Annotated in this window: 70 protein-coding genes and 1 tRNA gene (2 of these 71 only partly in view); 20 read left to right on the forward strand and 51 right to left on the reverse strand. The window is 54.5% G+C overall.

The window, feature by feature from the left end; genetic code table 11:
• The 4 genes from DKB71_RS33665 to DKB71_RS33680 form a co-directional block, all read right to left on the reverse strand.
• Positions 1–189, reverse strand: partial view of a hypothetical protein gene (locus DKB71_RS33665; protein ID WP_408602030.1) — the start only. It extends 315 nt beyond the left edge of the window; 189 of the gene's 504 nt are visible here — the first part of the coding sequence; its start codon is at positions 187–189; its stop codon lies beyond the left edge, outside the window.
• A gap of 247 nt (positions 190–436) precedes the next feature.
• Complete coding sequence (locus tag DKB71_RS33670) at positions 437–670, reverse strand: hypothetical protein (RefSeq protein WP_408602031.1); 234 nt, start codon at positions 668–670, stop codon at positions 437–439.
• A complete protein-coding gene (locus DKB71_RS33675) occupies positions 667–1,134 on the reverse strand; it encodes a hypothetical protein (protein ID WP_408602032.1) in 468 nt (155 codons plus the stop codon). Before DKB71_RS33675 ends, DKB71_RS33670 begins: the two co-directional genes overlap by 4 nt.
• Complete coding sequence (locus DKB71_RS33680) at positions 1,134–1,883, reverse strand: hypothetical protein (protein ID WP_408602033.1); 750 nt, start codon at positions 1,881–1,883, stop codon at positions 1,134–1,136. Before DKB71_RS33680 ends, DKB71_RS33675 begins: the two co-directional genes overlap by 1 nt.
• 166 nt (positions 1,884–2,049) lie before the next feature.
• Between DKB71_RS33680 and DKB71_RS33685 the strand changes: the two genes are divergently transcribed.
• Both DKB71_RS33685 and DKB71_RS33690 read left to right on the forward strand, forming a co-directional pair.
• A complete protein-coding gene (locus tag DKB71_RS33685) occupies positions 2,050–2,577 on the forward strand; it encodes a hypothetical protein (protein WP_408602034.1) in 528 nt (175 codons plus the stop codon).
• Positions 2,578–2,619: 42 nt separating this feature from the next.
• Complete coding sequence (locus DKB71_RS33690) at positions 2,620–3,129, forward strand: hypothetical protein (protein WP_408602035.1); 510 nt, start codon at positions 2,620–2,622, stop codon at positions 3,127–3,129.
• Between the two features lie 55 nt (positions 3,130–3,184).
• Here DKB71_RS33690 and DKB71_RS33695 read toward each other — a convergent pair whose 3' ends face one another.
• Together DKB71_RS33695 and DKB71_RS33700 are read right to left on the reverse strand one after the other, a co-directional pair.
• Positions 3,185–3,736, reverse strand: a complete 552-nt coding sequence (locus DKB71_RS33695) for a hypothetical protein (protein ID WP_408602036.1) — start codon at positions 3,734–3,736, stop codon at positions 3,185–3,187.
• A gap of 15 nt (positions 3,737–3,751) precedes the next feature.
• Entirely contained in the window at positions 3,752–4,114 is a 363-nt protein-coding gene (locus DKB71_RS33700; RefSeq protein ID WP_408602037.1) for a hypothetical protein, read from the reverse strand.
• Between the two features lie 262 nt (positions 4,115–4,376).
• On the opposite strand from DKB71_RS33700, the gene DKB71_RS33705 reads away from it, so the two are divergent.
• Positions 4,377–5,768: a PhoH family protein gene (locus tag DKB71_RS33705; RefSeq protein ID WP_408602038.1), complete on the forward strand. Its 1,392-nt coding sequence runs from the start codon at positions 4,377–4,379 to the stop codon at positions 5,766–5,768.
• Positions 5,769–5,823: 55 nt separating this feature from the next.
• Here DKB71_RS33705 and DKB71_RS33710 read toward each other — a convergent pair whose 3' ends face one another.
• From DKB71_RS33710 to DKB71_RS33745, 8 genes are all read right to left on the reverse strand, one after another.
• The gene (locus DKB71_RS33710) at positions 5,824–6,717 is read right to left on the reverse strand and encodes a hypothetical protein (protein WP_408602039.1); all 894 of its coding nucleotides are present in this window, start codon (positions 6,715–6,717) and stop codon (positions 5,824–5,826) included.
• An 82-nt stretch (positions 6,718–6,799) separates the two neighbouring features.
• Positions 6,800–7,552 carry a hypothetical protein gene (locus DKB71_RS33715; RefSeq protein ID WP_408602040.1) on the reverse strand — a complete coding sequence of 251 codons (753 nt, stop codon included), beginning with the start codon at positions 7,550–7,552 and terminating at the stop codon, positions 6,800–6,802.
• 38 nt (positions 7,553–7,590) lie between these two features.
• Positions 7,591–7,914: a hypothetical protein gene (locus DKB71_RS33720; protein ID WP_408602041.1), complete on the reverse strand. Its 324-nt coding sequence runs from the start codon at positions 7,912–7,914 to the stop codon at positions 7,591–7,593.
• 149 nt (positions 7,915–8,063) lie between these two features.
• Positions 8,064–9,563 carry a hypothetical protein gene (locus DKB71_RS33725; RefSeq protein ID WP_408602042.1) on the reverse strand — a complete coding sequence of 500 codons (1,500 nt, stop codon included), beginning with the start codon at positions 9,561–9,563 and terminating at the stop codon, positions 8,064–8,066.
• 84 nt (positions 9,564–9,647) lie between these two features.
• Positions 9,648–10,685 carry a hypothetical protein gene (locus tag DKB71_RS33730; protein ID WP_408602043.1) on the reverse strand — a complete coding sequence of 346 codons (1,038 nt, stop codon included), beginning with the start codon at positions 10,683–10,685 and terminating at the stop codon, positions 9,648–9,650.
• An 89-nt stretch (positions 10,686–10,774) separates the two neighbouring features.
• Positions 10,775–11,041 carry a hypothetical protein gene (locus tag DKB71_RS33735; RefSeq protein ID WP_408602044.1) on the reverse strand — a complete coding sequence of 89 codons (267 nt, stop codon included), beginning with the start codon at positions 11,039–11,041 and terminating at the stop codon, positions 10,775–10,777.
• Between the two features lie 135 nt (positions 11,042–11,176).
• A complete protein-coding gene (locus DKB71_RS33740) occupies positions 11,177–11,509 on the reverse strand; it encodes a hypothetical protein (protein ID WP_408602045.1) in 333 nt (110 codons plus the stop codon).
• A gap of 117 nt (positions 11,510–11,626) precedes the next feature.
• On the reverse strand, positions 11,627–12,052 hold the full coding sequence (locus DKB71_RS33745) for a hypothetical protein (RefSeq protein WP_408602046.1): 426 nt from the start codon (positions 12,050–12,052) through the stop codon (positions 11,627–11,629).
• 102 nt (positions 12,053–12,154) lie between these two features.
• Between DKB71_RS33745 and DKB71_RS33750 the strand changes: the two genes are divergently transcribed.
• Both DKB71_RS33750 and DKB71_RS33755 read left to right on the forward strand, forming a co-directional pair.
• Positions 12,155–12,883 carry a hypothetical protein gene (locus DKB71_RS33750; protein WP_408602047.1) on the forward strand — a complete coding sequence of 243 codons (729 nt, stop codon included), beginning with the start codon at positions 12,155–12,157 and terminating at the stop codon, positions 12,881–12,883.
• 667 nt (positions 12,884–13,550) lie between these two features.
• On the forward strand, positions 13,551–13,952 hold the full coding sequence (locus DKB71_RS33755; protein WP_408602048.1) for a hypothetical protein: 402 nt from the start codon (positions 13,551–13,553) through the stop codon (positions 13,950–13,952).
• Positions 13,953–14,017: 65 nt separating this feature from the next.
• On the opposite strand, the gene DKB71_RS33760 is transcribed toward DKB71_RS33755, so the two are convergent.
• The 10 genes from DKB71_RS33760 to DKB71_RS33805 form a co-directional block, all read right to left on the reverse strand.
• Positions 14,018–14,341: a hypothetical protein gene (locus tag DKB71_RS33760; RefSeq protein ID WP_408602049.1), complete on the reverse strand. Its 324-nt coding sequence runs from the start codon at positions 14,339–14,341 to the stop codon at positions 14,018–14,020.
• Between the two features lie 109 nt (positions 14,342–14,450).
• Positions 14,451–14,699, reverse strand: a complete 249-nt coding sequence (locus DKB71_RS33765; protein WP_408602050.1) for a hypothetical protein — start codon at positions 14,697–14,699, stop codon at positions 14,451–14,453.
• Positions 14,693–15,256, reverse strand: a complete 564-nt coding sequence (locus DKB71_RS33770) for a DUF6012 family protein (protein WP_408602051.1) — start codon at positions 15,254–15,256, stop codon at positions 14,693–14,695. Before DKB71_RS33770 ends, DKB71_RS33765 begins: the two co-directional genes overlap by 7 nt.
• A 77-nt stretch (positions 15,257–15,333) precedes the next feature.
• Positions 15,334–15,753: a hypothetical protein gene (locus DKB71_RS33775; protein WP_408602052.1), complete on the reverse strand. Its 420-nt coding sequence runs from the start codon at positions 15,751–15,753 to the stop codon at positions 15,334–15,336.
• Positions 15,754–15,872: 119 nt separating this feature from the next.
• The gene (parC, locus tag DKB71_RS33780) at positions 15,873–18,140 is read right to left on the reverse strand and encodes a DNA topoisomerase IV subunit A (protein WP_408602053.1); all 2,268 of its coding nucleotides are present in this window, start codon (positions 18,138–18,140) and stop codon (positions 15,873–15,875) included.
• A gap of 104 nt (positions 18,141–18,244) precedes the next feature.
• Positions 18,245–20,143 carry a DNA topoisomerase IV subunit B gene (gene parE / locus DKB71_RS33785; protein ID WP_408602054.1) on the reverse strand — a complete coding sequence of 633 codons (1,899 nt, stop codon included), beginning with the start codon at positions 20,141–20,143 and terminating at the stop codon, positions 18,245–18,247.
• The gene (locus DKB71_RS33790; protein ID WP_408602055.1) at positions 20,140–21,480 is read right to left on the reverse strand and encodes a hypothetical protein; all 1,341 of its coding nucleotides are present in this window, start codon (positions 21,478–21,480) and stop codon (positions 20,140–20,142) included. Before DKB71_RS33790 ends, parE begins: the two co-directional genes overlap by 4 nt.
• Positions 21,477–22,187, reverse strand: a complete 711-nt coding sequence (locus DKB71_RS33795) for a hypothetical protein (RefSeq protein ID WP_408602056.1) — start codon at positions 22,185–22,187, stop codon at positions 21,477–21,479. Before DKB71_RS33795 ends, DKB71_RS33790 begins: the two co-directional genes overlap by 4 nt.
• A gap of 182 nt (positions 22,188–22,369) precedes the next feature.
• On the reverse strand, positions 22,370–22,789 hold the full coding sequence (locus tag DKB71_RS33800) for a hypothetical protein (protein WP_408602057.1): 420 nt from the start codon (positions 22,787–22,789) through the stop codon (positions 22,370–22,372).
• Positions 22,790–22,813: 24 nt separating this feature from the next.
• On the reverse strand, positions 22,814–22,978 hold the full coding sequence (locus DKB71_RS33805) for a hypothetical protein (protein ID WP_408602058.1): 165 nt from the start codon (positions 22,976–22,978) through the stop codon (positions 22,814–22,816).
• Between the two features lie 76 nt (positions 22,979–23,054).
• Here DKB71_RS33805 and DKB71_RS33810 point away from each other — a divergent pair, with 76 nt between their 5' ends.
• Positions 23,055–23,459, forward strand: coding sequence for a hypothetical protein (locus tag DKB71_RS33810; protein WP_408602059.1), 405 nt, complete (start codon positions 23,055–23,057; stop codon positions 23,457–23,459).
• 38 nt (positions 23,460–23,497) lie between these two features.
• On the opposite strand, the gene DKB71_RS33815 is transcribed toward DKB71_RS33810, so the two are convergent.
• On the reverse strand, positions 23,498–23,809 hold the full coding sequence (locus tag DKB71_RS33815; protein WP_408602060.1) for a hypothetical protein: 312 nt from the start codon (positions 23,807–23,809) through the stop codon (positions 23,498–23,500).
• A 198-nt stretch (positions 23,810–24,007) separates the two neighbouring features.
• Here DKB71_RS33815 and DKB71_RS33820 point away from each other — a divergent pair, with 198 nt between their 5' ends.
• Positions 24,008–25,180: an AAA family ATPase gene (locus DKB71_RS33820; protein ID WP_408602061.1), complete on the forward strand. Its 1,173-nt coding sequence runs from the start codon at positions 24,008–24,010 to the stop codon at positions 25,178–25,180.
• Between the two features lie 39 nt (positions 25,181–25,219).
• Here the strand turns inward: DKB71_RS33820 and DKB71_RS33825 are convergent, their stop codons facing one another.
• The 5 genes from DKB71_RS33825 to DKB71_RS33845 form a co-directional block, all read right to left on the reverse strand.
• Positions 25,220–25,714, reverse strand: a complete 495-nt coding sequence (locus DKB71_RS33825) for a hypothetical protein (protein WP_408602062.1) — start codon at positions 25,712–25,714, stop codon at positions 25,220–25,222.
• A 122-nt stretch (positions 25,715–25,836) separates the two neighbouring features.
• Complete coding sequence (locus DKB71_RS33830; RefSeq protein WP_408602063.1) at positions 25,837–26,133, reverse strand: hypothetical protein; 297 nt, start codon at positions 26,131–26,133, stop codon at positions 25,837–25,839.
• 175 nt (positions 26,134–26,308) lie between these two features.
• Positions 26,309–26,980 carry a hypothetical protein gene (locus DKB71_RS33835; RefSeq protein ID WP_408602064.1) on the reverse strand — a complete coding sequence of 224 codons (672 nt, stop codon included), beginning with the start codon at positions 26,978–26,980 and terminating at the stop codon, positions 26,309–26,311.
• A gap of 127 nt (positions 26,981–27,107) precedes the next feature.
• Positions 27,108–27,446 carry a hypothetical protein gene (locus DKB71_RS33840; RefSeq protein ID WP_408602065.1) on the reverse strand — a complete coding sequence of 113 codons (339 nt, stop codon included), beginning with the start codon at positions 27,444–27,446 and terminating at the stop codon, positions 27,108–27,110.
• The gene (locus tag DKB71_RS33845) at positions 27,443–28,024 is read right to left on the reverse strand and encodes a hypothetical protein (protein WP_408602066.1); all 582 of its coding nucleotides are present in this window, start codon (positions 28,022–28,024) and stop codon (positions 27,443–27,445) included. The genes DKB71_RS33840 and DKB71_RS33845 overlap by 4 nt, the downstream gene beginning before the upstream one ends.
• A gap of 168 nt (positions 28,025–28,192) precedes the next feature.
• Here DKB71_RS33845 and DKB71_RS33850 point away from each other — a divergent pair, with 168 nt between their 5' ends.
• From DKB71_RS33850 to DKB71_RS33860, 3 genes are all read left to right on the forward strand, one after another.
• Entirely contained in the window at positions 28,193–28,510 is a 318-nt protein-coding gene (locus DKB71_RS33850; protein ID WP_408602067.1) for a hypothetical protein, read from the forward strand.
• A gap of 48 nt (positions 28,511–28,558) precedes the next feature.
• Positions 28,559–29,374 (forward strand): ceramidase domain-containing protein, encoded by an 816-nt coding sequence (locus DKB71_RS33855; RefSeq protein WP_408602068.1) that lies wholly within the window; start codon positions 28,559–28,561, stop codon positions 29,372–29,374.
• 338 nt (positions 29,375–29,712) lie between these two features.
• On the forward strand, positions 29,713–30,564 hold the full coding sequence (locus tag DKB71_RS33860) for a transglutaminase-like cysteine peptidase (protein WP_408602069.1): 852 nt from the start codon (positions 29,713–29,715) through the stop codon (positions 30,562–30,564).
• Here DKB71_RS33860 and DKB71_RS33865 read toward each other — a convergent pair.
• Both DKB71_RS33865 and DKB71_RS33870 read right to left on the reverse strand, forming a co-directional pair.
• Positions 30,500–32,689 (reverse strand): hypothetical protein, encoded by a 2,190-nt coding sequence (locus DKB71_RS33865; RefSeq protein WP_408602070.1) that lies wholly within the window; start codon positions 32,687–32,689, stop codon positions 30,500–30,502. The two genes, DKB71_RS33860 and DKB71_RS33865, sit on opposite strands and share 65 nt — an antisense overlap.
• 147 nt (positions 32,690–32,836) lie before the next feature.
• A complete protein-coding gene (locus tag DKB71_RS33870; RefSeq protein ID WP_408602071.1) occupies positions 32,837–33,604 on the reverse strand; it encodes a hypothetical protein in 768 nt (255 codons plus the stop codon).
• Positions 33,605–33,812: 208 nt separating this feature from the next.
• Here DKB71_RS33870 and DKB71_RS33875 point away from each other — a divergent pair, with 208 nt between their 5' ends.
• Entirely contained in the window at positions 33,813–34,706 is an 894-nt protein-coding gene (locus DKB71_RS33875; RefSeq protein ID WP_408602072.1) for an HNH endonuclease, read from the forward strand.
• A 61-nt stretch (positions 34,707–34,767) separates the two neighbouring features.
• Here the strand turns inward: DKB71_RS33875 and DKB71_RS33880 are convergent, their stop codons facing one another.
• Positions 34,768–35,466, reverse strand: coding sequence for an Arc family DNA-binding protein (locus DKB71_RS33880; protein ID WP_408602073.1), 699 nt, complete (start codon positions 35,464–35,466; stop codon positions 34,768–34,770).
• Positions 35,467–35,525: 59 nt separating this feature from the next.
• Between DKB71_RS33880 and DKB71_RS33885 the strand changes: the two genes are divergently transcribed.
• Positions 35,526–35,837, forward strand: a complete 312-nt coding sequence (locus DKB71_RS33885) for a hypothetical protein (RefSeq protein WP_408602074.1) — start codon at positions 35,526–35,528, stop codon at positions 35,835–35,837.
• A gap of 50 nt (positions 35,838–35,887) precedes the next feature.
• A complete protein-coding gene (locus tag DKB71_RS33890) occupies positions 35,888–36,649 on the forward strand; it encodes a hypothetical protein (protein ID WP_408602075.1) in 762 nt (253 codons plus the stop codon).
• Positions 36,650–36,671: 22 nt separating this feature from the next.
• On the opposite strand, the gene DKB71_RS33895 is transcribed toward DKB71_RS33890, so the two are convergent.
• The 9 genes from DKB71_RS33895 to DKB71_RS33935 form a co-directional block, all read right to left on the reverse strand.
• Positions 36,672–36,959: a hypothetical protein gene (locus tag DKB71_RS33895; protein ID WP_408602076.1), complete on the reverse strand. Its 288-nt coding sequence runs from the start codon at positions 36,957–36,959 to the stop codon at positions 36,672–36,674.
• Between the two features lie 72 nt (positions 36,960–37,031).
• Positions 37,032–37,568, reverse strand: a complete 537-nt coding sequence (locus DKB71_RS33900) for a hypothetical protein (RefSeq protein ID WP_408602077.1) — start codon at positions 37,566–37,568, stop codon at positions 37,032–37,034.
• A gap of 23 nt (positions 37,569–37,591) precedes the next feature.
• Entirely contained in the window at positions 37,592–38,023 is a 432-nt protein-coding gene (locus DKB71_RS33905; protein WP_408602078.1) for a hypothetical protein, read from the reverse strand.
• A 29-nt stretch (positions 38,024–38,052) separates the two neighbouring features.
• Positions 38,053–38,358 carry a hypothetical protein gene (locus DKB71_RS33910; RefSeq protein WP_408602079.1) on the reverse strand — a complete coding sequence of 102 codons (306 nt, stop codon included), beginning with the start codon at positions 38,356–38,358 and terminating at the stop codon, positions 38,053–38,055.
• Positions 38,359–39,000: 642 nt separating this feature from the next.
• Positions 39,001–39,213 (reverse strand): antitoxin VbhA family protein, encoded by a 213-nt coding sequence (locus DKB71_RS33915; RefSeq protein WP_408602080.1) that lies wholly within the window; start codon positions 39,211–39,213, stop codon positions 39,001–39,003.
• A gap of 372 nt (positions 39,214–39,585) precedes the next feature.
• Positions 39,586–39,960: a hypothetical protein gene (locus tag DKB71_RS33920; protein WP_408602081.1), complete on the reverse strand. Its 375-nt coding sequence runs from the start codon at positions 39,958–39,960 to the stop codon at positions 39,586–39,588.
• Between the two features lie 24 nt (positions 39,961–39,984).
• The gene (locus tag DKB71_RS33925) at positions 39,985–40,545 is read right to left on the reverse strand and encodes a peptidyl-tRNA hydrolase (RefSeq protein ID WP_408602082.1); all 561 of its coding nucleotides are present in this window, start codon (positions 40,543–40,545) and stop codon (positions 39,985–39,987) included.
• Positions 40,534–40,626 (reverse strand) — tRNA-Ser (locus DKB71_RS33930). Before DKB71_RS33930 ends, DKB71_RS33925 begins: the two co-directional genes overlap by 12 nt.
• 68 nt (positions 40,627–40,694) lie before the next feature.
• Positions 40,695–41,288, reverse strand: a complete 594-nt coding sequence (locus DKB71_RS33935) for a hypothetical protein (RefSeq protein ID WP_408602083.1) — start codon at positions 41,286–41,288, stop codon at positions 40,695–40,697.
• Positions 41,289–41,493: 205 nt separating this feature from the next.
• Here DKB71_RS33935 and DKB71_RS33940 point away from each other — a divergent pair, with 205 nt between their 5' ends.
• Positions 41,494–42,234: a hypothetical protein gene (locus tag DKB71_RS33940; protein WP_408602084.1), complete on the forward strand. Its 741-nt coding sequence runs from the start codon at positions 41,494–41,496 to the stop codon at positions 42,232–42,234.
• Between the two features lie 79 nt (positions 42,235–42,313).
• Here DKB71_RS33940 and DKB71_RS33945 read toward each other — a convergent pair whose 3' ends face one another.
• The 5 genes from DKB71_RS33945 to DKB71_RS33965 form a co-directional block, all read right to left on the reverse strand.
• Positions 42,314–42,706 (reverse strand): hypothetical protein, encoded by a 393-nt coding sequence (locus DKB71_RS33945; protein WP_408602085.1) that lies wholly within the window; start codon positions 42,704–42,706, stop codon positions 42,314–42,316.
• A 41-nt stretch (positions 42,707–42,747) separates the two neighbouring features.
• Positions 42,748–43,242 (reverse strand): hypothetical protein, encoded by a 495-nt coding sequence (locus DKB71_RS33950; protein ID WP_408602086.1) that lies wholly within the window; start codon positions 43,240–43,242, stop codon positions 42,748–42,750.
• Positions 43,242–43,616 carry a hypothetical protein gene (locus tag DKB71_RS33955; protein WP_408602087.1) on the reverse strand — a complete coding sequence of 125 codons (375 nt, stop codon included), beginning with the start codon at positions 43,614–43,616 and terminating at the stop codon, positions 43,242–43,244. The genes DKB71_RS33950 and DKB71_RS33955 overlap by 1 nt, the downstream gene beginning before the upstream one ends.
• Complete coding sequence (locus DKB71_RS33960; RefSeq protein WP_408602088.1) at positions 43,613–43,951, reverse strand: hypothetical protein; 339 nt, start codon at positions 43,949–43,951, stop codon at positions 43,613–43,615. The genes DKB71_RS33955 and DKB71_RS33960 overlap by 4 nt, the downstream gene beginning before the upstream one ends.
• A gap of 544 nt (positions 43,952–44,495) precedes the next feature.
• Positions 44,496–44,753 carry a hypothetical protein gene (locus tag DKB71_RS33965; RefSeq protein WP_408602089.1) on the reverse strand — a complete coding sequence of 86 codons (258 nt, stop codon included), beginning with the start codon at positions 44,751–44,753 and terminating at the stop codon, positions 44,496–44,498.
• A 289-nt stretch (positions 44,754–45,042) separates the two neighbouring features.
• Between DKB71_RS33965 and DKB71_RS33970 the strand changes: the two genes are divergently transcribed.
• The 6 genes from DKB71_RS33970 to coaD all read left to right on the forward strand — a co-directional run bounded on the left by DKB71_RS33970 (position 45,043) and on the right by coaD (position 49,402).
• Entirely contained in the window at positions 45,043–45,831 is a 789-nt protein-coding gene (locus DKB71_RS33970; RefSeq protein ID WP_408602090.1) for a hypothetical protein, read from the forward strand.
• 151 nt (positions 45,832–45,982) lie between these two features.
• Entirely contained in the window at positions 45,983–46,501 is a 519-nt protein-coding gene (locus DKB71_RS33975) for a hypothetical protein (protein WP_408602091.1), read from the forward strand.
• A gap of 142 nt (positions 46,502–46,643) precedes the next feature.
• On the forward strand, positions 46,644–47,129 hold the full coding sequence (locus tag DKB71_RS33980; protein ID WP_408602092.1) for a hypothetical protein: 486 nt from the start codon (positions 46,644–46,646) through the stop codon (positions 47,127–47,129).
• Positions 47,130–47,222: 93 nt separating this feature from the next.
• Positions 47,223–47,885: a hypothetical protein gene (locus DKB71_RS33985; protein WP_408602093.1), complete on the forward strand. Its 663-nt coding sequence runs from the start codon at positions 47,223–47,225 to the stop codon at positions 47,883–47,885.
• Between the two features lie 88 nt (positions 47,886–47,973).
• Complete coding sequence (locus DKB71_RS33990; protein WP_408602094.1) at positions 47,974–48,219, forward strand: hypothetical protein; 246 nt, start codon at positions 47,974–47,976, stop codon at positions 48,217–48,219.
• Positions 48,220–48,271: 52 nt separating this feature from the next.
• A complete protein-coding gene (gene coaD, locus DKB71_RS33995; RefSeq protein WP_408602095.1) occupies positions 48,272–49,402 on the forward strand; it encodes a pantetheine-phosphate adenylyltransferase in 1,131 nt (376 codons plus the stop codon).
• A 184-nt stretch (positions 49,403–49,586) separates the two neighbouring features.
• Here the strand turns inward: coaD and DKB71_RS34000 are convergent, their stop codons facing one another.
• From DKB71_RS34000 to DKB71_RS34015, 4 genes are all read right to left on the reverse strand, one after another.
• On the reverse strand, positions 49,587–50,897 hold the full coding sequence (locus DKB71_RS34000; RefSeq protein ID WP_408602096.1) for a type II toxin-antitoxin system HipA family toxin: 1,311 nt from the start codon (positions 50,895–50,897) through the stop codon (positions 49,587–49,589).
• On the reverse strand, positions 50,887–51,213 hold the full coding sequence (locus tag DKB71_RS34005) for a helix-turn-helix transcriptional regulator (protein WP_408602097.1): 327 nt from the start codon (positions 51,211–51,213) through the stop codon (positions 50,887–50,889). Before DKB71_RS34005 ends, DKB71_RS34000 begins: the two co-directional genes overlap by 11 nt.
• A gap of 125 nt (positions 51,214–51,338) precedes the next feature.
• Complete coding sequence (locus DKB71_RS34010) at positions 51,339–52,358, reverse strand: hypothetical protein (RefSeq protein WP_408602098.1); 1,020 nt, start codon at positions 52,356–52,358, stop codon at positions 51,339–51,341.
• A gap of 5 nt (positions 52,359–52,363) precedes the next feature.
• Positions 52,364–53,025, reverse strand: partial view of a hypothetical protein gene (locus DKB71_RS34015; RefSeq protein WP_408602099.1) — the 3' portion only. Its footprint extends 217 nt past the window's final position; 662 of the gene's 879 nt are visible here — the last part of the coding sequence; its start codon lies beyond the right edge, outside the window; its stop codon occupies positions 52,364–52,366.

The raw sequence follows: 53,025 nt of genomic DNA on the forward strand, positions 1-53,025 counted from the left end.
CTCCTGGATCTTAAGCCACAGATCGGAGAGATCAGCTGGCTCGTTGTCCCCGGTGGCATCAATCCATGAGGCGCTAATCGCCCAACCATCGGAACGAAGCTTGCGCCAAGCTGCGGAGCGCTCTGGAATGCTCGCCCGGCTGGCGATGTAGGTGCCTCTTCTCGAAGGCTTCTGGTGTTCGGTGGTCACTCTCGCAACTCTCCTGTTTTTGGGTGGTGCAGCCTCAGCCATTCTGCATAGGCCTCATCGCTCCGCCCCCACGCCTCTAGCTCTTCCTTGCGCTCAATCATGTCAGCGAAGGAATTTTCATCGAGCAGGAAATCCAGGTGATCAGGCAGGACTCGATCCGGAACTATGGTTTTCAACGGCCCCCATGACCTGATGGGCTCAGGCTTTTTCCGGCGCCACAACCAATTTATGGGCATCGTTGAATCCTCTACAGCTCATGTGGCTTAGTTTTCCAGACCTTGCAGCAGGTGATATCAACAGTGCCAGCCTTCCCTTGTAACTCCACCACTGGCGAGTGCCCATTGAGGAGATACGCCGGCGTGCTGGTCAGGTACTTCTTTTTGGCGCCCGCAGGATGTGGCCGGTACTCGATCTCAGTAACGCCGACCTCAATCCGCTTGTTCCAGGTATCGACCTGATGTTTGGGTTTGTTACCAATCATACGGCTTGGGCGACTGCTGGCTGGATCACGTTGTAGCCCATCTTGTGAGCGGCCTTACGCAGGCGCAGTGCAAAGGATGCACGATCAATCGACGAGTCGTTATTAGGCCATACGGTGCGACCGAAGAAGTCAGCTACCACGTTTGCAATCAAATAGGCATCTGGCGCCCCGGTACCGGTCTTGGCCGACTCGGCTTTAGCCAGGTCACTGGTGGTGTAACGGGCCAGTCGAGCCCGCTCTGCGGGATAGAGGGAGAACATGCCCTGCAGCTCAGGCTCGGACAAGTAGATCCCGGTCAGGTTACCGATATAGGTGCAGGTGCCGGCAACTGCGAGGCCCTGTGGCAGCTTACCCGCCCCTTCGAGCTCTGAACGCATGCGCATGTTGCGCTGCTGGACGTGCTGCGCCTGTGCAAGCTCTTGCTCAGCCAGGGCCATGAATTCTTCTGGGTTGTAGATAGGCATTACTGACTTGCTCCTGAAACAGAACGAAATTTTTGGTAAGCCTTAACAATCTCTTGAGTATCCTGGTCTTTATAGGACTCAAGCAGATGCTCCAGCTCGTGGGTTTCCAAATGCTCGGCACGACGGCCCTCGAACTTACCCGTCTTGACCAGGCCAGTAACGCTTACCGGCTTGGACTGGATTTCGAGGCGGATGTGTTCGCTCTCCAGGACGGAAGTTGCAGGAATCTTGCCGTACTTTTGAAGCAAGCCGACCGTGCGGTCGAATTTACGACGCGCCTTGGACTGCTCAAGGCCTTCCTCGATCTTGTCCAGAGAGCCTCCGAGCGTCATCTCGGCCAAGAACAGAATCCCAACACCGATTCCAACCGGGACAGGCGCGACCATCATCGCAATCGATACAGGAATTGCCCCTAGCTCGGAATACACGACCACCCGGCCAATGTCAGTCGCCAGGCCGACACCTCTGACAACGGAGCCCAGGGCCTCGTCTCTCGCATCGAGCACGGCGTCTTTGGCGGTAAGCACTGTGGATTCGATAGTCCCCACCACGGCATTCTTGGCGGACTGCACCTGGGCCTCTAACGTCCCAACCACAGCACCTTGTGCCTTTTGCGCCGTTTCAATCACGGCAACGTGAGTACGCTGTGCGGTACCGACCACAGATTCCTGGGCCCGCTGCGCCGTTCCAGTTACGGATTCCTGTGCTTTTTGTGCAGCATTTTTGAGCGTGTTGAGATGCTTGAGCATCGTCATTTTCTCCGGAGTTCCAACGGTGGAGGTGCTAAAACGCTATGTAGCCGGGGATTATGTTGAAAGGCCAATAATTGTCAAGAATTGACAGGTTTCATATTGCGTTTGATTCAATGGCTGGGTAGTATCAAATCACTATCAATCTTCGGTTTGGAACGAACACATGAAGACGACGGATCTGACTCAGAGCGAGACCATTCGCTACATCGACGCCGGGATCGCTCACCATAAAACCGATGTGCTGGGTCAAACCACGCCATTTGAAGCAAAGCATTACTTCGCAGCCGGCTATGCCATGGAAATGACCCTGGTTGGCCTTAAATCTATCGAGGACATCAAAGCCGATGTCAGTCTGTTCGTGCTGGCTGCCATCGAAGGGAAAAACATCGGTCAGTCGATCACCGTCAACGACGTAGTCTTCACCGCCTCCGCGCAAGACCTCGGGACTGTGATCAAAGCTGCGGATGGAAGACTCGTGGCCGAGATCGAATCCCCAAGCCTGGATTCACCTATGAAAGCCCACATCGCAGATGATTTTGTAGTCTACGGGCAGACTCTGCTGCGCCACGCTCTAGTCGGCGAGAATCAGGAGCAGGCCTATCTCATCGGTGTCTTCTACCCGCTGAGCCTGATCATGTCAGCTATTGGCCTTGCCTCCATGTCTGATCACCAGCACGCAGCCAGCGCCTAACCCCATGAAATCCTGTATCCAGCCACTGTGGAGACCAACATCTTGCAACTGACCAGCGAAGAAACCATCCGCTACATCAATGCGGGCATCGCCCTTCACAACACCGACGTGTCGATGCAACAGACGCCTTACAACGCCGAGGACTACCTGGCAGCCGGCTACATCCGCGAGAAGTACCTGGAGGGTGTTGAGGTGGCCAAGTCGGTACACAACATGGTCACCGGGTTCGTGCAGGCTGCGTTCGAGCGTGAAGAGGTCGGCAGCTCGATGTACGTCAACGGCCTGGAGTTCGTTACCAAGATCCAGGGTTCAATCCTGGTGATCTACGCCGGCCCGCCCGGAAAGATGATTGCGACCATTGATGTGAAAGGCCTGCAATCCCCGATCAAAGTAAATTTTGGTGACGGTTTCAGCGCCCACGGCGAAGTCATGATCCGCCATGGTGAGGTCGGCAAAGAGCGTAAGCATGCCTTCCTGATCGACAAGTACTACCCGGTCAGCTTGGTGTCTGCGGCAATTGGGTTTGCTGCAAGAAAACCGTCTGCGAGCTGAACACCGACCAATGAAAAAGGCGCCTACTGGGCGCCATTTCTGTTTTTGGTTACACTCAAAGCCCGTGCTTGGCCTGGAGTGCCCTCAGCGCGAAGATGACCGGGATATCTGATGCACTGGGCTGACTGTAGGGGTTTGCGATCTTGCCCTCGGCAATCGTGCCTGCGTGGTTCTCCCAGAAGTTCTTGCACTCCAGGAGCTTGGCCATCGCCTCGGCCTTCCGGTGATAAATCGCCCGTTTGATGCCGTTTGGCGCCCCCGGAGCCAAACCGTTGATATCGAAATGTCCTCTGACGATGTTCTTGTAGGTACACCAGATGAGGGTGCCATCTGCCAGCTCCTGGTAATCCTGCAGCAGCGCCTTGACCTCCACGGCCTCAGCCTCCGACTTAGGCTTCCACTGCGAATAGAAATCCTCGCCGACGCCAGATCCTGACCACGGATCCGCACTTGGTCTTTCGCCCAGGCGAATGTCGATCACCGTCCAGCATTGAGTGCCTTCATACAGTTCCATGGCCGCAAGCACCTGCTTGTCATCCCAGTCTCCCCTGCCATGATCAACAACCAGCGATGTGCGGCCTTTCTCGATTAAAAGCTTGGTTTTCATGGTGAGGTAGCCCGGTTATTTGACGTCGACACAAACCACGCCTTCCCAAGTGTCGTAATCAGTCCAGTCCAAGCCTTCAAAGATTTTAAGAAGCTCGTCGAAGAACGGGATCACCTCTGCCGGCGCCGGGCCTTCTTTGCCTAGTTTGCCCAGATCGAAGTCGCCCCACTTCATTTGAATGCTCTCAGCCGCAGGTTTGCCAATGAAAGTGACTAAATCGCTGTCTCCAGGATTGATTCCCATGGTTAGCCCTGCTGCCTTCACCCTCGTCCACAGATCTTGGAGCCCATCTGCATCTTCGAGGATATTGCGTGCGGCGTAAGGCGCATTCACTTTTAACGTGACGCACTTTCCCTGGACTGTCGTTATCTGAGGCATGGGGTCTCCTGGTTGGTTTTAAGTTTTTTATGCGAGAAACCAATGGCGAATAGGCCCGGAATTACTCGCATGTCAGATTGATAGCGGCACATTAAAGTGGCTCATCAGGCCCTTGTCAATTTATGCCAATCTTTTCTTTTCCCTGCGGATGGCGCACCATAAAAGTTGCCGGACTGCATGGCGTTTCAAATATTCCAAAAATAAGCGCCTCCTGCGCCTACTTGGCGAATCGGGAGAGACGCATAAAACAGGAACGTTCCGCATGGTTGATCGCAAAGCCACCGCTTCGCCCGCTGCTCCCATCTATTACGTTCTGGACACGAACGTTCTGATTCACGACCCCAACGCCCTTCTGAACTTCCACGAGCACCACGTCGCGCTGCCGATGACCGTGCTGGAAGAACTCGACAAGCTCAAGACCGGTAAGCACAGCGTGGCCGCTGAATGCCGCCAGGCCATCCGCCTGATCGACAAGCTGCTCGGCGATGCTTCGCCCGAACAAGTCGAACGCGGCGTCCCTATTCCCCGTGGGAAGAATGAACCGCAGGGTGTGCTTCTGATCCTTCAGGACAATCCTGAGGAAGAGCAGCGCGGGGAGACGGTCAACGACAACAAGATCATCAACCAGGCACTGGCGCTGCGTGAGGCTCGCCGTGAGAGCAACAAGGTGGTTCTGGTCACCAAGGACATCAACATGCGCCTCAAAGCGCGTGCGCGTGGCCTGGACGCCGAGGATTACAGCTCCGACCAGCTGCTCGATGACCTGGATCTGCTCCCAGCTGGGTTCCACCACCTCACCGAGTCCCTGTGGTCGCTCGTGACTGATGTCGATAGCCGCAACCAGCGCGATGGTACCTGGCACAGCGCCAAGCTCAAGCAGCCAATCCAAGGGCTTTGCGTGAAAGAGTTCATCGTCGACCCCGAGGGCCCCATCTTCTGGGTCACCGAGATGGATGGTAATGAGCTGACGCTCCTGGAAATGAAGCCCGAATTGCTGCTGAGCCATGAAGCGTGGGGCCTGATCCCTCGCGATATCTACCAAGCGATGGCGCTGAAGTGCCTGCTCGATCCGGACATCCACCTGGTCAACCTGACGGGCTCGGCTGGCTCCGGCAAAACCATCCTGGCGCTTGCTGCTGCTATCGAGCAGACGATGGTCTCCAAGATCTACGACAAGATCATCGTCACCCGCAGCGTACAGGGCCTGGACGAGGACATCGGCTTCCTGCCAGGTACCGAGTCGGAGAAAATGGAGCCGTGGCTGGGCGCGATCATCGACAACCTGGAAGCCCTGCACGCCGAAGACGAGTCGTCTTCCGGTAGCATCGAGTACATCCTCCAGAAGGTGCCTCTGCAGTTCAAATCCCTGAACTTCATGCGCGGGCGCAGCTTCCAACGAAGCCTGTTAATTGTCGACGAGTGTCAGAACCTCACGCCGCACCAGATGAAGACCATCATCACCCGTGCCGGCGCCGGCTCAAAAGTGATTTGCCTGGGCAACCTGGCGCAAATCGACACGCCTTACCTGTCGGCCACCAGCTCTGGCCTCACGTACCTCACCGAACGCTTCAAGGACTTCAACAACGGTGCTCACCTTACTCTGCAAGGCGTGCCCCGCTCCATCCTGGCTGAATACGCTGAAGCACACATGTAGGTCACCCAAAACAAACAAGGCGCCCTGTGGGGCGCCTTTTTATGGCTTGGAATTCCTATCGGGTCAGATCCACAAGATGAGGTTTGCCATCAAAGTTGAAAGCCAGGCCGCGATCAGTTTCAAACCACAGAGCGTCAAGATCGAGGTCGGCTTTGGGTTTGTGCATACTCCCTGGTGCCATCCTCGACATAAGACCCCGGTCGTAAGATTTTCTCATCTCTTTTTGATGCTGTTGGCCAGACCCATAGATCCTGATGCTGTTTGCCACAATGGATAGGTGTTCATCTTCGCAAAAACCTGCCGGATCAGCGAACTCGCCCACCGTGTACTCGAATTCATTCCTGCGGCTGATGAGGCAGAACCCTACGTGCTGCTTGAGCATGGCCATGTAGACAGAGAAGCCCCGTTTAGTCTGGAGATTCAGCTCCACAAACATAACGTGGATCCCAGGTTTGGTTGGCCTTTCAGCTTCAAATGGGGATTCGTCGTCTTCCAGTGAGGGATCCATGACGGCTTTGGTTATGGCGTCGAATTGAGTCCTTACGAGCTCTTGGACGGCCAGGAAGCGCGCAGATCTTTCTTTGTGCGGCGCGGAATCGTCCTCAATGTAGACGTTCACGCGATAGCATCCCTTCGAGATGTCGAACATTGCTGGAAGGTCAATGAGGTCTGGCCAGGAGTACACGTTTACAGCGGCACCTAGTCGATCCAAAACCCTCAGGACTTCAGCCGCACGGGCGCTGCTCACAAAGATGTGACCGCCATACATCCCGCCAGCCCTGGCAGCTCGCAAATAGGCATCGAGCATCTGACTGCTCTGGGTGTCAGTGGTGGGCCTCATGTAAAACCCGAATTTAAGCTGGTCGGGGGTGATGAAGCTGGAAAGCTCCATTACTTTCTCGGGACAAAACCTAGATTTCAGATTCTCGAAAAACCTGCCACAGAACATCGTGCTCTCCTGAATGTTGTTGATTATTGGTCATAAAAAGGCGCCCGTGGGCGCCCTTGTGTTACTGAATCCTGGTGATGAACTACATCCCCATGCTCGGCGAATCATCGATCTCGCGTGTGCGCTGGCGTGGCCGTTTCACCGCAGGTGGCTCAGGTGCTACCGGCTCTGGCTCCGCCCGCTCGCCGGTCAGCGCAAAGATAGCCTGGCTGGCGTCAAAGATACGGTACTCCAGGGTGCGCATGTTTACGCCGGTGCCGTTGTAGATCGCACCGTCAAAACCGCGCTTCCTGGCCTCGTTGACGAACAAAGGATCGTCGAGAATCGGGTAGATGTCGAGGTAGATTTCTTCCAGCAGGTGTGGCGCCTTGGCAGCCACCGTGGCCACGTCCCCATATTCTTCATCTGGGTCGATATTGCACTGCCAATTGTCCGTGTTGTACACGTGATCCTGATGCTTGATCAGGAGCTGGAGGGTTAGCTCCTCCCCGACGCTCTTGACCATGTCGGGATATTCAATGAACGGATCTGCCCAGTTGACGACTGGGTTGGTGATATTGAGATAGACCGGATAGACCCGGTGCGCCTTGCTGTGCCAGTCGCTGTAATCCCTTTCGTCAGTGTACTCGCCGTCCTCGTCCACGCCGGCATAGTGGTTGGCCACCCGGACGTTACCGAATGAGTACGATCCCAGCTTGGACTGCAGGCTCAGCTGATTCCCGCAGTGCACGCCGTTCTCACCCCGGAAGAGCAGCAAAGGCTTGCCATCTTCACCTACGGCTTGAGTCTTGGCCAGGTCTGGAAAGGCTTCGGCCTTTTTCTCGTTATTCTGCATGGCTTCTACTCACGTCAATTTTCTGCTTTTGTTTGTTGTCAAAGCGCCGAACGCACTTTGATGCCCAGCTGGTGCCAGGGCTGAAGTTCTGACATCTCATACGCTGCGCACAACAATTCCGACAGGCCTGTAACCGCTACCATGAAGGCGATGCAGTCCCGGTCATTACACAGGTACGCGGCCCCCTCTTCCAGGGTCAACAGATGCCGGTAAAGCTTGAGGTCGGCGATGACCTGCGACCGGTCTTGCGCGGTGCCTTCTTCGCTCGTGGCGTTGATGTAACGCCGCAACCCATTTTCCAGGAGCTGGCGAGACTCCTCGGGGAGACTTCTCACAAGGTCTTTCGCCGTTGTGCCGAACATGTTCATTTCCCAAAGCAAAATATGGCGTCCTGTTCCATCAGGGAGAGTTCGGTCTTGATCCGAAAACTGGAGCGCTGGTGATGACGCTGACTTTATTTTGCCTGACGCCACGCCCACCTGTCTCCAGGTGGGAGGTGAAATCATGGCCTCTAGATTCCGAGCTCTTGGATGAACGCCTTGCCGCGACCGTGGACAGACATCGCCTCGACATACTTCTGTTCTTCCGTGAGGTCGTACAGGGCTTGCAGCATCGGGTCATGCTGAGGTTTTGGACTGTCGACCAGGACTGCCATTGGCGCCGTGGACAGAATACCCAGGAACCCTGGCTGCTTTAGGTTGCGCAGGCATTGCTTAACCATGAATTTGTAGTCGACCGGGTCGTTCTTTTGCTCTTCAAACTGAAGTCTGTCCAGAGTCATGAGCTGAAAGCCCTGGTAGCAGTCAAATCCAGCTTTGTGCATGTGGACGATAAACTGGTTTACAGCATCCGCGTTCAAGGCCTTGGTCGTCGCGAGCCGATAGATGAATTCTGCGGGCGCTTTACCCAGCAATTCAGGCCGGAACATAGCACCCCACTCTGGGCTCATGTCCAAGCGTTTTACCTTAGGCCTTTTAAACTCATCGCACGAGACCAGGAAGTCCCAGTACTCTTTGAGCGTGCCCCCGTAGGCCTTTCTGATCCAGCGATCATTGAGGCTGAACTTGGGATTTACGGCCTGATACTCAGTCATGTACGCGAGTACGTCTTTGGCTATTTTTGCGATATGGCTATCGCTCAAGACCAAACTGGGCGCGATTTTCTTGATGTGGTCGAGCGCGTGATAGTCGTCGAAATGCAGTGCCGACCTGATCAAGGCATCAGTCATCTCGGAAAATGGCACTTTTCCAAAGAAATCGAGATTGCGCAGCTTTCCGTCCTGGTCTCGGTTAAGCGACACAGGAGCGTATGTGCGGTCTTTGGGAGCAAAGGCAGGCGGAGTCATTGGATTGGTCGGATAAGCGTCCAGAAGCAGCTTGAGGTGCTTTCCTGACGTCCCATTGCGCACCATGAAGCGCATGGCCTGATCGGTGGTGGATTTTGTGTACAGCGCTTTGATTAACCAGTCGATGACGTACTCACTCGACTCCTTGGTTTTCAGATCATCAAGACTCAGATCGTCAAAGTGCTGAACTGTGAAACGACGGGTGTTGTTGACCACCTTGCTCATCTCTTTCCAGCTCTTGCCCCGCTCCATCAAAAAGTCCAACAGCTGTTGGAGCTCTACGCTGTCACCGTCGACGAAGCACGTTCTGCCGAAGTCCTGGAGTTCACTCCCGGTGAGCTTTTTCACGACGCGGGCCAGGGTGGCAAACGGCATCTCAGGCTCGCGAAGCTGATCGATCTGGCTGACATCGGTGAATTTAACCGAGCACGATGTGATAAAGCTGTCGCAAAGCTCCAGAGGAACGCCCGTGCTCTGGTGGAGGAACACCAGCAGGTCTTCCCGGTGCGTCACCGACTTATCATCGGGGCCCTGACGGACGAGGTTGGGGTACTCAGCTCTGCACTGGTCAATGAGGGATTGATCAAGTCCTCTGTCGCCGATGCCGGCCACCGATAGGTACAGCTCAAGCTGGAGATAGAGCCTTTGCTCATGGTCTGAAATCATGGCTGCCTTGCCTGTTTATGCGGGGTATCCCATCATTTTGGAACACCCCGCAGGCAGATGGCCAGATAAATCTACTGCCCTGGATCAGGCCGTAGGGAATGACGGTACCGGGCCGTCATGGAGGCTGTGCAGAAACGGTCTGGTGTACTCGCGCTCCGTGTCGACATCGATGGCGCCTGCTGCTGCCAACATCCCCTGAACGAGGCCCAGCTCTGCGCTGACCTGGTTGAGGTTAAAGCTCAGCAGGTGGTTAAGCACCATCAGGCAGCGGGTCGCCGCGTAACTGACCCTGGCATCGGTTTCGCTGTAGGCGTTTGCCATCTTGTTGTAGCGAATGAACAACTGGCGCATGACCTCGATTTCGTTTGGCTTGATCGTGCCCACGTCGTGTTTCAGGGAGCCATAGCCCTCCCAGGAAGTGAGCTCGCAGCCAATTTCATGGAATTGGAGTACGCCGGAGCAGAACCCTAGCCAGCGGCTGAGTTTGTCCTCTGGGTACTTGTCCAGGCCAGCCGCCCCTTCCTCGCACAGGCGCAGCATGTGATCGGCGCTGCAGTTGGGTTTCGGATCTTGGATATCCCTGCCCACGATTTCGATCAGACCTAAGAGGTACTTGAAGTCATCGCCAATCTTGCTCTGCTTTACCGGGGTCTCGATCTTTAGGGTGATCGGGCCTTCTCTGGTCATCGCCATGCGCGTTGACTCTGTGACACCGGTATCGCCGGCCTCCAGAGGGCCTGAGTCGCGGTTGACTGGCCGGTGCTGAACCTCAGCCTGATAGTCTTCAGCAACGTACTGGATGTTGGCCATCGGATAGATCTTGAGGGCGCTGGATGGCATCTTTGCCGTGAAGAACTCGGCGTTGTGCTCGGTGCTATCGGCTTCCAGCTCAATCGGCAGGTGCGTACCCTTAAGATGGATAGCAACCTTCATCAGCGCCGGGGTGTTACGGGCTACAAGCATGCCAGGGTGAAGCTCGACATCAAACAGGTCGGCCACCGGGTACTTGAGGACAGTGCCGTCCGTTCGGTAGACGCAGTAGAAGCCAGATTTGGCGTAGGCATTCTTGGCTTCCAGCTCAATGCGCTGGGAGGTGGACTTAAGCCTGATAAGGACTTTCAAGACGGAGCTCCTGGAGCGTGTACGGCGATGAGCAATTGAAGCTCACGACCTTAAGATTCGTTTGGTTCCAACATGCTGCTGCCCTTGATTCAAGAGGACTCTTGATCTTTGGCTTTGACATCGCTGTCGGGTTGAGCCGGCTTCCAGATGAAGACGAGGCGCCCTAGATGGCAATCAGACAACATGCTGAGCAGGAAAAAGGCCAGGAAGAAGAAAATCGGGCTGAGCCGGTCTGTACGATCAGGGAAAAACACACTGACGAACAAGGCAATGAACATCTGAACAGAGCCCAGGCCAATCAGGATCATCATCTTCTTGCGGTATTTCGCCGCTTTTTGAGCGTCTTCGTCACTCATGCAAGGCACCAATGCTGGATATTGAGACGGGGTCGATCATACAGATGCGGGTCAATACATGCCAAATGTATGAGAGGCGTAGCCCGCTACGCTTGATTGGCGACTCTCTCTGCATCCGCCCGCTGGCTTTTACGATTATTGAACCTTCAGAGCGCTATTTTCTTCTCGAACCCAGATTAAGAGTGTTCGCGCTTTATCAAGGAATTCGCGCACCCACTCAATCTCAAGCCCCTGGTCGCGAAGATAGTATTCTGCATCCCATGTAGCTTCAAAGGATCCATGATATTCCGTAAAAGCCCTGTAAATCATGTTCATGGCCTTTAGCGCATTCTGCTGACTCACGCCCATCTCGAGCAGTTGATGAGCGCAGGCGACAAAATCCACCTTCGAGGCCTCATCTCGAAAACCTGGCATGTTCTTAAAAACTGAGAGGCGCATACGGAAAATCACTGTGGCATGGTTTCCCATGAGGTTCTTCCTTCAATTGTTTAACCGCAAGAAACTCTTACGAATGACTAGGTCTATGGCCTGTCATGGCGTCGGAGAAGAGGAGTGCCGGCGCCAATATTTCGGTCAACCCAAGAACTAAAGCTCTGCCTTCAGTTCTGTGATCCGCTGCTGGAGCGTATCAAGCATTTCTGAAATACCAGCGGCGCCTGGACGCCTGCTCCGTAACTCGACATAGTCAGCCTGGAGCCCTTCAACAAGGGCGATTTTCTCCTCAGTGGAGAGCACACGCTCGAAAAAATGAGGCATGTGGCTTGTCCTGGAGCTCACCATGAAGCTGTGAGCCCAGTCCTGGGTGTATTCGCAGCATGGGCAGACCCAGCCCTGCTCCGTGGCGATCAGTACGCCTTTGTCGCCACCCTCCTCGCCATGCGGGTCATCCCCACGGTTGCCGCAGGTGAATGGAGGCATCTTGTGCCCGAAGTCGGTACCGGTCTGGTATTCGTTCAAACCCTGCACCTGTACAGCGGTGAATGGTGCCCGGATTTTCTCGAGTATTCCCATGGATCAAAACCTTTCGTGGTTGCTGAAAAACGCTGGATCGGGAGAGTACAACGACTAGAATAGGTTCTCCAGAAAAACCGACTCCAGCTCGTAAGGATCAAGATGTCCGGCTTTCGAATGCTAAATATTGACAGAATCAAGGGCGAGCTTTGCGTAGGCCTTAGCGAACAGGTAAAGACCTTTGACCCGGTAGCAGTGTTGCTCTGGCTCCGTACGGTTCAAGACTTCTACCGCAATGATGGCTGCAAAATGAGTTTTGATGAACCGACCCGCCTATTTCTGATCGATGCGGGCGCCGGCGCAATGGACACCATAACAGCCATGTCCGAACCTGGTCGCCTTCTGCTTGAGGTCGTCGGTAAAGCCCTCTCCATGCCCGCCAGGGATGATTTTGACGATAACCTTGAGCTGATAGCCCAGGTGCTGGTGCGTGCTAAGACCCTGCAAGCTCATAAGGGGAAACTGAAGCTGGTTTACACGGTTCGCAGGCCTCCAGGTGACGGGCTTACGCTGATCGTCTCGTTGCGCTCTGACGTGTATGGCTCCTTCGGCCTTGAGGCCGGCTTGCTTGTAACAAACGCCCTACTGGCCGCGCTTAAGCGTGAGCGGCAACGTGGCGTTTACCTGCTTAACCCACCTGTCCCTGAGGGTTTTGATCGTAGTGCATTGCGACCAGGCCCGCGCTACGACAATTGGTTGGATGGTGATGCCCTTCGCATATTCATCAATCACGTCCTCACGTTGAGTACTGAGGAGATCAAGGCAAACCTGAAGCTCATCAAGTCAGTGCGTGATCACTACCTGTCCTTCGAGAAAGGCCTGGAGGATTAGTCCTCGGCGTCCGTGGCAGCACTCTGAATTAATCGAGGGTGCTGCCTGCAGGAGTTCCATGATCCGTTCCTCGGTATCTGTGATTTTTGTGGCAGGCCCGCTCGGATTAAACTGCTTCAGGGGCTGACAGAGAGTAGCGATACACATGCGTGCCTTCGATCAGGGCGCGCACGATGCTGCCGGCATCCAGCAGCTCACTCACGCACGTTCCGAGGCTTACGCAGCTCTCGGCCAGGCCGAGGTCTCGGCGAAGCTCAGGGGCGGTCATGGGACGCTTGGCTAGAGCATCGAGCAGGCGCCGATGGGTTTGGGAGTTTAGGCGCTCTGGGGCAAACGTGGTACAAGATGGTGAGGCTGTAGTGGAAGCTAGGTTCATGCTGCTCTCCTGGTGAATCTAAAGCTCCGGGGCATAGGTTTTAAGCGCCATGCTTTGTTTGGAGACAAAGACGCTGATTGCTATCAAAAAGAACCGTCAATATATGGCAATTAAAGATCATCAGCAAGCGTAGGAAGTGCTGAGTTCATTGGTATTGAACCTAGATTGACACCCAGCGGCTGCGCCCTTAGCATGAACCCAAGCACAACCCCCACGCCTCGGGAGGCTCCGTCCTCACTGCGCACCAGGGGGTTTCTAATTCTGATCTGATTGACTTCGTGGAATGATGAAATGACCTGTTATCCAGGAGAAGGTGCACAGAAGCCGTTCGACGGCTCTGATGCGTGTTTGAAGGGATCCGAGCCGCCTCCTCCGGCTCGTAACTGGCAGCATGCTGCGGCCAGAACGACAGTGGCCTATCTTCAGTCTTTCCACGAGCTACGTGATGCGCTCAGTCTCAAACTTTGGCCTGAGACCCGACGCGTCAAGCTAATCAATGACCTGGTCAAGCTGATCGAGACCCATTTCAGCGAGGAAAATGAAGTTGTGTCGAAAAAGATCTTCGATCACCTGAGCAAAGCCGAGGGATTCGATGTTGAGTTTGCCGTCTTCGAAAAAGACGAGGTGAAAGGCATGAAGGAAGATATCTACGCTGAAATTGAGGAAGCTCACCGGTTAGCTATTGCCGCGTAGAGCTCGCACCGCCAGCTCACGTCGATAGGCTCAGTCCTCAATGCGCACCTGAGGTTCTTAACTCCTCAGAAGAACCCCATAACGCTCTTGCAGGTTCCCAGATCCCTGAAGGTCGCATCCACGCTCTGAAAGTCAGTTTTGTCGACCAGAAAGACCTTTCCGTCCTTCGCTCGCAGTAGTAAAACGGTAAGGCTGGCGCCGGTGCCGAGATACAGCACGCCCTTCTCTCCCAACTCGCGTTCTTCAGTGTAGGCCACCATGTCCTCAGCGGTGTACAGCGAGCCCTGCTCCACTGTCAGGCCATCCGGGTGTTCGGTGAAATACTCCAGGAGGTCTGCCGGCGCCGGTGTGCCGTAAGTCTTCTCGAACCACTTGGGGAATTTCTTCATTTGTTGTCGCGCTCTGTACTGGGCTGATGCCTGATCATAACGAAGCCGCGTACCTGGACGCAAAAAACCCCGGCCTATGCAAGCGCCGGGGTTATCCATGTGTTCGGGTTCAGGCTTTGCTGGCGGTCGGTGCAGGTTTCGTATCCACACAAGCCTTCAGGGCCTCAAGCGTTGATTCAGGGAGCTTCTCGCGTGCTGTGCACACCGCATCAATCCAGTCCGGATACTTGTCGGTATTGGAATCGATGACTTCGAGCAGGCTGATGAGCGCGTAGCCATTTCTGGCGGTATGTTTTGCATGACCATTTCCTCCTGTTGGTCTGCGGCACACTTTATAGCCCGGCAGCCAGTTCAGCAAGTCAACTCAGCACCTTGGCGCAGATCAAACGCATCGTTGCCCCTTGGTCGCTTGTTAAAACGAGGGTTGCCCATATAGTTCCGGCGAGACGACCTGGTGAGCGCTACAACCTCGTTGCGCTCTGTGATGTAGCCGTTCTCATCGAACGTATCGACGACCCGCTCAACAAAGACATCCAGCCACTGCTCAACCCTAGAGTCTGTAGGCAGGGATTTTATAAGCATGCGAGGTAGGCTCGAAGAAACCATGTCGTGCTCATCGTCGTAATCATCCGGCACAAGATAACGAACCCGGTGGGTAGCGACGTGTTTATCAGCCACGGCCCAGCGGGTTACGACCGTAAATTCACGGACTGTTTGCGGCGAATTGATCAAGATGCCTTCGGCGCCCCATTCCGCATCTCGTCGACATGCAACCAAGTACTGACGGTTGCGATAAATCTGACACAGCGCGAGGTCGGTACCGCCTTGTAGAGTCAGGTCGAACTCGTTGATTGTCAGATCGAGCAACGCACACGGCTCGGTGGCAAGTATGCATGGAACGATATGGATAAACATTAAGCACCCCTGGGAAAAGACAAAAGCCTCACGCTGACTTAAAGCGCTGGTTCGATCAGCTGGTCATCAACCTGGCCCTACCGTGTTGCGGCTGATTCGAGTCGTTGGAGCCGCTCCGACAGGTCTTGGATTTTGTGGTTTACGTCAGTCATCAGCTTCGCAGCGTTGACACGGGAGAACAGCACTCGGTAAGTCTTAGGGCTATTTCCGATCTGTCGAACCTGAAACTCCACGGCAACACCGTCACAATCGATGACGCCACTGCACCCATCGTCGAACACCACATTTTTGGACACTGCATCGCACATATTGAAATGCGCCCCCAGCACAACATAGGCGTCTTCTTGCATATCTTGCTGGGCTTTAGCGGCGATCATATGAACTTCCCCGGACGCGTTCGTCAGCCCGAAACCTCGCCCTGCGATCAGATACAGCTCAGAAAGAGCTGACTTGGCGACTTCTGCTGCGATATCAGTGAAAATATTGTTGCTGGTCATCAGAATTCCTCTCAGTTCACAACGTCGCCTGCACGGTATCCGTCAACGGACTCAGCCCCGTTTTATCTCCGGGGCTCAGTCTGTTCAAAAGTGCCCCGCTTCGAGGCACTTCATGAGTGTTACGCCTGGGCGTTTTCAACCGCGATGGACTCAACCTTCTGGAAGCCCTGCGGCAGCTTGTTGCCCTTCTTGCCGCGCATGCCACGGTAAGCTTCCATGTCGCCAGACTTGATGGTCATGGTGCGCTTGCCGGCAGTCACAACCAGGTTGTCGTCCTTGGAGTGCACGATGAGTTGAATCATCAGTTCTTCACGTTTTTCCGCACGCTCGCTCGGAATGCTGATGATCTTGTTGCCCTTGCCTTTACCCAGCTCCGGCAGGTCGCTCACTGCGAAGGTCAACAAACGGCCTTCGGTGGTGATCGCAGAGATCAGATCCGTTTCCGGGTTCTGGATCAGTACCGGTACCGAAGAACGTGCACCGTTTGGCATGTTGAGCAGCGCTTTGCCGTTCTTGTTCTTTGCCTGCAAGTCTTCGCCTTTGACTACAAAACCGTAGCCAGCGTCGGAGAAGATCACGTACCTGGCGCTGTCGTCAGGCATCATCACCCACTCGAAAGACGCCGCTGGCGGTACCGACAACTTGCCAGTGAGTGGTTCACCCTGGCCACGGGCCGATGGCAGCGTGTGGGTCGGCAGCGAGTAAGTGCGACCAGTGGTGTCCATGAACACCGCTGATTGGTTCGAACGCCCAAGTGCGGCGCCTTTGAAGCCATCGCCGGCCTTATACGACAAAGCCTGGCCATCGATGTCGTGGCCCTTGGCGCAACGCACCCAGCCCTTATCGGAAAGCACTACGGTTACAGCTTCGGACGGCATCAGCTCGGTGTCCGACAGCGCCTTGGCTTCTGCACGGGTTACCAGTGGCGAGCGGCGGTCATCACCGTACATTTCAGCATCTGCCAGAATTTCCGAGCGTACCAGCCCACGCAATTTCACTTCGCTGCCCAGCAGCGCATTCAGGCCGGTGCGCTCTTCGATCAGATCCTTTTGCTCATTACGGATTTTCACCTCTTCCAGGCGAGCCAACTGACGCAGACGCGTTTCGAGGATGTAGTCAGCCTGCACGTCAGTGAGCTCGAATGTGGCCATCAGGGCCTGTTTCGGGCTTTCCTCGGTACGGATGATCTCGATCACCTTGTCCATGTTCAGGAACGCGATCAGCAAGGCGTCCAGCAGGTGCAGACGCTTGTTTACACGATCCAGGCGGAACTGCAGGCGGCGACGTACTGTGTCGATCCGGTAGTGCAGCCATTCGGTCAGCATATTGCGCAGGTTTTTTACCTGTGGGCTGCCATCCAGGCCGATGACGTTCATGTTCACGCGGTAGCTGGTTTCCAGCTCAGTGGTCGCGAACAGATGCTGCATCAGCTCGTCCAGGTCGACGCGGTTGGAGCGTGGGATGATCACGATACGGCAAGGGTTCTCGTGGTCAGACTCGTCACGCAGGTCGGCGATCTGCGGCGCCTTCGACGGCTTGGCCTGCATCATCGCTGCAATCTGTTCCAGCACCTTGGAGCCAGACACCTGGTGCGGCAACGAAGTAATGACCACCTCGCCATCTTCGATCTTGTACACGGCCCGCATACGCAGAGAACCACGGCCCGAGCTGTACATCTTCAGCAGTTCGGCCTTCGGCGTGATGATCTCGGCTTCAGTCGGGTAGTCCGGGCCCTGGATATGCTCCATCAGCTGTTCGACGGTAGCCATCGGCTCATCAAGCAGGCGCACACAAGCGGTCGCCACTTCGCGCAGGTTGTGCGGCGGCACGTCGGTGGCCATACCTACAGCGATACCGGTGGTGCCGTTCAGCAGAATGTTCGGCAGGCGAGCCGGTAGCGTGATCGGCTCTTGCAACGTGCCATCGAAGTTCGGGCCCCAATCAACGGTGCCCTGCCCCAGCTCGGACAGCAGAGAGTCAGCGTAACGCGACAGACGTGCTTCGGTGTAACGCATGGCAGCGAAAGACTTGGGATCGTCCGGCGCACCCCAGTTACCCTGGCCGTCGACCAGCGTGTGACGGTAGCTAAACGGCTGCGCCATCAACACCATCGCTTCATAGCAGGCTGAGTCGCCGTGCGGGTGGAACTTACCGAGCACGTCGCCCACGGTACGGGCTGACTTCTTGTGCTTGGAGTCAGCGTCCAAGCCCAACTCGCTCATCGCGTAGATGATACGACGTTGAACCGGCTTCAGGCCGTCGCCGATGTGCGGCAGTGCACGATCCAGGATCACGTACATCGAGTAGTTCAGGTACGCCGACTCTGTGAATTCGTGCATCGGGCGTTTCTCGACACCGTCGAGGCTCAGGTCTGTAACTTCAGACATTGGAATTTTCTCCATCAATTTGGTTGGCAGCCAGGATGACTTCTGGCTGCGGCAATACAGGTGGCTCTGGAATCAGGAAGGGCCCGAGCATTTACTTGAGTCTGTCACGCCAAGACCTCAGCCAAGTTGCCCTTGGTTTCGAGCCAGCTCTTACGGTCGCCAGCGCGTTTCTTGGCCAGCAGCATGTCCATGATTTCGCGGGTCGCATCGAAATCGTCCAGGGTCAGTTGCACCAGGCGCCGGGTGTTCGGATCCATGGTGGTCTCACGCAGTTGTGGCGGGTTCATCTCACCCAGCCCCTTGAATCGGGTCACCTGCGGCGTGCCGCGCTTATTCGAAGCCTTGAAACGATCCAGAATACCGTCACGCTCGGCTTCGTCCAGGGCATAGAACACTTCCTTTCCCAAGTCGATACGGTACAGCGGCGGCATGGCGACATACACGTGGCCAGCCATTACCAGTGGGCGGAAGTGCTGCACGAACAAGGCGCAGAGCAAGGTCGCGATGTGCAGACCGTCAGAGTCGGCGTCGGCGAGGATGCAGATCTTGCCGTAGCGCAATTCAGTGAGATTGTCCGAGCCTGGATCGATGCCCATCGCCACGGCGATGTTATGCACTTCCTGGCTGGCCAACACTTCGCCGCCGTCGACTTCCCAGGTGTTCAGGATCTTACCGCGCAGCGGCAGAATGGCCTGGAACTCTTTATCGCGAGCCTGCTTGGCGGAACCGCCTGCAGAATCACCCTCTACGAGGAAGAGCTCGGAGCGCTTGCTGTCCTGACCCGAGCAGTCAGCCAGCTTGCCCGGCAATGCTGGGCCCTGGGTGATCTTCTTGCGCTCGACGTTTTTGTTCGTCTTCAGACGGCGACGGGCGTTGTCGATAAACATCTCGGCCAGCGCCTGGCCCTTCTCAGGGTGGGCGTTGAGCCACAGGCTGAAGGCATCCTTCACCACGCCAGAAACGAACGCCGACGCACTACGCGAGGACAGTCGCTCTTTGGTCTGGCCAGAAAACTGAGCCTCCTGCATTTTCAGCGAAACAACGTGCGCAACCCTGTCCCAGATGTCTTCGGGGGTCAGCTTCACACCACGCGGCAGGATGTTGCGGAATTCACAGAACTCACGCACCGCATCAAGCAGACCCTGACGCAGACCGTTAACGTGGGTGCCGCCCTGAGCAGTCGGAATCAGGTTGACGTAGCTTTCCTGAATCAACTCGCCGCCTTCTGGCAGCCAGAACAATGCCCACTCGACCGCTTCTGTATCGCCGGCGAACTTACCGGTGAAGGGTTCATCCGGCATTTTCAGAGAATCGTTACAGGCATCAGCCAGGTAGCTGGACAGGCCGTCTTCGTACAGCCACTCGGTGATCTCACCGGTGTTTTTGTCTTCGAAACTTACGGAGAGGCCTGGGCACAGAACCGCCTTGGCCTTGAGCACGTGCTTGAGGCGGCTGACGGAGAACTTGGCGAAGTCGAAATACTTCGGGTCTGGGGCGAAATGAACGCTGGTACCGGTATTCTTCTTGCCAACCGTGCCGAGTACTTCCAGCTCAGTCGCTTTGTAGCCATCAGCGAAAGTGATGCGGTGAAGCTTCCCGTCCCGGCGAACCTGGACTGCTACGTGGGTCGACAAGGCGTTTACCACGGAGATGCCCACACCGTGCAAACCACCAGCGAAATTGTAGTTCTTGTTGGAGAACTTACCGCCTGCGTGCAGCTTGGTCAGGATCAGCTCAACACCGGAGACCTTCTCTACCGGGTGAACATCGACAGGCATGCCGCGACCGTCGTCGATGACTTCCATCGAGTTGTCGGGGTGCAAGATCACCTGGATCGACTTGGCGTGGCCGGCCATTGCTTCGTCGACGCTGTTATCGATGACTTCCTGGGCCAGGTGGTTTGGCCGCGTGGTGTCGGTGTACATGCCGGGCCGTTTACGTACCGGATCTAGACCGGAAAGTACCTCAATGGCATCTGCGTTATAGCTTGTTGGCTGTGTCATTGTGCTGGCTCTTTTTCTTCAACGATTCTTTTGATGGCGGCGCGTTCCAGGTTCTGTTTTTCCACCTTGGCTTGCTGCGCATCCACGATTTCTTTGATTTTGGCGATGTTCTGATCGCGCTGGCGTTCGATGGCCTCGATATGTGCCCGCACGCGCCTTTCGTCTTTGGTCAGCTCGGCAACATACGCATCAAAATCAGGAATCCGAGACTCAAACATGGCCATGGTCGAGGTGCGATAGTCAGGATCCATGATCATCGAGAACCGGTCGCGACTTTTGAAATAAGGATCCAGAGTGCTCCAGTACTCCAAGGTATGTTTGGCCAGTTTCAGGCTTGCAGCAGGATCCTTCTGGCGAGCCAGTGATTCCAGGATCTGATAGACCAAAATGCCCTTATCGCGATCACGTAGCTTGACGCCCTGATGTTCCTTAACACGGTTCAGATAGCTTACAGCGTGCTCATACGAGCGTGTAAAGAGCGCCTGACTTACCTTTACGGACGCAGCCGCTTCCGGTTGGTCTTGCACTACCCGGTTTACGAAGTCGTAAGCCAACTCGTATTGTTCGTCGGTGTGCTTGTCACTGTCATAGGTAACCAGTGCTGCCAGGGCACCCAGCGCCGACGACAGGCTTTCGCCGATAACGAAATCAACTTTTTCCTTCTCCTCGAATTTCTCGCGCAGGTCTTTAAAGACCGGCATCGCATCCAGAGCTTCCCGAGACGGTAGCGGCCTTGGCGACTTGGCGTAGCTACCGATGTGCTTAGGACTGCCTTCTACCATTCCACGGTAGGCGTCAACCGCGCTCAATGCCATGTAACCGGCGATGGTCGGCAGGCGATCCAGCGCTTTGATCATGGATTTGTTGAAATCATCGATCTCGGCCTGGGAGATCGGGCTGTCTTTAGGCTTATGGTGCGCCTTGTAGTAGTCGGTTGCCTGTTCGTAGGTGCGATAAGCTTCACTGGAATCCAGATGCGTGCGCATGATTCTGGATACTGGGTAATGCTCGGCCTCAGCCAGAAACGCCTGCAGACCACTTGGCGAACCCAAACCGAATCCCGCCAGATACAGTGGTGGATAGCCTTCTGGGTTCGGCTCGATGATGTTCAGGAAAGCGGTTACCACCCCAAGGAACTCGGAAGTAGTCTTCACCTGGGTGAAAGGGCTTTCGGCGACAATGCTGAGGGCGACTTCGGCTTTTTCAACGCTGATGCTTGGACGCTCATTTGACTTAATAAAGCCATACCCGGCCACGCTAAGAATAAATACAAAACCGGCACCGAAACACAGGGCCTGGATACCTGATAACTTTTTTGCTTGCGGCTTTAAGCTCACTGCTCGATTCCTTCTGCTGGCTTACTTAGCGCAAGCACTACTGATTGCTGGTTGGTCTTTTGTGGTTGCTGAGTCTGATAGCTCTGCTTGTAGCTTTTGCGCAGTGTCCTGAAGAAGAACATCGCCCTGTCACGCTCCAGCGCTGCCGTCACAACCTGTTGGGCGGTGCCATCGACAAATTCCTTTGCACCCCAGGTCTTGGTCATGGCCAGTAGGATCAGATAAGTGCCTGCTGGATCCTCAAGGCGCTTGATTCGCTTATCCAGCAGCTCCTGGAACGCAATGTAGTCAGCTGAGGTGAAGGGTGGCGTTTGCTGAGCACCGAATTTAACGGCTTCAAGGCATCGCTCGAAGCTCATCATCCAGTGCACACGATCCACGCCGGCGAGCACTTCAGATGTAACGTCGTACTCGCCCTGCCCTTTGGTCAGCGCAGCCCCATTGGCAATGATGTCCTGCATGAACGCCATCTCAGGCTTGGCGACACGACCATCAGCCAAGACCATCAACGCTGAGGCCGCGCCGAGAATCTCCGCTTGAGTCTTCACGTCAGCAAAGGGCGCGACGTTCAGAATATCGACATGCCGTTGCACATCAGCAACTGACGGCTGAGGCTTAAAATGGCTTTCCAGCGCATAGGCCGTTACGCCAAGCGCAGCTAGCACCGACAGGCAGAACACTGATTTTGTAATCCGGAATTTTGGCATAGCCTGTAATCTTCCAATCGCAAAAGCTTGCGCAATGCCGGTGGCATCGCTGGTAGGTGGCGAATTATCGCAACAATTTGCGCAATGTCAATTCTTGATATTTGTTTGCCAGCAAAAGCGCCATCAAGAGCCAAGCGTAGCCGCCGTTGGCGGAGATCCGACTCTCTCGATAAGCTCTAGAATCAGGCTTCCGCGACATCATCAATGACTTGCATCAGGCGTTGAATCTCAAGTTCGTGCCGCTCATAGTGGGCGTTGAACTTCTCGATCTGCACTAAGCGCTCAAGTGCCAGCGTGGTAATCGTTTCAACGGTTTCGCCAGTGATGACGAGCAGGTTGAGAAAGACGTTGAGCAGGTTCAGGCACTCGTTCCGGATCATGGTCAGCGGCGAGTTTGAGGCCATGTGATCAATGTCCTCGACGACCTTGGCCAGCTGCCCCATCGATTTGATCCCTTCGTCCAGGCATTCCTGAACGCCCATCGGGGTGAACCTCAGGTGATCCATGATCAGCGCGTTGCAGACATTCATCATGGACATCACCACAATGAAACCGTCGATGCTCTGGGCCTTGATCAGCTTCAGGTTGTCGTTGAAGGTCAAGTCCTGGGCGGCGCCGTAGATGCGTTAGATGTACTTGCACTGGTGCAGCACCAGGTGCTTCAGCCGCTCAGGCTTGGCCAAGGTGTAGATGTCGGAGTGAAAGATCCGATCATGCAGCTCCTGGCGATATTGGAGATCGTCGATCAGAGGGCGCATCTCTGGCGGTATACCCTTCGTTGGCTGTGTCATTTTTACCCCTTTAAATCGTCGTAATGAGTTGGAAATGCTATGCTTTGCGCCTGATCACAGGCATAGGAGCCATATTTTGACCGATATTCAACGCGACCAGGCTGTATGGATGCTTTACCAGGGCTACTGGCGTTGCGTCTATTTCAAGTGGCTCAGCGGTACCACTCATTTCTTTAGCGTTGGCCGTAAGATGCAGGCCACCCTCTCCGCAGAACGCAGCGCATGCTACACCTCGGCCAGAGCCGGGCTGAATGCAGCGTTGGCGCCGAAAGACACGCGCAACCAGATTCGTTACATCCTGGAGCAGTTGGTGTTATCCAGCCGAGACTGCTCGTGCTTTCCGCAAAACCTGTTGGCCTGCCGCCTGAGAATGCTGGGCGGAAGCCAGGACACGGTCAGCCGCGTGTTGAGTGGAACGACGCCGGTACCGGAAGCCATGGCCGAGGTTATGGAGCTGTCTGATCAGCAACAGGTAGCCTAAATTGAGTGAAGGAGTACTTCGGTACTCCCTTCTCCCCCCTACGCGCTTGCCTTTTCGTTCAGCGCCTTGATCTGCAGCTGTGTTTGAATCCACGACCAGCCAACCACCTCCTCAACATAAATGTCGAATGTCGCAGCGTCCAGGCCGGCTTTTACTAGCCAGTTCCCCTTGCGTGGTTTCGCATCAGGTCTGTCCTTGTAGGTGACTTTCACTGTCCAAAAATCACCGCAATGTCTGTTCATTGTTATCGAATCGACCTCTCGCCCTTCCGGACGACATCCATTCGCTTGATCCATTACGTAAGCCCGTAGCAAGGGCCCGAACGATGCAAAGCGGTCAGTTTTTCCCATGTGTACTCCGTTTCCTCTAGAGACCTGTAGGTGATATCAGAATGATTTTCAGACGGCAGTATCGCCATAGCTGGCGAAGCCGTCAATTCATGTGAATTATCAGGACTTCGAACGGAGCCAAGACTGGCCATTTAATGGCCTTTGTGGGATAATTCGTTGATTGGCAACAGCGTTGCCTTCTACTCTTTAGGTGACGAAATGGACTATTCACTGCTTACCGAACTGGTGCCCGCACCCGGCGCCGAAATCAATTTCAAGCGACTCCTGGAAGTGATTCCACTGCTGGCGCCTCTGGCCACCACCCCTCAAGACCCGGTGTTTCATGCCGAAGGTGACGTGTGGACGCATACCAAGATGGTGTGCGTGGCGCTGGTCAACAGCCAGCCATACGCCGATGCGTCTATCATAGATCGCTTTGTGCTGTTCTACGCAGGCTTGCTGCATGATATTTCCAAGCCAGACACCACCGTCATTGACGAAGTGAGCGGAAAGATCAGCCAGCCAGGCCACTCACGACGCGGTGCCATTGACGCTCGCATTCTGCTTTGGCGTGCCGGCGTGCCTTTCGATATGCGCGAAACCATCTGCCGAATCATCAGCGTGCATCAGGTGCCGTTCTTTGCGCTGTCTGGCGACCGTCGTGGCACCCCACCTGAGTTCACTATCGCCAAGCTGTCCTGGGAGCTTCCGATTTGGATGCTCTGCGCCGTGGCCACCGCCGACATTGTCGGTCGTACCTATCACGGCAAGCAGGCGGTGCTGGATGAGATCGAGGTGTTTCGTCTGCTCGCTGAGGAGTTAGGTGCTTTGAATGGGCCGGTGCAGTTTGCCGACCCGTACACGCGTCAACGCTACTTCGCCGGCGCCAACGTGCAGCCAGAGTACGCCCTCTTCCGCGAGAAGGTTGGCTCGAAGGTGATCGTGATGTCGGGGATGCCCGCCAGCGGCAAGAACACCTGGGTGGAGAAGAACGCACCAGGGCTGCCGGTCATCTCTTTCGACGATGCCCGCGACGAGTTGGGGCTAGCCCACGGCAAGAACGAAGGAATGGTTGCCCATCATGCTTTCGACATGGCCAAAGAGTTGCTGCGGGCCGGCAAGCCATTCGTGTGGAACTCGACGCACCTGAGCAACCAGATGCGAACGAAAACCCTGGATCTGCTGCACGGCTACCATGCTGATGTGCGCATTGTGTACCTGGAGCACCCCGAGGACGTGATCTACGCCAGGAACACCAAGCGTGACACCTCTCTGCGCAACAAGGACATCACCAAGATGCTGTTTCGCTGGGAAGTGCCGGTACCATCGGAAGCGGCGACAGTCGAATACATCGTTGAAAACGCTAACCCGGTGAAGCGCAGAATAAAGTAATCTGAAGCGGGCCTGCTCGGGCCCGCCCATTAAAAACTTCTAAGTGCGAATGTCTTGTGTTACATACTGATTAAATAGACTGGCAGCAAGCTTGTTGTCATCCGGTGGGAACCCATTGTTCGGTTCTGATAAATACTTGTCGTTTATTTCAAATACAGCATCAATGGTAGCCATCGAACGGCTGACGAACATTGGGATCCAAGCACCAGACTTGGTTATATGGAGAACACCAACATATGTGGCAGATTTCCCGTTATCAGTTGAAACACTAATACTGTCGTTGTAAAACAAAACCGCTCTCTCCCAGCGATCATGGAGACAGTGATTTGCAACAGCCTTCATCAACCAATCGTTTTTATCTGAATCCCGTGGCGAATCAAAGAAAAATGCGCGAACTTTATATCCCTTTGGGGATAATAGGTTAAAGCCTGCAGGCGAGTTCCAGCCCGCTATTTTTTGGGAGCCTTCTATTATTGGCCACCCCATTGACTCACAAAATTTTATGCACCCACTTGGGTCGACCTTATGTTTCATTAAGCATCCTTAGCTTATAAATTAAGTCTAAATCGCCTGCTTTTGCCGCAAAGCTCCAAAGCATACAGCAATAACCAAATATCTGCAAAACAACTTAAAATCAGTAGCTTTGTATTACGCTTCTAGTGATTTCTGTTCACCTTCCCGGCATCCTTGAATCGGTCAGGATCTTTAACGGCCAGATCAGCTGGAGTGGCTGGTCGCTCGATGCTGATATGAGTACCCACAGGTTGAAGAGAGCCTATTGGGGGCTTCACACTCAGCACTGAAAATCGCCGTTTCATTGTTAAATCATTGCCATCTCGGTTGATGACCTCATCCACAACAAAGCCGCTTAGTTTCGCAAGCGCCTGGCAGTCAGCCATCGAATTGCAAACCATAAAATTCGGGACTTTTGCCATTGTTTTTGCAGTGCCCATGACAGCCAACCTTTTGCAGATCCTAAACAGGAAATGGTAGCTGTAGTGGCAGTTCATTGACGTCGATTTGTTCATCGAAATGGCTATCAGACCTATTCCAAAATCGAACTTCCCGATGCGTAACGAATCAACAAGGTAGCCAGCGTCAAAGTAATAACGCTGGCGCTGGCCGGGCCTATGGGTTTTGCTTGGCCTCGTTCCCAATATACTTGCCCCCGAAAGCGTAAGCCGCCCCGATGGTTTCGCGGATTCGTCGGTCAAGACGGTTAGCCTCTGGATCTTTGAGCTGAAAGTCCTGCTCAACCCAGGCCTTGGTCAGATCGCTGAGCAACTCATGGCTGTTGGCCTGTGACGCCTCCTTGGTGAGGTACACCAGCGCCCCTACAGCGTAACCAACATCCTTGATCGACAGTGGCTCCTTGGTCGTGGCTGAGTACTGCTGCAGCACGCCGGAGTACCAGTCATAGGCCTGGCGCATCTGCACCTGGTCGAGTTCACCAAGCCTTGCGGTTAGCTCTGGTGCAATCAGTGACTTCTGGCCGGGCAGCGGTTGTCCTGGAACAGTAAAAGTGGCTTTACCGAAGGTCGCCTCAACGAACGCCAGCTCGCCCTCTTCCCGTCGACCGTCGACGTTCACCATCAATGCCGAGATGGCGCCGGCCAACGCGGACGGGTTGGACTTGATGTTTGTCAGCAAACGCACCTGCTTCTGCAGGCCTTCACTGGTCAAGAGCTGGGCGTGTTCGGTTTCAGCCTTGGCGGTGTGGCTCTGAAACAGGGAATGACAGGTGGCGCCGGCGATGAAACTAAAGCCGATAATCCCCACAGTTTTGAGGCTGAGACGCATAGAAAGCTCCTTGTGGTCGTGGCCCATGGTCACGCGTTGCCCTCTTCCCGTCAATTATCTCCATATCTTTGAAGGGAAAAAAAGGCCGGAGGTGTTATCCCCGGCCTCTGGCTATTCGAACCGAACGTTATTCATCGACCTCGACAGTGAACGTTGACCGTCCGCTTGCCTCGAATCGCTTTTTCAACTCAGGCCGTAGCACCTCGATGAAGTTTTTGCTGTTGTGCGAAGCCTCATGAATCAGGGCGTCGAGGGACTCGTGCCGACTGTAGTCCTCTCCCGCTTCACGCATCTTGTCCTGATAGGCCTCCTCCAAGATGTCCTGATCCCTTACGAGCAAGAGCCTGGCCAGATACCGTAAACATTCCCGCTTGGTCTTACCTGATGCTAAGCCGTGGTCGTAGTCATCATGGTGCAAGATCCAGCACGATGAGTGCTTGTCGATGTAGAAACCTTCGTAACTCATTCTGTCCATAGCTTGGTTTCAACAGGTGCAGGTGGGTTTGCTGCGGCTTCAGCAGCTTCAGCTTGCTTGCGCTTTTCGATGGCATCGTTGCGACGACGAATGTAATCCTCGTTCGGCTCTTCCATGTACTCAGGGTCGAAATTGCGATGAATCACGTAGATGCCGTTGACCTTCAGGATCAGTGACGAGGTGATAAACGACGTCGCGATGCCTGTGGTGGCCATCTCGAGCCAGCGGAAGGCATGCCAGGCCACAATCCAGTCTGCATCGAAGGCGTCTGGCCAGGTCGAAACCACCCAGCGGTTCATGAAAATCGTCACCACCGTGAAGATCACAACCAAGATGGTCTCAGCCAGCCAGGTTAGCCAGATCTGCTTCGTGTGTTTATCGAATGCAGGCAGGCCTACGGTCAGGTTGTCCTTCATACGCTTTTTCAGAGCGACAGACTGATCAAGTTTGGAGCCGGCGTAGCACCACGTTGCCAGGATGTTCACGAACGGAATGAGCACTAGAATGCCTACGGTCAGCAGGGCCTTAAAGCGTTGCACGGTTGACCAAAAGGCCATGAATTTTTTCATTTCAGCGCCGATCTCACAGGTGATTTGAGGGGGTTGTGCGCGTAGGGCGCGGTTTGGAGCACGAAGCCTATAAGCTGACTGCACGCACTGTCAATTCATGCCTATTGATTGATGGCCATATCGCACCATGTTAAAGTGATATCCACCCAAACCTCCAAGGAATTCAGCATGTCCGGTAAGATCACCATGCAGGCCCTCGCTCTAAGGCAGCTGTCAGTCATCCTTGATGATGAGCAGGCGCTCAGCTTGTGGGAAGAAGTTAAAACCGAACTTATACAGCGCGACATGGCGAACACCGTCAAAGAGGTTGAAGGCAGCACAACCGGCAACCTTGACACTTACCCAAGAAATGACGTCCTGCTAGTGTTCGCAGTCATCATGACCGACCACGAAGACTGGCCATGCAACGGCGACCGCAAAAGTCACGGAGACTTCGTGAATCAGTTGGTTGCGACCCTCAAAGAGCGCGGGTACACGCCGGCATGACGGCGCCCTCCCTCCCCCCTGTCATCACCACATCCTCAAGGCTCTATCATGCCCCTACCCGATAAATTCAGTGTCAGCACCTACAAGGGCCTGCTCATGGCCAGCGTGGCGCTGCTGTCTTTCGTGGTTCTGTTCTTTGTGCCGGCGATCAGTCAGGATCCGGCCTATCACCTGTTTGTGGATCACCGACACTTGCTGGGAGTCGACAACTTCTGGAACGTCGCCTCGAATCTGCCGTTTGTGTCGCTGGGTATCTGCGGCCTGGTGCTGACCTACTTCGTGAAGAAGCGCCGGGCCGGGGTTATCGCTGCAGATGAGGCAACGCCCCTGTTTACGACGTTCTTCATCGGTATCCTGCTGACCGGCTTCGGCTCGGCGTACTACCACTACAACCCGACCAACCTGACCTTGGTCTGGGACAGGCTACCCATGACCATCTCGTTCATGGCCTTTTTCTGCATGGTCATTGGTTACCACGCGAGCATGACCTTGGCAAAAGCACTGCTGGCGCCGCTACTGCTGCTGGGTGCTGCATCGGTCTGTTACTGGTGGTACACCGAGGCAAACGGCCACGGCGACCTTCGCCCCTATGTCCTTGTGCAGTTCCTGCCTATCGTTTTGGTGCCGATCCTCATCAGCAAGACCAAGGCAGAGTTTTTGAAGTCAAAAACCGTCTGGCTGGTGATCACTTATTACGCCTTGGCGAAGGTGTGTGAACACTGGGATGGCGCGATCTATGAGGTATTCCTCTACCTGAGTGGCCACTCGATTAAGCACATGATCGCGGCCCTGGGCGCCTATGTGGTGTACGTGCACCTCAAGCGTGACTTCAGGCAGGAAATGGCAGCCAGGACAACTCGCTAACCCTGGTCATGCAAGGTCGGTTACTCAGCTATGTTGGCCGGCCTGCAAGCCTCAAGCAGGCAATCTAGACGGTCGCAAGGAGATTTAAAGCTTCTATCCCCCGCTGCTCCACAGCAATACTAAAAGAAAATTGCCAGTGAGCAGCGGTAGAGTCAGTTCAAGCTTCATCAGGGACAAGGACTCGCTGCTCCCAAGCAAAGGGGGTATCGGTGCAGCCATGCTCATCATGGTCTTCGACCATTCTGCGGAAGCTGGGCGTTACCAGCGCCGTGGTGATCCAAACAAGGCCTGAGCTTAAGGCTCGGGGCGTAGCGTGTCTGTTGACGGCTGCGTTGGCCATGTCCTCAATTCCTGCCTTGGCGCAAACGCCGCCCGTAGCTCCGGCGAAAGCCAGCCCTGAAGTCAGTTTTCCAGGTAACCAACCGGCGACGGCAAGTATTGGGCGTTCAGATCAGTTGTTCTACGGAGCGAAGGCTTCATCCGAGGTCACCCGCAAGCTTGCCTATGAAACCATGATTTCGAATGCCGCCGAGTTGCCGCCCAGTGGCAAGCTCAAGGCTGTGAATCGGTTTTTCAACGATCAGATCCTCTACCAGACCGACCGTGCGGCCTGGGGCAAAAAGGACTACTGGGCAACTCCTAGCGAGACCTTGGCCAAAGGCGCCGGTGACTGCGAAGACTTTGCCATCTCGAAATACTACGCTCTGAAAGAGCTTGGGCTGGATGAAAGTAAGCTCAAGATCGTTTACGTCAGATCAAACCAGTTCAAGGATCCGCACATGGTGCTGGCCGTCACCGGCAAGCCGGGCGGTGATCCTCTAATCCTGGACAACATCGCCAAGAACATCTCCACCCTCTCCAACCGCACTGACCTGACGCCGGTTTACGCTTTCAATGACTCTGGGCTCTACATGCCCAACGATGACACCCTGATGGCCGGGCCTGAGCGTTTATCCAAGTGGCAAACCGTCATGACCAAAGTCGCTGGCGAACAGCGAAGTGCAAACCTGGCCTCGAACAACGACGGCAAGCCCTTGGATATGTCCATGCTATCGACCGGTGAGCTCAAGTCTTCCAGCGACATTGGCCAGCATCTCAGGGCGGATTTGCTGTCTCAAAAGGCACCTATCTCCCCCGAGAGGACGAAGGTCGACCGATGTGAGTTCGGCCCAAGCTTTGGCGGATGCTAGAGATAATCGTCTTCCCTAGTGCTGCAAGATCGGGTTTCCTCGGGCGTGCAGCGACAATTCTCGCGAGCTTCTGAGTCCGCTTGTTGCCAGGCAGTAGGGTTTTCTTGGCATCGGCGAGAGGATTTTTGGACTTCCCAAAATCAGCCATGGTTTGCGTGGCGAAGAAGGTGCCACCGACCTTCCTGCCAGAGCGGAACATCGAGGTGAGCGAGCCTGTATCTTCCCTCGAAACTGGATTGTGTACGTACTGGTAGATCCCTTCGGCCCGGATGGCATCCATCTGTGCACGCTTCTCGCGGAAAGAATTCAGCTCAGATACATTCTTCCTTTGGCTTTCAAGCGCCTTGAAGAACCCGGAAACCTCATCGTGGATTTCGGTGATGTTCATGGTTTCAAGCAATTCAACCTGCACCGGAGTGAGCGCCTCACCCGCCTTCGTGGCATCCATCAGGATCAGTAGCTGTTCGACGCAAAGCATCACATCCCTCATTGAGGGGTGATCTGACCTAGTCACTTCCCTGCCAGCTGAAAGCCGGTTCAGAGCAAAGATCAGGCTGCACAAGTACGACGGCACCCGCTCTGGCCCAAGTTGATCATCGCCCAGGTTTGCACGGTAAGCGTTCGGATGCTGGTTGGCATTGAAGTAGTACATCCAGCCAAGGGTTTGCGGGGTGAACATACTGAATTGCGGGAGCATAGGAGCAATCAGATCCCCCACTCGCTGACAATTCCTTTGGCTATGGTTTTCCTCCATGAGCCTGCTGTCCGGATCAAAGTCGCCAGAAACCCCTGAGTTATCCAGCATCTGGGCTTTAACGTGTTCATTGAGGTTGACCGATGAGTATTGGCTCAGCGCCAAAGCCAGCTTAACGAGCAAGCCGTCGCTGTAAGCCTCCACAACCGCGTTCTCAGCCTGTTTCGCTCTAGCATCGATCTGTGCCAACAAATGCTCATGAAACGCCTTAGACCAGGCAGGGAATGACTCCTGGGTGTCTTTGGTTGGCTTGTCGGTGAAGTCTGCGACAAGGTCATGGAGCACGGCAGGCACGTTCGACTTGTTCATCCAGGCATTGTTGCGGATGTAGGTCTGGCCATACTCAACGAATGTGTCCTCGGGTGGTAGCAGGGACTCAGCCGGTGGCTCATCTGATCCAGTCATGTAGTTGATCAACTGCAAATCATGAGCGCTAGAGCTTATCTTGCAGCCCTCGATCTTTGCCGGCGCTAGCTCTGTTCTGCAACCATCATCACCTGTATCGCTGAAGCCCTCCTCAAAGTGAACTGGCTGACCGAGCATAATCATCAGCTTGGCCTGGTGGATGCGGTCAGAGTCACGCTGGAACTTGTAGGGGATCATGCCGCCAAGTGGATCATTGAAAATGCGGTATGCCCCACCGATGTTCAGGAGCTGGATCCCTTCTCGGTGTTTGTCGTAGCCGCTTACCGCCTCCAGTAGGCCTGTAAATGCTTCTGGAATCAGATGTTCCCTGAAGAACTTGAGCCTTCGCTTGTCTTTGGTCAGCTTGCGGTAACCCGGCAGGTCAACGAGTTTGTCATCCAGGTCTTTGGGTAGCAGCTTGAATTTCTTGCGCAGTCGATCAAAGGTGAACCCGCGACCATCGCTCAAAAGGGCCAGTTCGAAAGGTGGTGCGCCGGCATCCAGCAGCTCGGGGGTTTCCTTGATCCAGTTACCAAACAGACCTTGCCCGACGTAGTAACCGTATTCGTCCTGGATGTAGAACATACCGTTGGTAGTCCGACTCCCCTGCGCCTCTTCCAGGGCTTCTTTACGACCCTCATTGGTAAACCGGTCAGCCGCGAGGTACTTCAGGTCGTCTGACGGGAAGATCTCCAGCAGTTTGAAATAGCTCAATAGACCCGCAGCGAAAGCGTTCCAGAGGATGGCCTCCTGTAGACCAGCGCGGCTTATCGGAGAATCCTCGAAGGCCGACCACTCCCCTACGCAATCAAGCAGCGTGAAATGATCGTCATACCCAAAGAACTTGGCTACGGCATCCTCAAACGGGCCAGCCGGCAACTGCTCTGCAGGCCAGGAAGCCTGGAGCTTAGGAGTGATCCGAGAAAGGAAGTGCTGGAGATCGGTTTGCTCGAGTGGGATGCGCATGGGTTGCTCGACTGGCAAGCCCGGTACGCGTGAGCGCCGCCCCCGTTGTTACAGCGGAGGGAATCCAGGCCTGGTGGTTAAAATCAGGCCTGGAGTATTCTTAATTATCTAACAATTGTCAAAAATTGACAGGTGCGCCACGGGGCATTACGGGGACGGTGAGTCGTCCAGTTCGCGCTTTGGTGCTGGCGGAATCGACACTACACCTTGTGCGTCAATCTCGAACAGGGTGATCACCGCTGTAGGCGTCTCGGCATCGTAGAAGAACTCTCCTTCGTTGGTCGCTTTAAAGATCTTGGAGGCCGGCACGCGGGCCATGGTTACGTGTTGCGGCTCACATTCGTAGATGGCGGTCGTCACGGCGTGATCCAAGGTCATCCGAAGCATGCGTTCTTCGGGGCTGCGGGCCTGATTGCCCTCTTCGTAGTCGTTGAGCACCCGCTTTGCAAGGCGCGGCAATGTGCGGTACACCGCTATGTAGGCGTAGTCCATAGGGAACAGGTGCTTTACTTCGGTGCTCATCGCCCGGATCAGGGAGTATTCTTGCGGAAACGCGATGTCTTTGAGGCACTCGCCACGGTTGCGCTCGCGGCGTTCCTGGATCGAAGCTGGATTAAGCAGGTGTCCAAACTTCTGCTGGAGCTCGTCTTCGTAAAAGCGAGCGCCCACCAGGGTGCCCTTGGCCACGTAGACTTCGTTGCTGCCGGAAGACTCGCCGGAGATGATGTCGGCTTCGTCGTAGCTGTAGTCCAGGATCACGTCCTTGTCGTCAGTGCCCTCGACGTAGTACTGGAGGAAGTTCAGGTCGGTGCCCAGGAAGAAACCGCCGCGACCGGCGCCACCGGTATTGACCGATCCGATGGTCAGATCCACCGGCCAGCGCATTTCAAGGGTCTGCGCCTTGAGATCCTGCATGCTGAAAGAAACGACTCTGTGACCTACTGGCATCGAAAACCTCGGAACGATTCTGGGGACTTTCCCCGGCGTTGATCTCCCATTATTCACTGTGCAGCCTGGCCAGGCCAAGAGGATTCGAGAGAGGTCGCACCTTCCCCGGAACGGGGCCTCCCATGGCGAGCATCGCCATGATAGTCTAATGCCATTACTTTCAGTGAGGCCTGCAATGGACTCTGTGCTCAAAGCTTTGTATCCAACCAAAACCGAAAATGTGATCGACGTTGTTGAGGCCTGTGGGCACGACATCACTCCCTGGGGGGTCAATCAGGACGGTTCGGTGGTTAAAAATCCCAGTACCAACCAGAACCGGGTGCACAATTGGGCGTTTGAATATCCTGGCCAGCTCAGCTTGGTGCTTCTGTGGCACAAGAAAATGCGTGTAACCGAGGCAGGTATCACTTACACCATCGCACCGTGGGATGAATTTCATCGTTACAAAGCTGAAGGGGCCCCAAAGCGAGCACAATCAGCCAAGAAGCTGGCTGCTATCCTATTTCAAGCTCATCGAGAAGAGCAGAACCTGCATGTGGCCATCGTAGCTCCAGACCCGCAAAAGTCAGAGGACGCCACTGATAGCGTTAAGTATCGGCAACTTGACGACGAACTCTGGCATGTTGGCCGGTTTGACCAAGACTCAATGGAATTCGACATCGTCCGTGGGCCGCGCAAGGTCGAGGACTCCGTACAACAACTCGTGCTGCCGGCGCCTACGGAGGAAACCTACAGCGTGGGCGTCGTGGATCAGTTCATTGGCTCAGACAGGCCGGACACGTATGAGATCAACGGAACGGTTTGTCGACGAGACCCAAAGGTTCGCCAGGCAGTGATGCAGCGTTCAAACGGAGATTGCGAACACTGTGGCCAGAAAGGCTTTAAGACCATTGGCGGCGAATACTTCCTGGAGTCGCACCACGTGATCCCCTTAAGCGAGGGAGGGCCCGATTTGGAAAGCAACGTCATGGCGCTCTGCCCTGCTCATCACCGGGAAGCACACTTTGGCATGGAAAGGGATAGGTTGCGGGAGCTGCTGCTGGAGGGCTTAGCGAAGATGGGGTATTGAGGGATGGCCAAGTGACCGATAAAGCTACTCCAGGGCCGAGCGGCCCTGGAGATCTGGGATGTTACGCCGCTTTGTTGATCAGCGTGGTGACATTGAAACCTTCGGATGCTGGGGATGCATCACCCATCGAGGCGCTGTAAACAGCGAACAGGCTGGTCAGATCCTGGTTAATGTTGATCCACCAGTTCAGGATCTGCAGGAAAATATCGTTCATCGGCTTTTTGACCGCGATCTTTTCGGCGCTGATTGCTTCACGCATGCCAGGCAGTAAACGCACGACAAACTTGTTGATCTCGCCACCGCGCTGCGAGCGCTCACGGCTGTGAATTTCAGTGAACTTGTCGAAACCGACTTGGGCAACCAGCAGTTGCTGGAATTTCAGCAGATCAGGCTTGTGCAGCAGCCAGGACTCAACAGCCATGACAATTTCGCTGTTCGTGCTGCGGTGGCTGCGCTCGGCCAGATCGTTGATGGCCTGGTTCAGGTCTTTCGGAATCCTGATCACGAATTTGGGGGCGGAGCGAGACGGGCAAGTGTTGGCGGCTTTGGTGCTTGTCATGTGGAATTTCCGTGAAAAGTCTAAAATTCTTGGGCTCGGGACTGAGTAATGGTTCCCTGATTTCGTTTTGGTATCATGGCCCAAAAAACCAAACATATCAATAGTATTGACAGGAAAAATCTGTTGCGGCGCACTCAAAATTTTTGAGGTGCGCGCAATGGCCCGTTCTAGAGGCCGCCTTAAAGGTGATATCGACCTCATTGCCAGCGGGTCATATCCTGACATATATTCAATGAATAATGCCTAAACCAGGGGCCATCATGCCACCGAATCAACACAATGCAGCTGTACGTCTGGAAAGCCACAGCATCGGGATCGCTCTCGATCCGGAGTGCAAGCCGGTCTGCCTGATTCTGAGCTACGACACGCTTGAAATGTGCGCAGAGATTGCCTTCAGGGGCCGCACTGCACAAATCGATGAAGGTGACCTGCTGATTCACTCCCCTGTCGGGAGCATGCGCATGGTCAATGTTGGCCAGGCTGTCATCGATGCCGGTGAGTTGAAGCTCCCCATCGTGGTGCTTGATCCCCAGAACGAACGCGAAACTCAGATCGACGTCTGGGTCAGCTAATGACCCGCAACACATAATAACAATTGTCGTTCGAGCGACAGGGAAGAAATATGAACAACTGGAAGTCGTCGTTGCTGGACAAGCTAAACGTTGGATCGGTGACCTCTTCTGAACGCGGCCCAGGTGGGCTCGTGAAAGGAATGATTCTCGCCGCCACTGTTGCAGTTGGTGTCGGAGCTATGAGCCCAAATGCGTATGGGGATGAGATCAAAAAGCCAGAGCCAACTGGATTCGCCAAAATCTGGAAAAGTGTCGTGCACGTTGATGACCTGATCCTCGATCCACTCCGCGAAAAAGCATTCGGCGCCGTCTTTAGCGAAGAGCGATTGGAAGCCGCGCAAGCCAATGCGGAATATATCGACAACAGCCCAATTTCAACAGGCATACACACATTGGGTCTTGCCACAACTGCACTGGCTGCGGCGGCGGCAGCTCCTGCGATGGGCGCCTGGATGATAGTTAAACAGGCTGATGACACGTACGAGTTCATTCAGGATAAGCAGTACGAGAATGTTAACCTGAAAATGGCCGAGGTCTCGGAACGCACCCAGAGTATTTATGACGCTGAGGTAGCGAAAATACGAAACGCTGATCCGGCTTATCAGCAAATGCTTGCGGATCGCCAGGCGATGGACGATCAATACAAAGCGGCTGTGGCGGAGTATGAAGGTTCGAGATCCGAGTCAGATCTCGAGCAGACCAGCGCAATCGCAGCATCCGCTGACCTGCCCACGTCCACGGCTAACCTCGACGCCCTGTTTCCGAAGGAAAAGGCTGTTGAGCACGACAGAAGCAGCGAGTTGTCACGCTGATCACCAGAAGCCGGCATACCTCCTATGCCGGCAACTCCCCTTTCCTGACCGACACCAGATAGCCGTCAGAGACGAAAGTCGACCCGCCCAGTACCTCACCAAACTTTCTACCGCCGTGCTCAATCCCGTGGAGTGCGAGATACTTCACCAGGTCTTTCCAGCTGATTGTCAAACCACTGGTATGCGGCCCCCTGGTTAAGGCGAAACGATCCTCCTCGGCATAGCCGAAATCCCCTGCCTTAGGAGAAGTCGGAAATTCCGACTTTTTGCACAAAGTCAATAAGCTGCTGATTTTATTGATAAATTTCATTGAGTGGCTCCTAGCGATTGATTTGGTCACAAAAATGGCCAGCAAGGCTGGCCATGTACTGGATTGCGGTAGTTACTTGCGCGGGATCTTGCTCAATAGGTTGTTCAAGAGCTTGATGAATGGGTTGCTCGGCGCAGCCGGGATGTGGAGCCTGTCCGGCTGATCTTCATCGTGGTAGTCATCCGCTGCCGAGATGAACTCATTGCTGCCCTGCAGCGTGCTGTAGCCCAGATCAACTGCCTGGCGCCGCAGGAAGGATGTGAAATCGTGCAGATCAATACCCTCCTCCGGTTTCGGCCAGGCCGAGCTGAGGAAAAAGTGAGCGACCACAAACTGGAGCTCACTGTGCACAGATGGCTCGTCCGCACCCATCACCGCCAGGAGAATTCTGGCCCGTGGGTAGAATCGAAGAATATCCACCATCTGCTCGCCGGTCAGGCGGATAGATGTCAGCTTGGACAGGTACGTCGCTGCCTGGTCTGCCTGTTCCGTGCTCGGGTGTTTGTCGAGGTTGGCCAGATAGAATTTCTGGAAGTGCAGATGCAGATCGAGCTTCTGAGGATCTTCGGCGGCGTGCTTCAAGACGTCATTCGGGGTTTCGATTTTCATGAGTTGTCTCCCGGTTCCCGGCGTCAGGCTGAAGGTGGAGTGAGTTTGTAGCCGAGCTTCTGAGCTTGGCGCTCCAGCAGCACTTGGAATTCAGCGATATCGACGTTGTCCCCGAAGTTCGGCCAGCTTGAGCCGAGCAGGTAGTGAGCAAGGACGCCCGCGAAGGAATCCCGCGTCATCGTGTCCCGCAACGAGTGGACAGCAATGTCGATTCTCTCTGCTGGATACAGCTCCAGGATGAGACTGATCTGCTCCTCAGAAAAGTCGACGCCGCATACATCGCGGGCATACTGAGTCGCATCAGCCAAAGCAGCTGGAGTGAGCAGAACATCGAAATTGAGTTTGTTGTGCTCCCTGCCGGCCCGGATGCTGCTGAGCAGGAATTCGGTATCGGACTTCGGGTTGCCGTTCTTGTCGAACTGCCGCACAGCAGTTTCAGCGGTCATGATGAACATGGTGAACCTCTGTTTTAGTTTTTATGGTTTCAACGCACGCGATCAACAGCACGCTCAAATGACCACCAGGGCTCAACCCCGGTCATTCCGTGGCGGTAGCGGCTCAGGAGGCTCCATCCGCGCAAAGCCAGCACCAAGCCTACGAGTTGAATGGCCAGGCCGCTCCAGCGCAGCCAGCTTTGGATGCAAATCAGGGCCTCGGCACCTAGGTAGAGAAACAACCAGCCAAAGACCAGATCCAACGCGATGATGATCTTGATGCACTTGGTTTCGGAGAGGTTTCGGGCTTCGGCCAGCACGCGGGCTGGCGCACCTTTTATGTCTGGGATATTCATGATGCGAAAGTAAACCTGATGTCACGTGGGTAGAAAGACTCACAGGGCTCGCCAGCGATGATTTTTTTCAAACGCAGGGCGATGGGGGTCAGTCGATAGTAAAAGCTGACTGAGAGCTCCGTGCGAAGCCAGAAGGCTGACTCCACCGTCTCACGCAGGACGTGCCCTATCGTTCCGACGTTGCAAGGCAATGGATTGAGACGATCTCCATGCTCGGCTACGAAGTCGTTGTACCCAGGGGGAGGTCGGAGCAGAGAGCCAGGTAATGGTGCAGCCATCGGGGATTCAGTCAATTTATGCGAAATGTTGGCGGAGGATAAACGATTTGCGGTGCTGGGACAATTTCGGCTGGTAAGCCGAGCTGGACACCCTCCCCCTGGTTCAGCATGCCCGTAGATGGCGCTGTCGCCCAATACGGATTAGCAACTGTCGGCAAACGATATAGTTGGCATTCTGCGTCATGCCGCCGTTCATGAAAGGAAAGTTCATGAAGTTGGGAATGAGCTTACGGAAGGATTGAAAGTGTAGGTGCCCATTGAATCAAAAAGGAGAAACACATGGTGTTCAACGAAGCAAAAACTGAAAGACCGTGATGGTCTCTGAAGTAAAAACAGACATGGGTGTTGCTAAGCAAATTACGCCTCATTTCTCCTCGGATTCAACGCGTTCAACAAGCCCATGGTGCTCACGCACTTCCTGGATCAACTCCTCAATCGTCTTCTCGCCACTGATGTATTTATCGCTGAGACTGCGCATAAATGGGGTCTCTCTGATGCCCTCCAGGGCTGAGTCACCCCTCACATGCTGTACAGCCTGCCGACGACTTTCAACGGTGCTAGGGGGTAATTTGCTCACTGTCTCATCCTCTGAATCCCACCCGCCATGAGATACCAGCTGCTGCGCTCCAGGTCAAAAGATCTTCGATTTATGACCGTCACAAACGATGATCTTAACGGGGAGAAAAGACGCGAATATTCTTCACAGATTGCATCACATAAACAGTATATTTTGTTGATATATAACGTATTTCTGATTCAGCACCATTCTTAATGTGAAATCTCATCACGCAAGAGGTAACAGACGTAACATTCTGATTTTAAACGATAATTCTTATTTTCTCAGAATCATGTGTCAGAGGGGCAAACTACGTCAGATTTCACGCAGAAACGCCCTTTTCAGGGCGTTTCCAGGGGCACATTTAGCGGCCATTTACTGGCCGGCGTGCGCTTACAGCGCCAGGGAGGCTTTCAGGCACTCCTCCAGTTCAACCAGGCTGGCGCTGTCCGGGGCGAACCTGGCGAACTGCACCGGCACCGGCTTGCTCGCGAAATCCTCGTTCTTGGCCAGGAAGTTCACCAGGGATCCATGCAGGCCCTGCAGTTCTACCTTGGCGTTCGCGCCGTCTTCCATGTGGCTGGCCTTGCGGTAGTCAGCACCACGCACGGAGGCGTAGACCGCGTAGTCGCGCAGGAACAGCTTCTTGGCACGGTTGCCATACTCGTTCGCCTCGCGACGAAGGTTGTCGCGGTTGGTCAGTCGCTCTTTGCCGTGGGCAATAAGGGACTTACGGGCAGCGGAGAATTCAACAAAAGTATCGCTCATGGGTATTGCCTCTTTAAGTTGTGCTTATAAGCACTGGAAACGTTTGGTTATTTCTTTGGCTTGCGCTTTCGTGCACGGGCCAATGCCCAGGGCAGTTACTATTGGCTCGCCATCAAAATGTGGGGGAAGTACGTGGTGTTCGTCGACCACGAGCGAACATGGAAGGCCTAACTCGCGTGCCATACCATAAGCTTTGATCAACTGACTTTGATTTTTTGACTCCATGCACACTTTCGACCCAGCATTGTTCTGCTGTTTGTACCTTTCGGCACTCTTGGGATCGAACCATTCGCAATGAGTAAGGGTGTACTCAAAGCCATGGCCAAGCTGTGCACCAGCCTTACCAAGTGGCATGTCGAGCGATGCTGGGATGATTGAATAAAGATACAGGTGATCTTTATCAGCAGGTGGCGTCTTGCGAGCCAGCAGCTGGGCAATCTCAGCAGGGGAAATCGTCGAGAAATCGACGTCTTGAAGCGGGTCGGTGTGCGGTCTAATCCGTGCGCAAGAGCTACAACATCTCAATTTTCTCACTTGGTGGGCTTTCTTTGGGTGAAAGCCAAAACCCTGAATTGGCGGACGCAAAGGGAGTCGAACCCTTGTCGGCGGGGTTACCGCCCAGACGGTAGCAGTGTCTGTGCCTTTGGCCACTCGTGCCATGCGTCCTTTGTGCTTGAATCATATTGCCGAAAAACAAGCCCGTCAATATATGCCATATCTTTTTTTTCGACTACCTACAGCGATGGCCCCTCGTGCTCTACGCGCTTGGGCTTCTCAGCGCATAAGGCAAGCTGACCAGGGTGCTTCTGCATAAGCGTGTTAAGGATGCCCACGCCGTCAAATAGGTTCAGCCCCTCCTCCTGGAGTTGCAGGGCCTGGTCAGCGGTGAGCTCGGCCAGCATGATCGCTTTCTCTGGCTCAAGACAAACCGCGATCACGTCTTCGCTGCCTTCGTACTCAACCAGGTCATAACCTTCGGAGATGAGGCTCTTACGCAAAGCCACGAAAGACTCCTTATCAGCCACCTGATGGCCATCCTCGTCTCGCCCGTAAAAATCATCCCGGTCGATGTCGCTGTATGGCTTGCTGCACGGAATGGCGAGCACGTACACATGCTCGTGCTCTCCCTCACCCAGCTCAGCGGCATTCTGGGCGTATTCGGCAGCATTCTCTGGGATCTCGGTGGTGAACAGGCCTAGGCCGGTATTCAGATCCCCGCCCCGGCCCATGGCCGCAGTCGTGAATGCGTGAATTTTCTGAGCGCTGCCATGGAAGCCGATGCGGTATTCGCCAGCTTCCAGCTTTTTTAGGATCGCTTGATGGGGCACGGACGTTACTCGTTCTGGTCAAGTTTCCATCGTAGCAGCGCCGCAGTCACCGGAGCCAATCTGGTTCGGTGAAGGGGGTCGGATTCGCGCCAGACAGGCAGCAGGCGAAATCAATGCATCAACATCATCCCAAGAAGGATCCTTGCTTGTACAAAAACGGATCCTCTATGCTGGGGCCAGAACGCCACTATTTCAGGAAATTTTCATGGCAGATCGTCCGCTATTCGTCGTTGCTTTACCCCTCACCGCCAACACCCAATTGCATGCTGAGGACGCCGGCGCTGTTGGCGTTTACGAGCTGATCGCGGACAAGTCAATGCCTCGCGGTGTAGCCGCCGCCAGTGCCCTTGAATCGTTTCATACACGGGTAGCCATTTCGTACCCTGAGGATTTTGTCATCAAAGTAGTCGACCCTATGCTTAGGCAAGTGCTCGAACCCGGCGAAGCAGATCAACCATTGGTTCTGCCATGCCAGAAGGTCAGCTCTGTGGTTCGCGGCTGGATTGCCAACCTGGTCGATGGCGTAGAACCCATCGTAGAGACCCCTGGACACAGGAAGTCCACCGTGTTTGTTGTCGCAGTGCCTGTCCGGACAAAAGCGGAACTACACCCGTACGACAAGGGTGTTCGCGGTTTGTATTCGGTCGACATTACTGAATCCAATTTGACCGATGCCCAGAAGGCTGGAAGCGCTCTGAATTCCTTCAACCTCACCGTTGCGGTGGAGGTACCGGAGGACTTCCAGATCACGGTCGTTGATGCGTTCGATAAGATCCTGGAAGCGGGTGCAGAACCAGAGTCTCGTGCGTTCTACTGCGAGATAGTCACTTCGGGGATTTCAAAGGACATGCTGGCCTTGGTGGGGGCTCCTGTTATTGAGGAGGAAGCTAAAACCAAGCCACCGGCTGCTAGCCGTGAAGATGGCGACCACTCCCCTAGCTTCTGATTGAAGCAGGCACAAAAACCCCGCATGGCCGAAACCTGCGGGGTTTTTCTCCCTATAGAACCTGGGGCATCCGCCAAAGCTATGCGGCTTTCGGTGATGTCGCTTCTTCCGATTTGGCGCTGGCGCCAGCTATAAGACGAGCCTTAAGTTCAGCCGGCAGTTTCAGGTTCTTGATGTGTCCTGCGATGTCATCGATCAACTGCGCCTGGCTGGCTAGCTGTTCCTCCATCTGCGCCCCGCCCTCGATGAGCTCCTCGATCTTGCGTGTAGCGCTGACCTTCAACCCATCCAGGCGATGCTTGGCCATATCTGAGCTTACTGCCTTACCCGCCTCGATGTCTGGGGCATCACTGGCATCAAAGATCCAGTGGCGCAGTTGGCCAGCCACCATGGAAGCCGCTTTGCGCTCGATCTCCGTATGGTTCTGGGGATCGGCAGCAATCGCCTCGCAATGCGCCTTGGTGCGCTTCATAGCGGCTACCAGCGTGCTTGCCGGGCTGTTCGATTTCTTTTTCATTCTGAAACTTCTGGCTCAAATGGTTTATCGGGTGTGTCGGGTGTAGGTGTAAAACTGAGTTTCAGAGCACCGCTTGCGGCGAGGCCAATATGCCTACGAATACCGAGGTGCAGCTGCTCAGACTTGATGTTTCGATACCCTACGCCCAGGAAGCCGTAGAACAGAGGTGCAGTGACCGTGCTGAGCAGCCCAGCAGCAAAGGAAACCTGGAACACAATGGCGAAGAGTCGGGCTGGGTCATCGGCGAAGTACTCATTGAACTGGGTTCCATGCAGGGATGCGTACAGGCCGGCCAGCAGAACACAGAACATCGTCGACATGGGGATGCATTCAAGGAACAGTTTGAACGTCACATACACCGAATGCGCGACCTGATACGGGTAGATCATCAGGTTTTGCTTCACCTGCTTGAGCAGGCCGAGATACTCCGCATCTGTGATCTCCCCCACGTACACGCCTTCACACTCGATATTCCACACACCATTACGCATCAGTCCCTCCTCATCTTGTCATTCTCCAGTTTGGCCAGCGCATCGCAGAGCTCATCGCGGGCCGTGTGTGTCAAAATCTCTGTGAACTTGATGTCCTGAGTCAGCTCAATCAGTTCAGGGTGGTACTTGTTGATCCTGTCCAGCGTGATCACATCACCGAACGGCAGCTTCATCGGCACACTGCTGACGCCAAGGTTCAAGCAGTCCACCTGTAGTTCGCTGGAGGCGGTTGAGGCGCTGTGATTCTCCGAACTGATGGTATTCAAGGCCTCACGCATAAAGAACCAAGCCCCACCCAGCAAGATCAAAGAACAAACCCCGGCGTATACGCACATCAGCGCCAGCTCTCGGCGTTTAAACATCTCTCTGGTCATCGAGGTACACCATAGTGAGTGACTGCCTCTTCCAGGGGGCTACAGAGCCTATCGCGCTCACCCCGCCCGAACCCATTGGCCTTGAACTCCGCCAGCATTGGCTCAGTGCGTTTGTGATCAAAAGCCTCCAGCGCCGGGTATGCCTGTCTCGCCTGAACGAGCAACACCCTGAGCTGGAAAGGTTCTGCCTGGTCACCAATTTTCAGGCTGTAGCACTGGTCTGCCAGGTTGGCGTACCTGTGGCTGCCGTAACGCAAATGGGTCACGAAGAATATGCCGGTAGCGACGGCCACCAGCACCATCCCACCGGCAATCATTAGCTGCTTCCTGGACATGTCACCTTTACCTCAGTGCGATGTGCACCACTGCGAGGGAAATGAAAGCAAAGCCCAACACCTTCCACAGAATTTTCTCGAGACGGATGGTGTGCATGGGATCAGCCTTTGGTGTCGATTGGAGGGGGTTGTACCGCTGGCGCCGGCGCCGATACTTTCTGGAGCGATGCGCAGAACTCCTGACGCCCTACCGGCGTGAGGTGTGACAGTTTTTCGTTAGATTCGCAGGTTGTCTGGCTTGCTGCCGGCGAAGGTTCTGCAAGCTTTTCAAGCGATACGCACAATCCCTGACGGGCTGCCGGCGATAGTTCGTTCTGCGAAGCATAGGAAGCGACAAGAGCACTGTGGCGCTCATCTTTCCTGGAGATCGCTCCCAAAACCCAAATGGTGGAAGACGACACCGGGCGGTCTATCACTGAAACTGGCAGATTCCAGCACATATCTACGAACGAGGCACCGCCGGTGCGAGGCTCTGGGAGTTTCTGTACCAGGTAGACCGACAAACCGATAACGGCTGCGCCAACCAGAACACTACAAAGCTTGTTCACTGAAAATGACTCTCACGGGATGATTCAAGATGGCTGCTGCTTGATAGAAGCCTGATTTGGCTTTCAGATAGACGCCCGTAGAGGTAAGCGCTGTAGGCAAGCAATCCAACGCCGATAGTACAAGCAATTACCGAAATTTCACTTATGCCGGTTGGAGCGCCCCTGAGAACGCCGTTGATACCGAAACCAAGGCCGGCAATTGAGGTGATGAAATACGCTACGAGGGGTTGATTATTCTTATGGCTATGGGTCATGGCGGGATTCCAAGGCACAAGGGAACCCCTGATGGGGAGCTAGGGGTTTGGATGGTTGAATCATGCCAGATCACCTCAAATTTCCAAGCCCCAAACTGTCAATTTATCACAATTATTTACTGCCTCCGTTTCATGATCACTCCTTGCGCGGGAAGGTGGCCAAGGCTTACGCACAGTAGTAGACAACGATCTAAGGATAACCTGCCCTAGTACGTCAAAAGCACATTTGCGGCTGCTTCTTTGGCACTGTTAAGCTGAATCGAGACGCACACAATCAAGGAATAGAAAATTGACCAGGCTCAAATATCTCCTCGAGCAGTTCGGCCTTATGTTCACTGAAGGCCGGCACCAGGTGAAATCGTTGAAATTGGAAAGCTCTGCAGATTTGCACCAGCTCTCCTTTGCTGAAACCCTGTGGCCTGACGTCAAATCCGTTGCCTTCAAACCGGTCGAATTCAAGGCACAGGTTGTCCCAGGTGAAGAACCGGCGAAGACGCTGCTCAGGGCTATGGTGACTGCCCCGGAAAGCGTCAACAAGGTCGCCAAGCTGTTCAACACCTACAACCTGGATCGGAACCTCAAATGGTTCTTTGAGGAAATCAAGGAAGTCCAGCAGCTGCATAAGAACAACCTCAAGATGTTCGACGCCTTCACTCAGCCAGGTACCCAGGAGGTTGAGGCCTACTTCGTTCGCCCCGAGTGCGCCCAACTCCACCCACAGTTATTCAGCACGGCTCAAATTTCGCCAAAGCAATCGACCATCGATGACCTGTGCAGGCTGGGCATGTACCGTAAGGCTGCCCTGCTCTCTGTTCCGGCAACCGTCGCGCCCGAGAATGTGGCCGAGTTCGCTTACTCCGCCCTTCAAAATGAGCAATCGAGCTGGAGCAGCAATCAGGACATCATCAACCTCACGGACTTCCCTCGTTCGATGCAGGTAGGTGACGTGTTCATCATCGGCAGCCATGGCCATGTTGTTAAGGGCATGGGGTTCGAGAAGCTGGACAGCTTTTTCCCGAGGGATCCAGAAGCTGAGGTGGCCCGGCATGACTGGAGCTCCGAAGGCCCAGGTCTTTAAACTCCACCGTTGAGCGCCAGCCACCCTGGCGCTCTATCGCCACGCCCCTCCCCACTTGATTACCGATACGCGATTTGTGGGGAGTTACACACCCGCTAGTGGACAACGATCTAAGCGGTTTCCTGGTACCTTACTGAGCATTCGACATCCCATGGTTACCAAGCAATCTGTCTACCACGGCACGAACTTTGAATTCGACTGCTTCGACTCCAAGAAGCTTGGCGTGAGCTGCGACAACCCAACCACCATGATGGGGTTCTTCTTCAGCTCGTCCAAAGAAGGTGCCTATCGCTGGGCCCACCGGAGCTCCACATGGGGCACCTTGCAAGGCACTACCGTCAGCAATCCGATGGTTGTCATAGCCGACGTCAGCGAGCTCCAGTTCAAGAAGATGTCAGCCGAGAAATTCACCTACTACCTGAAAACAGCCCGCCAGGAGACCATTTTCAGGCATGTGAACAAGTGGAAGTCGAACGGCTATGACGGCCTACACATCAAGCTTGTCGATGAAGACTGGTTCTGCGTATTCGAGGCCGGCAAGATCAAGATCCTGGGGAGGGAACACGAGCCCGCAGCGATCAAAGAGCCCGCTCCATTCATTACACCAGCCATTCCTCCAGTTGAATTTACAGCTACCAGGATCCCGTTCATTCCAAGGATGGAACCTTAATGCGCTGCGCTGGACGAATCCTCATGCTTCGAGAAACTCACGTAACGTTCTTTGACCTGGTAAAACTTATCCAGGACAATAGGTGAATACGTAGGTTGTAGGGGACTCCCTGCTTCCAAGGCTTGGCTTAATGGAGTGACTAATGCCATCCAACATCCTCATCACTGCTGGCCCTAGTGGCGACACCCTTCAATGCTTGAAACAAGCCTTGGCTAAGCCTGTGAATGGCCGAATTGCACCTACGCTTGTGATTGATTTTTCCTGCATCACAAACGTCCGCATCATGATTGACGCCTGGCGCCAGCAAATCGCTTTAACGGGCGAGTCCCCTGTAAATCTGGTGCTGGACATGACAAAGCTGGATGATATCGGTTCTTGGGATCGGTGCCTTTCCGGGGTGTTTGATACCCGTGTTTTCGGCGCTGATCAGGCGTTGCCAAAGGCTTGGAACGTAGCATTGCTCGTTCCAGCCTGTGAACTTGAAAACCTGCCGGCTTGCTCCACTCTTGCAGGCGTCATCATCGATGGTTCGCACCCATTTGGTAGCAGCCAACTGTGTCCCAAACTGGCTGATGAATCCCCATCCAGAAAGGTTAAAGACTTTTCCAACGACACCCCAAGTCCTTGATGAGGGCTTCTTTAAACGATAGGCCTTTATTGACAACCGCTTTCAAGTGCATACCATCACGATTCTCTCAATCTGAGTTCGTGAGGATTGCACATGACCGCACCAATGAACGGCCTCCAGGAGCCAATGGAAGCCTTAGCCCGCGAGCGGGAAGTTAACGACTCCCCCAAGGGAAATGCACTGCTGCCCTTACCTGCTGCTCACCGGGAAATGGGTAGCCCTTCCTGTCGCCTGTACACGGCTGAGCAAATGCACGAGTACGCGCTGGCCAACGCCAAGGCCCGCACCGTCGCCTGGCATTTCCAACGGCCACCATCTTCAAACGGTATGTTCGGCCTCAACTGGCCGGAGGTGAACCGGATCATTACCGAAGAAACCAAGGCCGCGCACGCTGCAACAACAATCGATCAAGAGTCGCCCGGCAGCCTGACCCCGTTGAATACGGATGGTTTGGTATCCGTGCTGCGCAAAGCCCTCATCAGGGCTTCGTCTATGGAATTGCAGTGCCTGATCACCGGCACCGAGGATGAACCGCAACAGCTTAAAAACGCACTGGCCGGCCTTTGGCGGGAGCTTGAGGCTACGCGTGCGCTTAACGACGTGGCCATCAAAGCCCTCACCGAGATCTCGAACATCGAGGACAAGGTCAATGGCGGCGACTGGGACGAGATCGAAGAGGCCAGGAGTATCGCCATTTCCGCCTTGGGCGTCTGCCAAGCGCCCATTGAATCCTCTGCACCAAATGCCCCGGCCTAGCAACAAGAGGAGCACCGATGTGTGCCTCTGGCCGCAGCGCCAAACCCTTTCCGTGTGAGTGAAATTACCAAGTGGAAGGAGATTCCGGGTGAAAACCACTTCTACGCTTTACACGTTGCGCAACGCAAAAGGCGAGTATTACAGCTTCACCGACCAGGCAAACTATGACGGCCCTCAGCTCAGCCGCGATCCGGGAAACGCCAAACGCATGACAGCACAAGGCTGTGGTGCCGTGAAACGTCTGCTGGCAAACCCAAAATATTATGGGGTGGAATTCGAGCGCGTGTCGGTTACCGACATGATCTCAGCCGGCCTGTTGCCTCAGCCGACCTAAATATCTGAAACAATTAAATCTACCTTTCAAAGGCTAATTGGAGAAACACAGGATGATTACTGCCGTTTACGCACTTTCTGGCGACCCAATCACTTTTGGTCATATTGACATCATCAACCGAGCCGCCGCTGGGTTTGATCATCTCATTGTTGGGCTTGGCGTAAACCCCAACAAAAAATACATGCTAACCCCTAATGAGCGGATAGCTGTTGCCAAACAATCGCTATCCCACCTCAATAATGTTGAGGTAATGTTCTTCGAAGGCCTACTTGTGGATTTCGCATTTGAACAAGGTGCCACCATCATTGTTCGTGGCATCAGAAACGCCTCGGATGCAGTGGCCGAACAAGCCCTCGATCAGGTCAATGGCTCTCAGATGAATATTGATACTTTTTTCATGTTTTCACGTTCCAAGCTTGCACATGTAAGTTCCAGCAACGTAAAAGCACTACAGGCCGAAAACGGACTCATTCATGAATATGTTCCGCTCCCTGTGAAGAAAATGCTCGAACGCAAGATCTCACACCAGCTTGTCTACGGTGTAACAGGCGTAATGGGTTCTGGGAAATCATACGTTGCCGAGCAACTTTCTATCTATGCCGAGGCACAACATGCGGTATCAGAAAGCAACCCGCTGGTTCACAACATTGAACTTGATAAGCTGGCCCATCAAGTATATGAATCAGATAAACCGGGCTACAAAGACATTCGTGAGAAAATCAAAAATCACTTTGGAACGCTAGACCGGTCAAAAATTGGGCAGATCGCCTTCGGCAGCGAGAACAGCAAGGAGCACGTTGACTTTTTGAACAACATTTTCAAAGACCCTGTCATGGTTCTGCTGCGTCAGGAGCTACGTGGCAAACAAGGCATCCTTCTGATTAACGCAGCCTTGCTTGTGGAGAGTGACCTGCTCAATCTCTGCAACAACCATGTGATCCTGGTCAACGCTGAAGACGCAGTGCGCCATGAGCGTCTGGTTAAATTTAGGAACATTGACCCCGTGGTTGCTGAAAAACGCATCAAACACATGAAAAGCAACAGCACCAAGAGAGCGCAGATCAAGAGGTCTATTTCAAGCTCTCACTTTGGAAATATTGTAGACTTTGACAATTCCTCTAGTAACCTTGAGCTGATTGCCAACCTGTATGAACAGCTTAAAAGCGAGTACTACGGAAGATAAAAAACAACCTGCAACATTCTCGAGATGATCGTGAGGTTTTTGCGTGTGGCGCTGCATGGGCCATTGCCAGTGTTTTCTGGACGAGCGCTCAATACCACATGGGTAAAGCAAAGCGCTAAGCGCCCTGAACATTACAGGCCTGATGCAACAGCGCCAGCCAATCAACCTTGGCTGGCGCTTCTCGTTAAGCGAGCGGTAGGCCCTGCCGAACTTCAGCAGCAAAAGCCTGTAGATCGAGATCCTCTTCTGGCAACCCCTCAAAAGCAAACGGGTTCAGCATCTGCCGCGTGGCCAACACGTTGCGGTCGACCTGGCTGATACCTGACTCATTGCAGACGCTATCCCAGTACACCTGAATGCCTTGAAGCTGCATGAAGACGATTTTCTTCGCGTCTTTACGCTCCAGGAGGAAAAGGTGGGCGGCATCAAGGCACAGTGCAATCTGGCTTTGGTTCTGCTCGCCCATAATGAGCATGCCTTGGCTCGCGACGTTGCCGGTACGATTCTGTGGGCAGATATCGTAGGCCGGCGTCAGGCTGTAGGCTTTGCCATCAAAAAAGGCAGCATGGTTCCGGGCATGGTCGTCCGTGTTGCCGCAGAGAATGTTGAACACCAGCCTGGAGAACAACTCCTGCAAGTCGCGCTTAGGGTCGTTAAAATCCTTGCGAATAATGTGCGTGAGGTCTTCATAGCTCGTATAGCGAGCCATCATCTCATCGAGTCCAAGCAGTGTCAGCGCACTCACCATAATCTTCCTGGCCCAGCTGCCGTTCTTCTTCACACGGTCGAAGCGTTCGATCAGCAATACGTCCTTGCCCAGCACATGCTCAATCTTCACTGGCGCGACCTCCAGGCCCACCAGGCTCGCGAGGCGCATCATGATGAATTCAGACCGCACGACGCTGATCGTGTCGTTGGAGGCCGAGAATTTCGCCACGTACTTCAGATCATCCGCTTTGATCAGCGACTTTGGCCGCGCCCCACCGATAGAAGAACCATGGCGCAAAGCCTGGTCGAGCTCTGGCGTTAGTGGGATCCCCTTCTCCACCAGCTCGGCGGCGTTGAGCAGTTCGGCGAGCGTGGCATTGTCGTTGCTCCTCGGAACGTATTCAGTCGGCGATTCCTGAAAGTCCAATGCACCGATACGATCAGAACCGGACTCGAGCATGTACGTCAGCTCATCGAGATCCTGATCGTAAGCTTTAAGCCCAGCCTTACCGTAAAGCCGATTGATGATAACGCGACGACCCCATGCGTCAGGCGATGCGTCCCGTATACCACTGGCAATCATCAGGCCTTTCGGCGGACTAATGATCTCCGGACTCAAATTGAGCTCGAGGTTATTCAGCGGGATGGCGTTGGGATTGTTCAGGTAGCTTTGACCGTACAGAAACGAGTACCGACCACGGCTTCTGACCAATCTGCCGGCTACAACAGGCTCTGTGCTATCGGGCAGCCATGTCCATACGTAACAGACTCGATCTTCAGAAGGCATTGCTCACCTCAGTTTTGGATTCGCGGACGGAAGCAGGCAGTAAAGCGATTTTGTCGGTGAGCGTGCTGGCAAGCGTGTTAGGCCCCATAGGGGACTCAAACAACTCAATGCCGAGGAGATGCGCAACCTCAAAAGCCACGCCGATTTCGCAACCAGGCTCACATTTCTCCAGGCGTTGGATAAGGCTTCGGGAAACGCCAGCTCGATCTGCCAGGTTTTGAAGGGTCAATCCCCTCTCCTTGCGCTTGAGCTGAATCATTTTCCCTAGAATTTCGAGAGCCTTTTTGGTGTAAGGCGAGATAGCGCGCTTGCCCATCAGGACGTCCTCAATAAATGCTTTGCGTAAAGATAGCATTTTGAGGGCCTGCGGACAACATTCGTACCCGTTAAAAGGTACTTAAGGTATTTCGTGACTCATTTATGGGTAATTGCGCTGCCGATTTACAGGGGATATTGACGTGGTGGATGGATACTCCCCCACCCCCTCCAGCTCCAGACAACCGGGTGCTTAGGCGGACGCTGATTAGGATAGCCCAAAAGACCAGTCAACAACGAAGTGGTGTTCGAGGCGGTGAACAGGTTTTCCCAGAAGCGATATGAGATCGACGCCTGCAGATCCAACATCATCACCGGGAACAGAGTCGCGAACCTATCACTGAAGGTGTTGGCCACCTCCCGCGTCCCTTCATGGCTGATGACCAGGTACATACCGTTCCCCGTGCGCGTGGCCGCAAGATGATCGCCATGAGTGAAGTCTTTGATGTCCAGGCACACAGGGCTGATCACGCCAGCCTCGCTGAGGATCGATTGCCAAGTCAGCGCCAGCTCCGATGTCATGCCATCGGCAAGAATGAAAAGCTGCTTTGACTGCCAGTCGTCTACCGCGTTGATCTGGTTGGCGATGTTTATGGCTGCATGCTGGGAACGACTCCAGGCATCGCAGAGCTGAATCGGCTTGAGCTCACACTCTGCCGGGTAACCCAGCGCCTGCTCAACCATACGGTGAGTGAGTGCCGACAGCATCAGGATCGATTTAAGGTTTACGAAGCGCCTATCTCGATCAGGCAGAGCATCGATGGCTAGCACAGAACCCTTGCTCTGCTCTTGCAGATGCCGCGCAGCTCCGCCATCTGGGTCGGCGGAGAGGAGAATCGAGCCTTCGCCCCCTCGGGCGGCTATAGCTTCAGCAACCTCAACGGCGTCCGGGTGGTTACCCCTAAGTGAGGTCAGTACCGGAAGGCACTTGATCCGCGTGTTTTGCCCATACTCCAACGCAGTCACAAACCTGGAGGGAGTGCCGGCGATCCGTTGCATCATAGAGACGCCATAGAGAGCAGAGATCTTGGCCAGGCCAGCCGCAATCCACACCGTTGAAGGTGCATCCTTGAGCACCAAAGCTGCCGGGAGCACAGCGGGGTCAGCAATGCGCTGAATCAGCATTTCGATGTCTGAATCTTCCATGTGTCTCAGTCCTTCACGTATTTCATCAATGCCTGCCAGTTGGCCACAGCAACTCCGAAGTTTCGGTCTTGAGGCTCGCCTTCGTATTCCCGTACAGCATCGACCAGGTACATCGCAGAAAGCTGGTAGTAGACCAGGCACTCACGGGTGCTGATCACGCATTGCCCGTCTTTCATGCTGTAGTCGCGTTCAACCACCTCCCGCTGAATCTGGGATAGGGTCGCGGACGGGACAAGGATGATGTCCGCCATCGTGTTCCACGCCACATCGGCTTCAGCGCCCACCCACTCCGATTCCGGGCTATCACAGGTATCGAGCACTCGGCCTGGGATGATGTCGGCAAAGACCTTCTTATCCACCATGAAGGCGCGGATGTGCCAGCGGATCTCGGTCTCCACAATGTCGTGGGGGCAGATGACTCGCCACTCAGGTTTGTCCTTCTTCCCGGATTGATAAAGCACCGATATCGGCATCCTCAGTCGAAATGACCGGGAGATGGCCATGAGCACTCTATCGCTCATTCCCCGCTTGATGGGCTTCACCGACTCCCTCTGAATTGAGCGCAGCGACGGGTCTTCAGAAGCGTTGTCGGTCAACCAGGCTTCGAGGTTCTTCTCAAAGAGCGGTTCAAATCCTGCCCCTTTGATGTAGAGCTTCTTTTTGGTGT

The sequence above is a fragment of the Pseudomonas sp. PLMAX genome, from assembly GCF_046042685.1.
Lineage (GTDB): Bacteria > Pseudomonadota > Gammaproteobacteria > Pseudomonadales > Pseudomonadaceae > Aquipseudomonas > Aquipseudomonas putida_AE.

Excerpts from the sequence above, each read along its gene's own strand:
- DKB71_RS33680 (WP_408602033.1), bottom strand. The coding sequence starts at position 1,883 with ATGCTCAAGCATCTCAACACGCTCAAAAATGCTGCACAAAAAGCACAG.
- DKB71_RS33750 (WP_408602047.1), top strand. The coding sequence starts at position 12,155 with ATGTCCGGCTTTCGAATGCTAAATATTGACAGAATCAAGGGCGAGCTT.
- DKB71_RS33820 (WP_408602061.1), top strand. The coding sequence starts at position 24,008 with ATGGACTATTCACTGCTTACCGAACTGGTGCCCGCACCCGGCGCCGAA.
- DKB71_RS33945 (WP_408602085.1), bottom strand. The coding sequence starts at position 42,706 with ATGAAGCGCACCAAGGCGCATTGCGAGGCGATTGCTGCCGATCCCCAG.
- DKB71_RS33685 (WP_408602034.1), top strand. The coding sequence starts at position 2,050 with ATGAAGACGACGGATCTGACTCAGAGCGAGACCATTCGCTACATCGAC.
- DKB71_RS33715 (WP_408602040.1), bottom strand. The coding sequence starts at position 7,552 with ATGCAGAATAACGAGAAAAAGGCCGAAGCCTTTCCAGACCTGGCCAAG.
- DKB71_RS33890 (WP_408602075.1), top strand. The coding sequence starts at position 35,888 with ATGAACAACTGGAAGTCGTCGTTGCTGGACAAGCTAAACGTTGGATCG.
- DKB71_RS33735 (WP_408602044.1), bottom strand. The coding sequence starts at position 11,041 with ATGAGTGACGAAGACGCTCAAAAAGCGGCGAAATACCGCAAGAAGATG.
- DKB71_RS33885 (WP_408602074.1), top strand. The coding sequence starts at position 35,526 with ATGCCACCGAATCAACACAATGCAGCTGTACGTCTGGAAAGCCACAGC.
- DKB71_RS33955 (WP_408602087.1), bottom strand. The coding sequence starts at position 43,616 with ATGACCAGAGAGATGTTTAAACGCCGAGAGCTGGCGCTGATGTGCGTA.
- DKB71_RS33710 (WP_408602039.1), bottom strand. The coding sequence starts at position 6,717 with ATGTTCTGTGGCAGGTTTTTCGAGAATCTGAAATCTAGGTTTTGTCCC.
- DKB71_RS33875 (WP_408602072.1), top strand. The coding sequence starts at position 33,813 with ATGGACTCTGTGCTCAAAGCTTTGTATCCAACCAAAACCGAAAATGTG.
- DKB71_RS33905 (WP_408602078.1), bottom strand. The coding sequence starts at position 38,023 with ATGTTCATCATGACCGCTGAAACTGCTGTGCGGCAGTTCGACAAGAAC.
- DKB71_RS33705 (WP_408602038.1), top strand. The coding sequence starts at position 4,377 with ATGGTTGATCGCAAAGCCACCGCTTCGCCCGCTGCTCCCATCTATTAC.
- DKB71_RS33855 (WP_408602068.1), top strand. The coding sequence starts at position 28,559 with ATGCCCCTACCCGATAAATTCAGTGTCAGCACCTACAAGGGCCTGCTC.
- parE (WP_408602054.1), bottom strand. The coding sequence starts at position 20,143 with ATGACACAGCCAACAAGCTATAACGCAGATGCCATTGAGGTACTTTCC.
- DKB71_RS34010 (WP_408602098.1), bottom strand. The coding sequence starts at position 52,358 with ATGGAAGATTCAGACATCGAAATGCTGATTCAGCGCATTGCTGACCCC.
- DKB71_RS33795 (WP_408602056.1), bottom strand. The coding sequence starts at position 22,187 with ATGCCAAAATTCCGGATTACAAAATCAGTGTTCTGCCTGTCGGTGCTA.
- coaD (WP_408602095.1), top strand. The coding sequence starts at position 48,272 with ATGATTACTGCCGTTTACGCACTTTCTGGCGACCCAATCACTTTTGGT.
- DKB71_RS33960 (WP_408602088.1), bottom strand. The coding sequence starts at position 43,951 with ATGTCCAGGAAGCAGCTAATGATTGCCGGTGGGATGGTGCTGGTGGCC.
- DKB71_RS33895 (WP_408602076.1), bottom strand. The coding sequence starts at position 36,959 with ATGAAATTTATCAATAAAATCAGCAGCTTATTGACTTTGTGCAAAAAG.
- DKB71_RS33950 (WP_408602086.1), bottom strand. The coding sequence starts at position 43,242 with ATGCGTAATGGTGTGTGGAATATCGAGTGTGAAGGCGTGTACGTGGGG.
- DKB71_RS33740 (WP_408602045.1), bottom strand. The coding sequence starts at position 11,509 with ATGGGAAACCATGCCACAGTGATTTTCCGTATGCGCCTCTCAGTTTTT.
- DKB71_RS33770 (WP_408602051.1), bottom strand. The coding sequence starts at position 15,256 with ATGTTTATCCATATCGTTCCATGCATACTTGCCACCGAGCCGTGTGCG.
- DKB71_RS33920 (WP_408602081.1), bottom strand. The coding sequence starts at position 39,960 with ATGAGCGATACTTTTGTTGAATTCTCCGCTGCCCGTAAGTCCCTTATT.
- DKB71_RS33830 (WP_408602063.1), bottom strand. The coding sequence starts at position 26,133 with ATGGGCACTGCAAAAACAATGGCAAAAGTCCCGAATTTTATGGTTTGC.
- DKB71_RS33880 (WP_408602073.1), bottom strand. The coding sequence starts at position 35,466 with ATGAGGTCGATATCACCTTTAAGGCGGCCTCTAGAACGGGCCATTGCG.
- DKB71_RS33985 (WP_408602093.1), top strand. The coding sequence starts at position 47,223 with ATGACCGCACCAATGAACGGCCTCCAGGAGCCAATGGAAGCCTTAGCC.
- DKB71_RS33675 (WP_408602032.1), bottom strand. The coding sequence starts at position 1,134 with ATGCCTATCTACAACCCAGAAGAATTCATGGCCCTGGCTGAGCAAGAG.
- DKB71_RS33965 (WP_408602089.1), bottom strand. The coding sequence starts at position 44,753 with ATGACCCATAGCCATAAGAATAATCAACCCCTCGTAGCGTATTTCATC.
- DKB71_RS33940 (WP_408602084.1), top strand. The coding sequence starts at position 41,494 with ATGGCAGATCGTCCGCTATTCGTCGTTGCTTTACCCCTCACCGCCAAC.
- DKB71_RS33900 (WP_408602077.1), bottom strand. The coding sequence starts at position 37,568 with ATGAAAATCGAAACCCCGAATGACGTCTTGAAGCACGCCGCCGAAGAT.
- DKB71_RS33805 (WP_408602058.1), bottom strand. The coding sequence starts at position 22,978 with ATGACACAGCCAACGAAGGGTATACCGCCAGAGATGCGCCCTCTGATC.
- DKB71_RS33815 (WP_408602060.1), bottom strand. The coding sequence starts at position 23,809 with ATGGGAAAAACTGACCGCTTTGCATCGTTCGGGCCCTTGCTACGGGCT.
- DKB71_RS33825 (WP_408602062.1), bottom strand. The coding sequence starts at position 25,714 with ATGAAACATAAGGTCGACCCAAGTGGGTGCATAAAATTTTGTGAGTCA.
- DKB71_RS33845 (WP_408602066.1), bottom strand. The coding sequence starts at position 28,024 with ATGAAAAAATTCATGGCCTTTTGGTCAACCGTGCAACGCTTTAAGGCC.
- DKB71_RS34005 (WP_408602097.1), bottom strand. The coding sequence starts at position 51,213 with ATGGGCAAGCGCGCTATCTCGCCTTACACCAAAAAGGCTCTCGAAATT.
- DKB71_RS33755 (WP_408602048.1), top strand. The coding sequence starts at position 13,551 with ATGACCTGTTATCCAGGAGAAGGTGCACAGAAGCCGTTCGACGGCTCT.
- DKB71_RS34000 (WP_408602096.1), bottom strand. The coding sequence starts at position 50,897 with ATGCCTTCTGAAGATCGAGTCTGTTACGTATGGACATGGCTGCCCGAT.
- DKB71_RS33745 (WP_408602046.1), bottom strand. The coding sequence starts at position 12,052 with ATGGGAATACTCGAGAAAATCCGGGCACCATTCACCGCTGTACAGGTG.
- DKB71_RS33670 (WP_408602031.1), bottom strand. The coding sequence starts at position 670 with ATGATTGGTAACAAACCCAAACATCAGGTCGATACCTGGAACAAGCGG.
- DKB71_RS33760 (WP_408602049.1), bottom strand. The coding sequence starts at position 14,341 with ATGAAGAAATTCCCCAAGTGGTTCGAGAAGACTTACGGCACACCGGCG.
- DKB71_RS33870 (WP_408602071.1), bottom strand. The coding sequence starts at position 33,604 with ATGCAGGATCTCAAGGCGCAGACCCTTGAAATGCGCTGGCCGGTGGAT.
- DKB71_RS33975 (WP_408602091.1), top strand. The coding sequence starts at position 45,983 with ATGGTTACCAAGCAATCTGTCTACCACGGCACGAACTTTGAATTCGAC.
- DKB71_RS33860 (WP_408602069.1), top strand. The coding sequence starts at position 29,713 with ATGTCCTCAATTCCTGCCTTGGCGCAAACGCCGCCCGTAGCTCCGGCG.
- DKB71_RS33775 (WP_408602052.1), bottom strand. The coding sequence starts at position 15,753 with ATGACCAGCAACAATATTTTCACTGATATCGCAGCAGAAGTCGCCAAG.
- DKB71_RS33910 (WP_408602079.1), bottom strand. The coding sequence starts at position 38,358 with ATGAATATCCCAGACATAAAAGGTGCGCCAGCCCGCGTGCTGGCCGAA.
- DKB71_RS33865 (WP_408602070.1), bottom strand. The coding sequence starts at position 32,689 with ATGCGCATCCCACTCGAGCAAACCGATCTCCAGCACTTCCTTTCTCGG.
- DKB71_RS33700 (WP_408602037.1), bottom strand. The coding sequence starts at position 4,114 with ATGCCTCAGATAACGACAGTCCAGGGAAAGTGCGTCACGTTAAAAGTG.
- DKB71_RS33850 (WP_408602067.1), top strand. The coding sequence starts at position 28,193 with ATGTCCGGTAAGATCACCATGCAGGCCCTCGCTCTAAGGCAGCTGTCA.
- DKB71_RS33695 (WP_408602036.1), bottom strand. The coding sequence starts at position 3,736 with ATGAAAACCAAGCTTTTAATCGAGAAAGGCCGCACATCGCTGGTTGTT.
- DKB71_RS33835 (WP_408602064.1), bottom strand. The coding sequence starts at position 26,980 with ATGCGTCTCAGCCTCAAAACTGTGGGGATTATCGGCTTTAGTTTCATC.
- DKB71_RS33840 (WP_408602065.1), bottom strand. The coding sequence starts at position 27,446 with ATGAGTTACGAAGGTTTCTACATCGACAAGCACTCATCGTGCTGGATC.
- DKB71_RS33720 (WP_408602041.1), bottom strand. The coding sequence starts at position 7,914 with ATGTTCGGCACAACGGCGAAAGACCTTGTGAGAAGTCTCCCCGAGGAG.
- parC (WP_408602053.1), bottom strand. The coding sequence starts at position 18,140 with ATGTCTGAAGTTACAGACCTGAGCCTCGACGGTGTCGAGAAACGCCCG.
- DKB71_RS33725 (WP_408602042.1), bottom strand. The coding sequence starts at position 9,563 with ATGATTTCAGACCATGAGCAAAGGCTCTATCTCCAGCTTGAGCTGTAC.
- DKB71_RS33980 (WP_408602092.1), top strand. The coding sequence starts at position 46,644 with ATGCCATCCAACATCCTCATCACTGCTGGCCCTAGTGGCGACACCCTT.